General features: G+C 69.4%; 56 protein-coding genes and 1 riboswitch (2 of these 57 only partly in view). Of the genes, 32 read left to right on the top strand and 24 right to left on the bottom strand.

What is annotated here, in order from left to right; all coding sequences use genetic code 11:
• Positions 1 to 228, top strand: partial view of a helix-turn-helix domain-containing protein gene (locus AB0L65_RS16075; RefSeq protein ID WP_364245455.1) — the 3' portion only. The gene continues 174 nt to the left of window position 1, outside the view; only the last 228 of its 402 coding nucleotides appear in the window; the start codon falls outside the window, past its left edge; its stop codon occupies positions 226 to 228.
• Between the two features lie 643 nt (positions 229 to 871).
• A complete protein-coding gene (locus tag AB0L65_RS16070) occupies positions 872 to 1084 on the top strand; it encodes a LuxR C-terminal-related transcriptional regulator (RefSeq protein ID WP_043615366.1) in 213 nt (70 codons plus the stop codon).
• Positions 1085 to 1110: 26 nt separating this feature from the next.
• Here AB0L65_RS16070 and AB0L65_RS16065 read toward each other — a convergent pair whose 3' ends face one another.
• Entirely contained in the window at positions 1111 to 2061 is a 951-nt protein-coding gene (locus AB0L65_RS16065) for a C40 family peptidase (protein WP_364245452.1), read from the bottom strand.
• 95 nt (positions 2062 to 2156) lie between these two features.
• Positions 2157 to 2306, bottom strand: a riboswitch (cyclic di-AMP (ydaO/yuaA leader).
• A gap of 276 nt (positions 2307 to 2582) precedes the next feature.
• Here AB0L65_RS16065 and AB0L65_RS16060 point away from each other — a divergent pair.
• The 6 genes from AB0L65_RS16060 (at position 2583) to AB0L65_RS16035 (ending at position 11301) form a co-directional block, all read left to right on the top strand.
• Positions 2583 to 3152: an amino-acid N-acetyltransferase gene (locus AB0L65_RS16060; protein WP_364245449.1), complete on the top strand. Its 570-nt coding sequence runs from the start codon at positions 2583 to 2585 to the stop codon at positions 3150 to 3152.
• Positions 3153 to 3204: 52 nt separating this feature from the next.
• Positions 3205 to 4605, top strand: coding sequence for an RDD family protein (locus AB0L65_RS16055; protein WP_364245447.1), 1401 nt, complete (start codon positions 3205 to 3207; stop codon positions 4603 to 4605).
• Positions 4606 to 4715: 110 nt separating this feature from the next.
• Positions 4716 to 5204 (top strand): RDD family protein, encoded by a 489-nt coding sequence (locus tag AB0L65_RS16050; protein WP_364245445.1) that lies wholly within the window; start codon positions 4716 to 4718, stop codon positions 5202 to 5204.
• A 516-nt stretch (positions 5205 to 5720) separates the two neighbouring features.
• On the top strand, positions 5721 to 6053 hold the full coding sequence (locus AB0L65_RS16045; protein ID WP_319714331.1) for an Lsr2 family protein: 333 nt from the start codon (positions 5721 to 5723) through the stop codon (positions 6051 to 6053).
• A gap of 1086 nt (positions 6054 to 7139) precedes the next feature.
• The gene (locus AB0L65_RS16040; RefSeq protein ID WP_355193577.1) at positions 7140 to 9641 is read left to right on the top strand and encodes an ATP-dependent Clp protease ATP-binding subunit; all 2502 of its coding nucleotides are present in this window, start codon (positions 7140 to 7142) and stop codon (positions 9639 to 9641) included.
• 721 nt (positions 9642 to 10362) lie between these two features.
• A complete protein-coding gene (locus tag AB0L65_RS16035; protein WP_350723731.1) occupies positions 10363 to 11301 on the top strand; it encodes a TIM barrel protein in 939 nt (312 codons plus the stop codon).
• 468 nt (positions 11302 to 11769) lie between these two features.
• On the opposite strand, the gene AB0L65_RS16030 is transcribed toward AB0L65_RS16035, so the two are convergent.
• Positions 11770 to 12234 (bottom strand): MarR family winged helix-turn-helix transcriptional regulator, encoded by a 465-nt coding sequence (locus AB0L65_RS16030; protein WP_364245442.1) that lies wholly within the window; start codon positions 12232 to 12234, stop codon positions 11770 to 11772.
• Between the two features lie 60 nt (positions 12235 to 12294).
• Between AB0L65_RS16030 and AB0L65_RS16025 the strand changes: the two genes are divergently transcribed.
• Complete coding sequence (locus tag AB0L65_RS16025) at positions 12295 to 12714, top strand: cupin (protein ID WP_364245440.1); 420 nt, start codon at positions 12295 to 12297, stop codon at positions 12712 to 12714.
• Here the strand turns inward: AB0L65_RS16025 and AB0L65_RS16020 are convergent.
• Complete coding sequence (locus AB0L65_RS16020; RefSeq protein WP_364245437.1) at positions 12707 to 13588, bottom strand: A/G-specific adenine glycosylase; 882 nt, start codon at positions 13586 to 13588, stop codon at positions 12707 to 12709. The genes AB0L65_RS16025 and AB0L65_RS16020 overlap by 8 nt on opposite strands.
• A 79-nt stretch (positions 13589 to 13667) precedes the next feature.
• Between AB0L65_RS16020 and AB0L65_RS16015 the strand changes: the two genes are divergently transcribed.
• Together AB0L65_RS16015 and AB0L65_RS16010 are read left to right on the top strand one after the other, a co-directional pair.
• The gene (locus AB0L65_RS16015; protein ID WP_355193583.1) at positions 13668 to 14342 is read left to right on the top strand and encodes a hypothetical protein; all 675 of its coding nucleotides are present in this window, start codon (positions 13668 to 13670) and stop codon (positions 14340 to 14342) included.
• 87 nt (positions 14343 to 14429) lie between these two features.
• The gene (locus AB0L65_RS16010; protein WP_364245434.1) at positions 14430 to 14945 is read left to right on the top strand and encodes a hypothetical protein; all 516 of its coding nucleotides are present in this window, start codon (positions 14430 to 14432) and stop codon (positions 14943 to 14945) included.
• Positions 14946 to 15213: 268 nt separating this feature from the next.
• Here AB0L65_RS16010 and AB0L65_RS16005 read toward each other — a convergent pair whose 3' ends face one another.
• The 7 genes from AB0L65_RS16005 to AB0L65_RS15975 all read right to left on the bottom strand — a co-directional run bounded on the left by AB0L65_RS16005 (position 15214) and on the right by AB0L65_RS15975 (position 20698).
• Positions 15214 to 15528 (bottom strand): hypothetical protein, encoded by a 315-nt coding sequence (locus AB0L65_RS16005; RefSeq protein WP_364245432.1) that lies wholly within the window; start codon positions 15526 to 15528, stop codon positions 15214 to 15216.
• 12 nt (positions 15529 to 15540) lie between these two features.
• On the bottom strand, positions 15541 to 16128 hold the full coding sequence (locus tag AB0L65_RS16000; RefSeq protein WP_364245429.1) for a TetR/AcrR family transcriptional regulator: 588 nt from the start codon (positions 16126 to 16128) through the stop codon (positions 15541 to 15543).
• Positions 16129 to 16672: 544 nt separating this feature from the next.
• Positions 16673 to 17749, bottom strand: coding sequence for a DNA integrity scanning diadenylate cyclase DisA (disA, locus tag AB0L65_RS15995; protein WP_364245427.1), 1077 nt, complete (start codon positions 17747 to 17749; stop codon positions 16673 to 16675).
• A gap of 40 nt (positions 17750 to 17789) precedes the next feature.
• On the bottom strand, positions 17790 to 19196 hold the full coding sequence (gene radA, locus AB0L65_RS15990; RefSeq protein WP_364245424.1) for a DNA repair protein RadA: 1407 nt from the start codon (positions 19194 to 19196) through the stop codon (positions 17790 to 17792).
• Positions 19197 to 19256: 60 nt separating this feature from the next.
• Positions 19257 to 19562, bottom strand: a complete 306-nt coding sequence (trxA, locus tag AB0L65_RS15985) for a thioredoxin (RefSeq protein WP_350723718.1) — start codon at positions 19560 to 19562, stop codon at positions 19257 to 19259.
• A 2-nt stretch (positions 19563 to 19564) separates the two neighbouring features.
• The gene (locus AB0L65_RS15980) at positions 19565 to 19933 is read right to left on the bottom strand and encodes a MerR family transcriptional regulator (RefSeq protein ID WP_350723717.1); all 369 of its coding nucleotides are present in this window, start codon (positions 19931 to 19933) and stop codon (positions 19565 to 19567) included.
• A gap of 66 nt (positions 19934 to 19999) precedes the next feature.
• Positions 20000 to 20698, bottom strand: coding sequence for a class I SAM-dependent methyltransferase (locus AB0L65_RS15975; RefSeq protein ID WP_364245421.1), 699 nt, complete (start codon positions 20696 to 20698; stop codon positions 20000 to 20002).
• Between the two features lie 84 nt (positions 20699 to 20782).
• Here AB0L65_RS15975 and AB0L65_RS15970 point away from each other — a divergent pair, with 84 nt between their 5' ends.
• The 7 genes from AB0L65_RS15970 to AB0L65_RS15940 all read left to right on the top strand — a co-directional run bounded on the left by AB0L65_RS15970 (position 20783) and on the right by AB0L65_RS15940 (position 27526).
• Positions 20783 to 21592, top strand: coding sequence for a sugar phosphate isomerase/epimerase (locus AB0L65_RS15970; protein ID WP_364245419.1), 810 nt, complete (start codon positions 20783 to 20785; stop codon positions 21590 to 21592).
• Positions 21589 to 22359 carry a class I SAM-dependent methyltransferase gene (locus AB0L65_RS15965; protein WP_364245417.1) on the top strand — a complete coding sequence of 257 codons (771 nt, stop codon included), beginning with the start codon at positions 21589 to 21591 and terminating at the stop codon, positions 22357 to 22359. The genes AB0L65_RS15970 and AB0L65_RS15965 overlap by 4 nt, the downstream gene beginning before the upstream one ends.
• Positions 22356 to 22940 carry a TetR family transcriptional regulator gene (locus tag AB0L65_RS15960; RefSeq protein WP_364245414.1) on the top strand — a complete coding sequence of 195 codons (585 nt, stop codon included), beginning with the start codon at positions 22356 to 22358 and terminating at the stop codon, positions 22938 to 22940. The genes AB0L65_RS15965 and AB0L65_RS15960 overlap by 4 nt, the downstream gene beginning before the upstream one ends.
• A 138-nt stretch (positions 22941 to 23078) precedes the next feature.
• Complete coding sequence (locus AB0L65_RS15955; RefSeq protein WP_364245412.1) at positions 23079 to 25184, top strand: (Fe-S)-binding protein; 2106 nt, start codon at positions 23079 to 23081, stop codon at positions 25182 to 25184.
• Positions 25185 to 25331: 147 nt separating this feature from the next.
• Positions 25332 to 26138: a hypothetical protein gene (locus AB0L65_RS15950; protein ID WP_355194065.1), complete on the top strand. Its 807-nt coding sequence runs from the start codon at positions 25332 to 25334 to the stop codon at positions 26136 to 26138.
• Positions 26135 to 27202: a glycosyltransferase gene (locus AB0L65_RS15945; protein WP_364245410.1), complete on the top strand. Its 1068-nt coding sequence runs from the start codon at positions 26135 to 26137 to the stop codon at positions 27200 to 27202. Before AB0L65_RS15950 ends, AB0L65_RS15945 begins: the two co-directional genes overlap by 4 nt.
• Before the next feature lie 42 nt (positions 27203 to 27244).
• Positions 27245 to 27526 (top strand): metal-sensitive transcriptional regulator, encoded by a 282-nt coding sequence (locus AB0L65_RS15940; RefSeq protein ID WP_138670633.1) that lies wholly within the window; start codon positions 27245 to 27247, stop codon positions 27524 to 27526.
• Between the two features lie 483 nt (positions 27527 to 28009).
• Here AB0L65_RS15940 and AB0L65_RS15935 read toward each other — a convergent pair whose 3' ends face one another.
• The gene (locus tag AB0L65_RS15935; protein WP_364245407.1) at positions 28010 to 29335 is read right to left on the bottom strand and encodes a hypothetical protein; all 1326 of its coding nucleotides are present in this window, start codon (positions 29333 to 29335) and stop codon (positions 28010 to 28012) included.
• 53 nt (positions 29336 to 29388) lie between these two features.
• Between AB0L65_RS15935 and AB0L65_RS15930 the strand changes: the two genes are divergently transcribed.
• A complete protein-coding gene (locus tag AB0L65_RS15930; RefSeq protein WP_364245404.1) occupies positions 29389 to 30291 on the top strand; it encodes a hypothetical protein in 903 nt (300 codons plus the stop codon).
• Here the strand turns inward: AB0L65_RS15930 and AB0L65_RS15925 are convergent.
• Entirely contained in the window at positions 30263 to 30784 is a 522-nt protein-coding gene (locus AB0L65_RS15925) for a gamma carbonic anhydrase family protein (RefSeq protein WP_185069301.1), read from the bottom strand. The genes AB0L65_RS15930 and AB0L65_RS15925 overlap by 29 nt on opposite strands.
• Positions 30785 to 30933: 149 nt before the next feature.
• On the opposite strand from AB0L65_RS15925, the gene AB0L65_RS15920 reads away from it, so the two are divergent.
• Positions 30934 to 31896, top strand: coding sequence for a hypothetical protein (locus AB0L65_RS15920; protein ID WP_364245402.1), 963 nt, complete (start codon positions 30934 to 30936; stop codon positions 31894 to 31896).
• Between the two features lie 634 nt (positions 31897 to 32530).
• On the opposite strand, the gene AB0L65_RS15915 is transcribed toward AB0L65_RS15920, so the two are convergent.
• The 3 genes from AB0L65_RS15915 to AB0L65_RS15905 form a co-directional block, all read right to left on the bottom strand.
• The gene (locus AB0L65_RS15915) at positions 32531 to 33283 is read right to left on the bottom strand and encodes a GntR family transcriptional regulator (RefSeq protein WP_364245399.1); all 753 of its coding nucleotides are present in this window, start codon (positions 33281 to 33283) and stop codon (positions 32531 to 32533) included.
• 152 nt (positions 33284 to 33435) lie between these two features.
• Positions 33436 to 33978, bottom strand: a complete 543-nt coding sequence (locus AB0L65_RS15910; protein ID WP_364245396.1) for a VanZ family protein — start codon at positions 33976 to 33978, stop codon at positions 33436 to 33438.
• 40 nt (positions 33979 to 34018) lie between these two features.
• The gene (locus tag AB0L65_RS15905) at positions 34019 to 34732 is read right to left on the bottom strand and encodes a dienelactone hydrolase family protein (protein WP_363977795.1); all 714 of its coding nucleotides are present in this window, start codon (positions 34730 to 34732) and stop codon (positions 34019 to 34021) included.
• Between the two features lie 124 nt (positions 34733 to 34856).
• On the opposite strand from AB0L65_RS15905, the gene AB0L65_RS15900 reads away from it, so the two are divergent.
• Genes AB0L65_RS15900 through kynU form a run of 5 tightly spaced genes read left to right on the top strand, consistent with a single transcriptional unit; the run spans position 34857 to position 39787 of the window.
• On the top strand, positions 34857 to 36266 hold the full coding sequence (locus AB0L65_RS15900) for an aldehyde dehydrogenase family protein (protein ID WP_364245393.1): 1410 nt from the start codon (positions 34857 to 34859) through the stop codon (positions 36264 to 36266).
• Entirely contained in the window at positions 36259 to 37056 is a 798-nt protein-coding gene (locus AB0L65_RS15895; RefSeq protein ID WP_364245391.1) for a fumarylacetoacetate hydrolase family protein, read from the top strand. The genes AB0L65_RS15900 and AB0L65_RS15895 overlap by 8 nt, the downstream gene beginning before the upstream one ends.
• A complete protein-coding gene (locus tag AB0L65_RS15890) occupies positions 37053 to 37484 on the top strand; it encodes a RidA family protein (RefSeq protein ID WP_364245388.1) in 432 nt (143 codons plus the stop codon). The genes AB0L65_RS15895 and AB0L65_RS15890 overlap by 4 nt, the downstream gene beginning before the upstream one ends.
• A gap of 17 nt (positions 37485 to 37501) precedes the next feature.
• Positions 37502 to 38590: an ABC transporter substrate-binding protein gene (locus tag AB0L65_RS15885; RefSeq protein ID WP_364245386.1), complete on the top strand. Its 1089-nt coding sequence runs from the start codon at positions 37502 to 37504 to the stop codon at positions 38588 to 38590.
• Positions 38591 to 39787 carry a kynureninase gene (kynU, locus tag AB0L65_RS15880; RefSeq protein ID WP_364245789.1) on the top strand — a complete coding sequence of 399 codons (1197 nt, stop codon included), beginning with the start codon at positions 38591 to 38593 and terminating at the stop codon, positions 39785 to 39787.
• Here the strand turns inward: kynU and AB0L65_RS15875 are convergent.
• On the bottom strand, positions 39780 to 40160 hold the full coding sequence (locus AB0L65_RS15875) for an MmcQ/YjbR family DNA-binding protein (protein WP_364245383.1): 381 nt from the start codon (positions 40158 to 40160) through the stop codon (positions 39780 to 39782). The genes kynU and AB0L65_RS15875 overlap by 8 nt on opposite strands.
• Entirely contained in the window at positions 40157 to 41188 is a 1032-nt protein-coding gene (locus AB0L65_RS15870; protein ID WP_364245380.1) for a DUF2293 domain-containing protein, read from the bottom strand. The genes AB0L65_RS15875 and AB0L65_RS15870 overlap by 4 nt, the downstream gene beginning before the upstream one ends.
• A 182-nt stretch (positions 41189 to 41370) precedes the next feature.
• Between AB0L65_RS15870 and AB0L65_RS15865 the strand changes: the two genes are divergently transcribed.
• Positions 41371 to 42177 (top strand): FKBP-type peptidyl-prolyl cis-trans isomerase, encoded by an 807-nt coding sequence (locus tag AB0L65_RS15865; RefSeq protein ID WP_364245377.1) that lies wholly within the window; start codon positions 41371 to 41373, stop codon positions 42175 to 42177.
• A gap of 38 nt (positions 42178 to 42215) precedes the next feature.
• Here AB0L65_RS15865 and AB0L65_RS15860 read toward each other — a convergent pair whose 3' ends face one another.
• Positions 42216 to 43112, bottom strand: a complete 897-nt coding sequence (locus AB0L65_RS15860) for a M23 family metallopeptidase (protein ID WP_364245374.1) — start codon at positions 43110 to 43112, stop codon at positions 42216 to 42218.
• A 108-nt stretch (positions 43113 to 43220) separates the two neighbouring features.
• Here AB0L65_RS15860 and AB0L65_RS15855 point away from each other — a divergent pair, with 108 nt between their 5' ends.
• On the top strand, positions 43221 to 45902 hold the full coding sequence (locus tag AB0L65_RS15855) for a BTAD domain-containing putative transcriptional regulator (protein ID WP_364245372.1): 2682 nt from the start codon (positions 43221 to 43223) through the stop codon (positions 45900 to 45902).
• Here the strand turns inward: AB0L65_RS15855 and AB0L65_RS15850 are convergent.
• Positions 45899 to 46417, bottom strand: coding sequence for a GNAT family protein (locus AB0L65_RS15850; RefSeq protein ID WP_364245369.1), 519 nt, complete (start codon positions 46415 to 46417; stop codon positions 45899 to 45901). The genes AB0L65_RS15855 and AB0L65_RS15850 overlap by 4 nt on opposite strands.
• Entirely contained in the window at positions 46414 to 47760 is a 1347-nt protein-coding gene (locus AB0L65_RS15845; protein ID WP_364245366.1) for an NERD domain-containing protein, read from the bottom strand. The genes AB0L65_RS15850 and AB0L65_RS15845 overlap by 4 nt, the downstream gene beginning before the upstream one ends.
• A gap of 61 nt (positions 47761 to 47821) precedes the next feature.
• Between AB0L65_RS15845 and AB0L65_RS15840 the strand changes: the two genes are divergently transcribed.
• Both AB0L65_RS15840 and AB0L65_RS15835 read left to right on the top strand, forming a co-directional pair.
• Positions 47822 to 48439, top strand: coding sequence for a type 1 glutamine amidotransferase family protein (locus AB0L65_RS15840; RefSeq protein WP_350723672.1), 618 nt, complete (start codon positions 47822 to 47824; stop codon positions 48437 to 48439).
• Positions 48436 to 48882 carry a helix-turn-helix domain-containing protein gene (locus AB0L65_RS15835; protein WP_364245363.1) on the top strand — a complete coding sequence of 149 codons (447 nt, stop codon included), beginning with the start codon at positions 48436 to 48438 and terminating at the stop codon, positions 48880 to 48882. Before AB0L65_RS15840 ends, AB0L65_RS15835 begins: the two co-directional genes overlap by 4 nt.
• A gap of 136 nt (positions 48883 to 49018) precedes the next feature.
• Here AB0L65_RS15835 and AB0L65_RS15830 read toward each other — a convergent pair whose 3' ends face one another.
• Positions 49019 to 49483: a hypothetical protein gene (locus tag AB0L65_RS15830; protein WP_364245360.1), complete on the bottom strand. Its 465-nt coding sequence runs from the start codon at positions 49481 to 49483 to the stop codon at positions 49019 to 49021.
• 405 nt (positions 49484 to 49888) lie between these two features.
• Between AB0L65_RS15830 and AB0L65_RS15825 the strand changes: the two genes are divergently transcribed.
• Positions 49889 to 50155: a hypothetical protein gene (locus tag AB0L65_RS15825; protein ID WP_350723666.1), complete on the top strand. Its 267-nt coding sequence runs from the start codon at positions 49889 to 49891 to the stop codon at positions 50153 to 50155.
• A 178-nt stretch (positions 50156 to 50333) separates the two neighbouring features.
• Here the strand turns inward: AB0L65_RS15825 and AB0L65_RS15820 are convergent, their stop codons facing one another.
• Positions 50334 to 50855 (bottom strand): C40 family peptidase, encoded by a 522-nt coding sequence (locus AB0L65_RS15820; RefSeq protein WP_364245357.1) that lies wholly within the window; start codon positions 50853 to 50855, stop codon positions 50334 to 50336.
• Between the two features lie 427 nt (positions 50856 to 51282).
• On the opposite strand from AB0L65_RS15820, the gene AB0L65_RS15815 reads away from it, so the two are divergent.
• Positions 51283 to 51549 carry a hypothetical protein gene (locus AB0L65_RS15815; protein ID WP_364245354.1) on the top strand — a complete coding sequence of 89 codons (267 nt, stop codon included), beginning with the start codon at positions 51283 to 51285 and terminating at the stop codon, positions 51547 to 51549.
• A gap of 287 nt (positions 51550 to 51836) precedes the next feature.
• The gene (locus AB0L65_RS15810) at positions 51837 to 52178 is read left to right on the top strand and encodes an STAS domain-containing protein (RefSeq protein ID WP_350723662.1); all 342 of its coding nucleotides are present in this window, start codon (positions 51837 to 51839) and stop codon (positions 52176 to 52178) included.
• On the opposite strand, the gene AB0L65_RS15805 is transcribed toward AB0L65_RS15810, so the two are convergent.
• Both AB0L65_RS15805 and AB0L65_RS15800 read right to left on the bottom strand, forming a co-directional pair.
• Positions 52163 to 54310, bottom strand: a complete 2148-nt coding sequence (locus AB0L65_RS15805; RefSeq protein ID WP_364245351.1) for a terpene synthase family protein — start codon at positions 54308 to 54310, stop codon at positions 52163 to 52165. The two genes, AB0L65_RS15810 and AB0L65_RS15805, sit on opposite strands and share 16 nt — an antisense overlap.
• A gap of 68 nt (positions 54311 to 54378) precedes the next feature.
• A protein-coding gene (locus AB0L65_RS15800; protein ID WP_364245348.1) for a family 2B encapsulin nanocompartment shell protein crosses the window boundary here: on the bottom strand, positions 54379 to 55293 show its 3' portion. Its footprint extends 504 nt past the window's final position; 915 of the gene's 1419 nt are visible here — the last part of the coding sequence; the start codon falls outside the window, past its right edge; its stop codon occupies positions 54379 to 54381.

The following is a 55293-nucleotide window of genomic DNA, read 5'->3' as shown; positions in this document are numbered from 1 at the left end:
ATCGCGGGCGTCAGCCAGAAGATGCTCACGCAGACCCTGCGCGGCCTGGAGCGTGACGGCCTGGTCTCGCGCACGCTCACCCCTTCTGTGCCGGTACGGGTGGACTACGCGCTCACTCCGCTGGGCGAGGGCCTGATGCCGTTGGTGGCCGCGATCAAGAGCTGGGCCGAGGCGCACATGGAGGACGTCGAGGCCGCCAGGGACCGCTACGACGCCGCCGGCGCCTGAGCGATCACCGCCGTCGCGAATCCGGCTTCCGGACCGCCCGGTTTCCGATCCGAAGCCGCTTGTAAGCATCGCGTCAAGGCCGCGGAGGCGCGGGTCAGGGAGCGTACGCGGTGCCCCGGCCACCCCTGTGATCCCGCCGGGCACGCGCACCCGGAAACGAGGCCGCCCGGCCCGGCGGTCAGAGCAGGACGCCCGCCACGCGGCGGGCCGCCGACCTGAACCCGTGGCGGCAATTGCCATAGCGGATTGATCCAATTGCCTTAATCAACTGCCTGACCTGGGTTGGCGGATCGTGTGGGTGTGCAGCACAAAGCGAGCGATTGGTGGCTTGCCGTGGGCCGGAAAGATCGCGCCACGGACGCGTGTCCCGCGATAACGCGGGTATCGATCATGCGGAATATCCATGGCGAACTGATCGAAAACCGGAACGCTGGTCAGGGCCATTCCGGAAGCCCCAATGTGATCACTCTGCGTTCTGACATATCGCGAGTGCGTCATATATAGCGGATCATGTCAATAGCGCTCGTCAAGTGCGGCGATTGTCATGCTTGACGACCTTTCCACGATGCGTTTACCGTCTGCGAGGAGCGGCTTTGGCCCGTCTGTGAGGTCCAAGTTCTTGCTGTTGGGGGGAGGGCTCCCGATGGATGTGCTCACTGAAGGCGTTGAGCTCAGCCATGCTGATTTGGCGCTGCTGGCGGAGTTGGCCAAGGGAGTCACGGTCGATCGGGTGGGGCGGCGGCTGGATATCAGCGGGCGCACGGTACGACGAAGATTGCGCGGCATCTGCGACCGCATAGGCGTGGCCACGGCCATCGAGGCCGTGGCCTGGGCAGCCCGCCGCCAGCTGATCTAGCCGCGGCGGACCGCCGGGGTGCGGGCTCAGTCGGCGATGCGCACCGCGCCGGCGAACGGCCGCCGCGCGATCGACGCGATCCGTACGACGTCACCCGTCTGCGGGGCGTGCACCATCATGCCGCCGCCGATGTAGATGCCCACGTGGTGCAGGTCGCTGTAGAAGAACACCAGGTCACCCGGCCTGAGTTCCTCGCGCGAGACGTGCCGGCCGGCCGTCCACTGGTCGCCGGTGTAGTGCGGCAGCGAGATGCCCACCCGCTGGAACGCCGCCATGACGAGCCCGGAGCAGTCGTACGAGCCGGGGCCCTCGGCGCCCCAGACGTACGGCTTGAGCTGCTGAGTGAGCGCCCACCGCGCGGCCTCCGCGGCCTTCCCCGAGCCCGGGATCGGCAGGTTGACGCGCACGGCCCGCGTGCCGGGCCGCCCGGCCTCGCCCAGAGCCCGGCTGAACAGGCTGCTCTCGACCTTCGTCACCAGCTTGGTGATCTTGTTGCGCTTGGCCTCGAGGTCCGTGACGAGCTTCTGGACCTCGTCGATGCGGGCCGTGGCGCTCTCCTTGGCACGGGTGGCCGTGTCCATCGCCTTGGTGAGCTGGTTGATCTCCTCGCCCTGCTCGGTCTGCAGCGCGTACGAGGTCGCGGCGCGGTTGAGGAAGCCCTCGGGGTCGTCGGAGGTGGCGAAGGCGAGGGTCTTCAGGCCGCCCGTGATGTAGGCGTTCTGGGCCAGTGCGACGGCTTTCGAGCGCTTGGCGGCGAGATCCGTCTCGCTGCTCGTCAGCGTCTTCTCCGCGGCCTCGGCGGCCTTCTTGGCGGTCTTGAGCTTCTCCCGCTGGCCGTTGTACTGCTCGGTCAGCGTCTCGATGTCGGTGTGCAGCTTCGTGGCCTGGTCGGCGAGCTCTTTCAGCGAGGGCTCGGGATCCGCGGACGCCGAACCGACGGGGATGGCGAACAGCAGCGCGGCGACTGTGAGACTCACCACACCTACGCGGCGTGCTCGCCGGGCCCGTTCCGGAGGGCGGGCGTGCTTGCCCGCCGACTTCCCCCCACCGCTGAGCGTGGGCTTCACCAACCAGCTCCTCTCGTCGACGCCTACCGGGTTAGCTGACGGGTTCGGGCCGGAGCAGCCCTACCGAAAGACTCGGATTCACCCCAGTGGTGGCGTCGGAGGTCGCCACCGGCGGTTCCCCGGCTTCTCTTGCGAGAATTGGGCGGGTCTCCCGCGCGACACGCGGGAAACATTGTCGCTGGACACTAATGCACTCCGGGTTCGTGCTCAACCAGAACTGCCAAGTCTGTAGAGGTTTCACAACCGAAGGGTCACAAGGTGATCTCGTGGGCACCCGTGCAGAAGAGGCCCTCCGCCCTATTTGTCCGCGCTTTCGGCGGGCGCGAGCTGGCCGCGCGGTCCCGTGCCGATCTGACCACGAGATGTAACAAGATGGGCCGAGACATGGGAGTTAGGGCTGAGCCGTAATGAGATCTGTACCCTGGAGAACCATGGAGCAGGTGGCCGAGCTGACAGTGCCCGAGACCGCGGTGGTGGTCCGGCGTGCCCGCACGCCCGATGTGCGCACGGTCAGACGCCTGGTGGACACCTACGCGGGGGCGGGGCCGCGGCTCCTGGAGAAGGCCACGGTGACGCTGTACGAGGACGTACAGGAGTTCTGGGTGGCCGAGCGAGACGGGCAGGTCGTCGGCTGCGGCGCGCTCCACGTGCTCTGGGAGGACCTCGCCGAGGTCCGCACGGTGGCGGTGGATCCCGAGTGCCGGGGGATGGGCGTCGGCCACCGGATCGTCTCCGCGCTGATCCAGCAGGCTAAGGATTTGGGTCTGCGACGTGTATTCTGTCTTACTTTTGAGGTCGACTTCTTCGCGCGACTCGGGTTCCGCCCGATTCAGGGCACGCCGGTCTCACCTGAGGTCTACGCCGAACTGCTGGCCTCGTACGACGAGGGTGTTGCCGAGTTTTTGGATCTTGAACACGTCAAGCCGAACACGCTGGGAAACACCCGCATGCTGCTCCACCTGACATCGGGTGACGTGGACCTTGACCAGATGGAAAGGTGATTGTTGATACCTATGTCGATACGTTGGGCAGCACAGGCATGTGTCCTGACACGTGCCACATGCGCACTCGAAGCGAGGTGACACGGTGAGCACCGGACAGCCGCCGTATCCACAGGACGAATCCGGCGACAACTCTGCGCCTCCCTATTACGGGCAGCAGAACCAGGGCCGCCACCCCGGCGAGCCCGACCCGGACGCGACTGTGATCGGCTACCGGGCGGACGACGCCTATGGGCAGCAGCCCCCGTACGGTCAGCAGGGCTATGGCCAGCAACCCCAGTACGGACAGCAACAGCAGCACGGTCAGCAGCAACCCCAGTACGGACAGCAGCAGTACGGCCAGCAACCCCAGTACGGCCAGCAGCAGCAGTCCCAGCCTGACTACGGCCAGCAGGCCCAGTCCCAGCAGGGCTACGGGCAGCAGGGCTACGGCCAGCAGCAGTACGGCCAGCAGGGCTACGGCCAGCAGCCGCAGTCGGGTCAGCAGGGCTATGGCCAGCAGGGCTACGGCCAGCAGCAGCAGTCCCAGCCCGGCTACGGCCAGCAGGCCCAGTCCCAGCCGGGTTACGGGCAGCAGCCGCAGTCGGGTCAGCAGGGCTATGGCCAGCAGTACGGCCAGCAACCCCAGTCGCAGCCGGACTACGGCCAGCAGCAGTACGGGCAGCAGCCGCAGTCCCAGCCGGACTACGGCCAGCAGCAGTACGGGCAGCAGCCGCAGTCCCAGCCCGACTACGGCCAGCAGCAGTACGGCCAGCAGGGCTACGGCCAGCAGGGCTACGGCCAGCAGCAGCAGTCCCAGCCCGGCTACGCACAGCAGGGCTACGGCGACCAGCAGTACGGGCAGCAGCAGTACGGGCAGCAGGGTTACGGGCAGGCGCAGCAGTACGGCCAGCCCGGCTACGGCCAGGCCTACGGCCAGCCCGGGCCCGTGGGCGTGCAGCCGCCCGGCGCGCCGGCACCGCTGGCGGAGTGGTGGCAGCGCCTGGTGGCGAGGATCATCGACGGGGTCATCTTTGGCGTCATCTACACGCTGGTCTCCATCGTCATCGGCCTGCTCACGGTGAGCTACAACTCCACCACGGGTCTCACCAGCGGATTGCTGGGCAGCTTCGTGGCGAGCATCCTTAACGCGCTACTCCTGGCCCTGATGTACGTCGGTTATGAGTACTTCCTGACCAAGATGAATGGCCAGACGGTCGGCAAGATGGTCATGGGGATCAAGATCGTTCAGGTCGGCGCAGGAATGCCGCCCGGCGGTCTGGCCAACGATGTGGCGCTCAAGCGTGCGGGCGGGACCTGGGGCTGGTATGCCCTCGGCCTCATCCCGTTTGTCGGAGCGCTGTTCGGCGCCGTGGGCGCGGGTCTGAACGGTGCCTCCCAGCTCTGGGACAAGCCGCTGCAGCAGACGTTCGCGGACAAGTTCGCCAACACCGTGGTGGTGAAGATCAAGTAGTCCAAGCGTCAGGTAAAAGCAGGGGCCGGCTTCGCGTCGGCCCCTGTTTTGTGTGCACAGGCCGTACCAAAATGGGGAACCTGAGCCGCTGATGACGCGAGGTGGGGGTTATGGCCGGGTCGCCGCCGCGGGCGGACGCGCCGCCCGCGGAATGGTGGGAACGGCTCGCCGCCCGGGCGATTGAGGCGTTCGTCTTCGGGGTGCTCTATTACATTCTGTTCATCGCGCTGTGGGGCGTCTTCCGGACTGTAGGGATGCTGGAGGCGTTCGCCGGCCGGCTGCCCGGTGTGTTCGCCTGGCTGGCGGCGGGGCTGGCTTATACCGGCTACGACTGGTGGGCCCATTACCGGCGCGGCAGGACGTTCGGCAAGGCGATCATGGGGATTCGCCTGGCGCCGCCCCACGTGGCCTCCAGGGCGCTGCTCAAACGGGCCCTGGTCTATCCGGGCCCCGTCATGCTGATGGGCATTCCCGTGGCCAATCTGGTGGCCGGAATGCTCCTGTTCTGCGTGGGGCTGCTCATCCTGATCGACAAGCCCCTGGAACGCGGGCCGCATGACAGGCTGGCCGGAACGCGTGTGGTAAAAGATCTTCGCTGACCCATCCCGTGCCTGGCAGGAAGCCAATTCCAAAAATTTTCTCTTGATCCGGTAAGGAGCCTGGAGAGACTGGCATTAGGCTATGGGGCATCCGGGTCGCCGGATGTTGGTGCCCTGCGAGGCGCAGGGCATCTGTGCGCCGCTATGGTCGGGTGCGAACGGTAGTCACCTGGCGCGTCGTGAGGGCCGCAACGCCCCTCCTGGGCGCGCTCCCATCCGCATAATGCGCCCCTGAAACCCCGCAAGCCGTGGAGGCGAGGACGAATGGAAGCCCTTACAGACGTATTGTCAGCGCTCATCCCCCCGGCGGTGGTCGGGGGTGCCTTCATCTTTGGCGTAGTGAAGTTGGTCCGGTCCGAGGCCCTGGGAGGCCGCCGAAACCGCGAGGATCCGGTCGACGGGCAGAACTGATCGGCCAGTCAGCCGAATCCCCGCTGCGCTGAATTGTCTCCGCGCCTTTCCGGGTATATGTTTGGGCAGGCGAATGAAACAATGCTCCGCGAAAGGATTGCGTAGATGGCCAAGCAGATCCAGGAGATTCTCATCGATGACCTCGATGGGGGCGAGGCCAATGAGACGGTCAGCTTCGCTATTGACGGCTCGTCCTATGAGATTGACCTCAGCGACCTTAACGCGAAGAAGCTGAGGGACGCGCTCACGCCTTTCGTGCAGCATGCGCGCAGGGCAGGCGCCGTCACCGCACGTCGCCGCGGTCGCGGCGGCAGCAGGGCGATGAGCCGCGAGAAGAGCTCGGAGATCCGGCAGTGGGCCAAGGCTCACGGCCTGCCGGTCAGCGAGCGCGGGCGGATCGCCTCCACGGTCGTCGAGAAGTACGAAGCGGCCCACTGAGCAAGCCGACGATCGACCATGCGCTTATGCCGTTCGCCTAGGACCCCGGCGGCCGCCATAAGCGCATGATCGTTATCCGGGGCCGGAACTCGAAAGCCGGGCCGCCCGGACTTGATCTTCCATGTGCACATATGCGGGCGTTTTGGCTGCGTGTTCGGCTTCGCCCGTGGCGCTGTTTCGCCGGCGGTCGTCCACATATGCGGTGGCGTCGGAGTCGCGCGCCGAAAGCCGTGTGAGGCAGCCATACCTCATTCAACGTACGCTCGCGTCCGTACGTCATGAGCGATCTCCGCGCTCATGGAACGCGCCATGACGGAAAACCCCGGCGCCGTATAGCCCGGAAGCGATCTACGGGGCGGCGGCGGGTGTATACGGGCGATCTCACCGAGCGTAAACCCGCGACCGGCGCGAAGGTAAAGCGGTGCCGGGCGGGATGCGTGGCGGCGGGCAATACAGCGGGCGCCGGGATCCCCGCCGGCGGGCAAAACCCGCGAACCCGAGCAGGGCTCGGACAATCCCCGTTCCCCGGCATCTACCCACAATGCCGTGCCTTCTCAACTGCGCGGAAGTGCCGCGAATCCGGAGGGCCGAGCGAGACGTGGTCTCATCATGCGAGATGAAGTTGGTAACCGGGCTGACCGGATGCAAGATTCCCTTGGTGTGCCGCCCGTGCCGCGTTGTGCTCAGGGCGTAGAGCGGTCGTTTGGACGGCGGCCCTCCGCTACGTAGGATGATTACGTAACGATACGGACGCGGCATCTGAGATGTGCGGGCGAAGTGGCGCCCCAACGCTGACTCCGCCCGGGCGCGTCCGATGGCCGATCCGTGTGTACCGCGTGCGCCGCAGAGGGCAATTTTTTGACGCTTCCGCGAAGCGTCCTAAACATCGTTCGCTTGCGGCGTAGCGGGAACACGTCACCCCCGAACAGTAGTTGGATGGAGGGTGAACGCCCTGCTCTCGGGGAACGTCTCTGCTATAGAGCGTGTCAGTGGCAGTGGGCACGGTTCGCCGAGCCAGGGCTAGCATGCGGGATGACGGGCCCGGATTTACCGGACCTGACTGACCGCTCTGTGAGGAGCGACGAGATGTTCGAGAGGTTCACCGACCGAGCGAGGCGTGTTGTCGTCTTGGCCCAAGAAGAGGCCAGGATGCTCAACCACAACTACATCGGCACTGAGCACATACTTCTTGGTTTGATCCACGAAGGTGAGGGCGTGGCCGCCAAGGCTCTGGAGAGCCTCGGGATCAGCCTTGAGGGTGTGCGCCAGCAGGTCGAGGAGATCATCGGCCAGGGCCAGTCGGCTCCGTCGGGGCACATTCCGTTCACCCCGCGGGCCAAGAAGGTCCTCGAGCTGTCGCTCCGTGAGGCTTTGCAGCTGGGCCACAACTACATCGGCACCGAGCACATCCTGCTCGGGCTCATCCGCGAGGGTGAGGGTGTGGCCGCCCAGGTGCTGGTCAAGCTTGGGGCTGATCTCAACCGTGTCCGGCAGCAGGTCATCCAGTTGCTCCACGGTTACCAGGGCAAGGAGCCGGCCGCGGCAGGCGGCCCGCAGGAGTCGGCCCCGTCGACCTCTTTGGTGCTCGACCAGTTCGGCCGCAACCTGACCCAGGCGGCCCGCGAGGGCAAGCTGGATCCGGTCATCGGCCGCGAGAAGGAGATCGAGCGGGTCATGCAGGTCCTTTCCCGGAGGACCAAGAACAACCCGGTGCTCATTGGCGAGCCCGGCGTCGGCAAGACCGCCGTCGTCGAGGGTCTGTCGCAGAAGATCGTCAGGGGCGAGGTGCCCGAGACGCTGAAGGACAAGCAGCTCTACACGCTTGACCTCGGCGCCCTGGTCGCCGGCTCCCGCTACCGCGGTGACTTCGAGGAGCGCCTGAAGAAGGTGCTCAAGGAGATCCGCACGCGCGGCGACATCATCCTGTTCATCGACGAGCTGCACACGCTCGTCGGCGCGGGCGCCGCGGAGGGCGCGATCGACGCGGCCAGCATCCTCAAGCCCATGCTGGCGCGCGGCGAGCTGCAGACGATCGGCGCGACCACGCTCGACGAGTACCGCAAGTACCTCGAGAAGGACGCGGCGCTGGAGCGCCGGTTCCAGCCGATCCAGGTGGCCGAGCCCTCGCTCAGCCACACGATCGAGATCCTCAAGGGTCTGCGCGACCGCTACGAGGCGCACCACCGCGTGTCCATCACCGACGACGCGCTGGTGGCCGCCGCGCAGCTGGCCGACCGCTACATCAGCGACCGCTACCTTCCCGACAAGGCCATCGACCTCATCGACGAGGCCGGTTCCCGGATGCGCATCCGCAGGATGACCGCTCCCCCGGACCTGCGCGAGTACGACGAGAAGATCGCCAACGTCCGCCGTGACAAGGAGTCCGCGATCGACGCGCAGGACTTCGAGAAGGCGGCTGCCCTCCGCGACCAGGAGAAGCAGCTCCAGCTCAAGCGCGAGCGGCGGGAGAAGGAGTGGAAGGCCGGCGACATGGACGTCGTGGCCGAGGTCACTCAGGAGCTCATCGCCGAGGTCCTGGCGACCGCCACCGGCATCCCGGTCTTCAAGCTGACCGAGGAGGAGTCGCAGCGCCTGCTCCGCATGGAGGACGAGCTCCACAAGCGGATCATCGGCCAGGACGACGCCATCAAGGGCCTGTCGCGCTCCATCCGGCGCACCCGCGCCGGTCTGAAGGACCCGCGCCGTCCCGGTGGCTCGTTCATCTTCGCGGGCCCCTCCGGCGTCGGTAAGACCGAGCTGTCCAAGGCTCTGGCGGAGTTCCTCTTCGGCGACGAAGACGCTCTGATCAGCCTGGACATGTCGGAGTTCATGGAGAAGCACACCGTCTCCAGGCTGTTCGGCTCGCCTCCCGGCTACGTCGGCTACGAGGAGGGCGGTCAGCTCACCGAGAAGGTGCGGCGCAAGCCGTTCTCCGTGGTCCTCTTCGACGAGATCGAGAAGGCCCACCCCGACATCTTCAACTCGCTGCTGCAGATCCTGGAAGACGGTCGCCTGACCGACGCCCAGGGCCGCGTGGTCGACTTCAAGAACACGGTCATCATCATGACCACCAACCTCGGCACCCGCGACATCTCCAAGGGCATCGGGGTCGGGTTCGCGAAGTCCAACGACGCCGACTCCAACTACGACCGGATGAAGTCCAAGGTGCAGGAGGAGCTCAAGCAGCACTTCCGGCCCGAGTTCCTCAACCGTGTCGACGACATCGTGGTCTTCCACCAGCTCACGCCGAAGGAGATCATCCAGATCGTGGATCTGATGCTCACCCAGGTGGACGCTCGGCTCAAGGACCGCGACATGGGGCTCGACGTCTCGCCCGAGGCCAAGCAGCTGCTGGCCGACCGGGGCTACGACCCGGTCATGGGCGCCCGTCCGCTCCGCCGGACGATCCAGCGCGAGCTCGAGGACTCGCTGTCGGAGAAGATCCTGTACGGCGAGCTCCGGCCGGGGCAGGTCGTCAAGGTGACCATCGAGGGTGAAGGCGACAACGCCAAGTTCATCTTCAAGGGCGAGTCCGCCTCCAAGGTCCCCGACTCGGCCGCCGCCATCGCGGCTCCGATCCAGCACTGACGGATCCCGAAAACCCCCGTGTGAATCCCTTCACACGGGGGTTTTCCATTTCCGCCCCCTGCGCCCCACGCCTCGGGGGCCCTCGCGTCCGTCACGGGGTGAGCGACCGTGCCCCGGCCGACGGGGTGCCGCTGATCGTGACCCCCGCCGCGCCACGGACCCGCCGCTAGGGTAGTGCCCGACTGGGGTACGCACCGCGGACTCGCCGCTTGGGGTGGTGCCCGACTGTGGTACGCGCCACGGACTCGCCGCTTGGGTGGTGCCCGACCGTGGCACTCACCGCGCCACGCGCTACGGCGGTGGGGTGGTGTCGGCAGCGGTTTTGGCTCGTTGCGCATTCCACCGCTGGGGTGCCGCCCTCGACTCTTGTCTCATCGCGCACCCGTCGCTCGAGCGATGCCGATGCCGCTCCTTCGACGCTGCACCCGTGCGGGGCCGTGGCGTGGCGGGTTGTGGGGTGGGCACACTCGGCCGTTGCGTAATTGTTGGGATACCGGGTGTGCCGCCACCGCGAGTAGTACTACACTGCGTAGAGCACCGCCAAGTCGCATCCAAGCGAATCACAAGATCGTGTTCCTAGGCTGAGGCCTGCTCCTTGGGGAGTAGCGCGAAATCAACTCGGGGCGGACGCGTGACCACCGAACGAGCAGCCATGCTCTCAAGGGTCAGCATCGTCCAGGGCGGGCGAGGGAACACAAAGAGCAAGCCGTGGAGGAAACCGATGCGCCTGCGTCACAATGACGGAACGCTCGTTCACCTCGCCTACAACGCGGGAATCCACCCTGCCGAGGACCTCGAGAACCTGATCGCCCACCTGACCCGCTACGCGGTCCCGGTGCGCAAGCGGCTGGGCGTGGAGCGGATGGGCATCGGGTTGTGGCTCTCGCCGAGCGTCGCCGACCACCTCACGGCCGACCGTATCGAGCTCGTACGGCTGCGCCGCTCCCTGGAGGAGCGCGGCCTGGAGGTCGTGAGCCTCAATGGCACCGGCGGCCGCAACCAGGAGGTCCCCGGCCCCGACTGGGCCAAGCCCGAGCGCTACCGCTACACCATGGCCCTGGCCAAGATCCTGGCGTTCTTGCTGCCGGAGGACGTGCGGTTCGGGAGCATCTCGACGATCCCGATCGGGTGGCGCCGCGACTGGCCCGCCGACCTGCACTCGATCGCCACCCGCCGGCTGGAGCGCCTGGCGCGCGAGCTGCGCGGCATCTACAGCGTGACGGGGAAGACCATCAGGGTCGGGTTCGAGCCGTGGCCCGGGTGCGTGCTGGAGACCACCGAGCAGGCCCTTGAACGGGTCGGCGGCATCGACTCCGAGCACCTGGGCGTGTGCCTGGACGCCTGCCACCTCGCCTGCGGGGCCGAGGAGCCGGGCGCGGCCCTGAAGGGGCTGGCCGCGGCCGGTGCGCCGGTGGTCAAGCTGGGGCACGTGCACAACCACACGGGGGAGACGCCGAGCACGGGGGCCGTGCTGCATGACACGCTGATGGCCATGCTGTCGGGCGCGGTGAGCGGCAGCGCGCACATCGAGGTCGAGACGCACAACCTGACCGTGCCGGGGCGCGCCAAGGGGCCGGGTGCCCTGGTGTCGCTGCTGGCCGAAGAGCTGGCCTGGGCCCGTACGAACCTGACCAGCCTGGGCCTCCAGCTGGCCGCCTGAGCACGGCCTGCCTGAGCACCGCCCGGGCTGAACACCGCCCGGGCTGAGCGCTGCCGAGCCAAGCGTTGCCCGGGCTGAGCACCGTTCGGGCCGAGCGCTGCCGGGCCAAGCGTTGCCCGGGCTGAGCACCGTCCGCCCGGGCAGGCCATCGCCCGCCCAAGCGCCACCCGCCCAAGCGTCGCCCGCCTGGGCGCAGCCCGTCTCAGCGCCGCGCCTGAGCGCCCGTCTTCTGCGTCCGGCGCCTAGACCCGGTGCCTACGCCCGACGCCTGAGCGGCGTCGGTCTGAGCGGCGTCCGTCTGAGCCCTGCCCCCGACGGTTGTCGAATGAGCCCGGGCGGGGTTCGTACGACAGCGGTCGAGCCCGTCGGAGACGGCGGGCGTCGCAGGGCTGTCTGACCGGCGCGGGTCGCGGGGTTGACGGGCCGACCGGGGACGAGGTTGACGGGTCGACCGGGGACGAGGACGCGTCACAGGCTGCCGAACCAGCCCGGGGTGTCGAGGCGCCAGAGGTTGGCCGGGGTCATCCTGCGCAGGTCCGACTCCAGGGCCTGCAGGCGGTCCTCTCCGAGCTCGGCGGCCCAGCGGGCGCGCAGTGTGTCGAAGATGCGAGCCGACCGGTCCAGGGCGTCTATCCCGTACGAAGTGAGCCGGACGATCTTGCGCCTGGTGTCGTGGGGGTCGGCGGTCCGTTCCACGTAGCCGATGCGTTCCAGGGTGTCGATGGTCTTGCCCGCCGCCTGTTTGGACACCCCGAGCGTGCGGCCCAGTTCGACGGCCGTGGTGCCGTTCGGGCCGATCGCCTGCATGACGAACCCGTGCATGGGCCGTATGTCCGGATGCCCCTGCCGGGCGAGCTCGGCGTGGAGCTCGTCGATCAGCACCCTGAACGCGAGCAGCAGGCGCAGCGGAAGTTCGAAGCCTGGACTTGACATGATAGACAACCTGGTTAACTATATAGACAACGTAGTTGCCTATCTTAAAGGAGTTCATCGATGTCTGTTGTCATGGCCGCCGATTCCCGGAAGACCGAGACGCCCAACGGCGTCATGACCACCCTCGCCTCCCCGACCCAGGGCGGGGCCGTGGGGCAGGCCATGTGGCGGGTGGACGCCAAGCCGGGCATGGTCGGGCCGGTGCACGCGTTCGACGTCGAGCTGGTGTGGACCTGGCTCGACGGGTCCGCCGTCGTCGAGCTGGGTGGCGAGCGGTTCGAGGTGGGCCCGGGAGACACCATGGTGCTGCCGGCCGACGTGAGTCGCCAGATGTTCGCCGACCAGGAGCGCGGGTTCGTGTCCATCGTGGTCGCCCCCGCCGGGGCGCGGGCCTACAACCCGAGCGGGGTGTCGGAGCCGGACGCCTGCGACCTGGCACCCAAGGACGTGGAGCGCATCGTGCCGCTCTGGGTCAGGTAGTCGCGTGGGGGAGGCGGTAGGTGCCGTCGTCCAGGTGCTCGGCCAGGCCGTCGGCGATCAGGCCGTCGAGGGCGCGCTCGCGCTGGACGGCGTCGTCCCACACCACGTCCAGCGCCGCCTTGGGGACGGGGCCGTGGGCCTTCCGCAGCACCTCCAGCAGGCGGCCCCGGCACTGCCGGTCGGTGCCCGCGTACGTCTGGCCCTTGCGCGCGGGGCCGGCGTGCGGCGGCTTGCCCGCCAGACGCCAGGCGCACACCTGGCTGATCGGGCAGTCGGCGCAGCGCGGGGCGCGGGCCGTGCAGACGAGGGCGCCCAGCTCCATCACGGCCACACCCCAGCGGGGCGCGCCCAACTCGGGCAGGAGGGTCTCCGCCAGCCGTCGCTCGGCCGCTGAGGTGGCCGTGGGAGGGTATTCCTCCGCGCGTACCGCCCTGGCGAACACCCGCCGGACATTGGTGTCCAGGACGGCGTGGCGGCCGCCGTAGGCGAAGCTGGCGACCGCGGCGGCGGTGTACTCGCCGATGCCGGGCAGGGACAGCAGGGTCTCGTGATCGGACGGCACCTCGCCGCCGTGCTCGTCGGTGATGGCCCTGGCGCAGGCGTGCAGGCGCAGCGCCCGGCGCGGGTAACCGAGCCGCCCCCAATGGCGTACGGCCTCTCCCGGCTGCTCGGCGGCCAGCGCCCCGGGGGTGGGCCAGCGCTCCATCCACTCGTGCCAGATGGGCAGCACGCGTACGACCGGGGTCTGCTGGAGCATGATCTCGCTCACCAGCACACCCCACGGGGTGGCGTCGGCGGCGCGCCACGGGAGGTCTCGGGCGTTGTCCTCGTACCAGTCCAGAACGGGGATGTGCAGGAGGTTCGGCTCAACCACGGGGTCAAGCGTATTCGGAGAAGAGGGCCTCTCGGCGTGTCGTCACTCGTTGTAGCCGCATGGCTACCATCCTGTGCCTATGGATCCGGATACTATGCGCGGCGACGGCGGTGACGTCTACTGGCGGCGCCGGATGAGCGTGCTGGTGGCGGTGCTCGTCGTGGTGGCCGTCGTGGCGTGGGCGTGCTCCAGCGGGGGCAGCGGGCCGGAACGCACATCCAGCGCGAAATCATCACCGAGTGCGACCCCCGCCGTCGATCCCCTGCTGGCGGGCCTGCGTACGCTCGCGATGGGCACGGCCAGCCCGTCCCCGTCCCCCTCCGCCCCCAGGCCGACCCCTCCGGCGCTCCCCAGGCACCCCGGCGACCCCTGCACCGAACAGGACCTGGTGCTCAGCATGCAGGGCGGCAGGGAGCCGATCTACACGGGCGAGAGCCAGCCCACGTTCCTGGTCACCCTGGTGAACACGGGCTCCGTGATGTGCACCACCGACGTGGGGCCGCGCGCCATGGAGATCCGCATCACCTCGGGGGCCGACCGCATCTGGTCCACCGCCGACTGCGTCAGCGGGGCGGGCTCGGAGGTCAAGGAACTGCAGCGCGGGGTGCCGTACGTCCGGTCCCTGGTGTGGAACCGGCACCGCTCCAGCACCGACTGCCGCTCCACCCCGGCCGCCGCGCTGCCCGGCACGTACGTGGCCACCGTGCGCATGGGCCAGCTCCGCACCGTCAAGGGTGTCTTCCACCTCCGCTGAGGAGCTTGTGCATATGTCGTGATTTCTCCACCCATGATCTGGACTCACAGTAGAGTGACCCGGTCATGTGATCATGGAGGAGCCGTTATGAGGCAGACGATCGGCCGTTCGGTTCTGGTGGTGGCGCTGGCGGCGGGCCTGGTGCCGGTCGGCGTCGCATCCTCGGCGTCCGCCGCCGTGCAGAAACCGGCCTTCGGGCCCCTCGGGTACGGCAACCTGAAGCTCGGAATGACCGCCGCGAAGGCCAGGGCCACCAGGAGGATCGTTCGCAAGCCTGACGGGGACTCCGCCAGGTGCACGACGTATGACCTCAAGGAGAGCCCGTACAACGAGTATCGCGTGGGGATGTACATCTCGAAGAAGCTGGGCGTGGTCGTGATCGTCGCGCCCCCTGGCGCCAGGACCCCCAAGGGCATCGGCATCGGCTCCAGCAGCGCGCAGCTCAAGGCCGCCTATCCCAACCTGCGGCGCGGCCCGGGCGGCTACCCGGCTGCCACCGTGCCCGGCAACAGGAAGGCGTACTACCTCTTCAACGAGAGCAAGGGCGAAGTGGTCGAGATGAGCCTGGTGCTGACCAAGCAGGACTGCCTCAGGGTCGACTAGGTGTACTGACCTGAGAGGTTAGGCACGCGGCTGGCGGGTGGGTGGCCGCCGAGTGCGGTGTGTGCTCGGTGGTGATCGTAGGCGTGGAGCCAGGGGTCGAACGCGTGGCGGCAACTCGCTATGACAAGCGTGAGCGCATCTACCAGGGCACCCTCGCCGTCGCCTCGATTCGCATCTGGCTCCGGTACCCAGTCGCGCGATCACGGCACACACTCTCTACTACGGGTCCCGGTGCTGGAAGTCGGTTGGCGAGCCGAAGCGGAGCAGGTCACCGGGCCGTCACGTGGGTATCGGGACTCGCGTCCCTGCGTCCGAAGGCGCCTGGGCCCGCATGGAAGAGTCCGATGAGCAGGACGCTCGTACCAATGGACGCGAAGGACAGTTCGGGGTAGCGGTCGATGTGTGCCCACCACAACAGCAGGCCGCCGAGGACGAGGCCGGCCCATCCCGCGATGAGGTTGGGGACGGGCCCGTTGCCTAATGCGCTCGGGTAGCGCCTTCTGGTGATGCCGCGGATGAAATGGGGTAGCCCGTTGCCGGCCAGGAGGCCGCCGAGGAAGCCGAGAACGATTGTCTGCCACATGGCAAGAGGTCCTTATCGCTGGTCGAGTTGATGGTTGAGCATGGGGAGCAGTACCGCGTCCACGAGTTGCCGCAGGAACGGGTCGTCGAGAGGTTCGCCGGTGACGAGCAGGCGAGAGAGTAGTGCGGCCGAGCTGATCTCTGCGAGGAGCGTGTGGTCGATCGTCTCGGGCACCTCGCCCCGAGCGGCGGCACGGGCCAGCACGGTCGCGAACACTTCGCGTTTGTGGTCGAGGACGTGTCGCCGCACCGTGTGCGCGAGTTCGGAGTCGCGGCGCATCGCGATGAGAAGTCCGAGAATGAGTGCACTGTCCTGGCCGGTGAGGCTGGCACGCAGTTCCAGCAGGACTGCCATGAGATCGTCGCGCAGGTTGGTCGCTCCGGCTGGAGTGGTCACCGGTGTTCCCGCGTACCGCCGTATGGCCGCCGCTACGAGGTCGGCCTTACCCTGCCAGCGTCGATAGATCGTGGCCTTGCTGGCGCTGGCACGTTTGGCGATGTCCTCAATGGTCAACTGGTCGTAGCCGACCTCAGCCAGCAGGCTGACAGCCGCGAGCAGGATGGCTTCTTCCCGGATCTCGGCGCGGCGGCGCGCTGGCATTGCACCTCCTTGCGAAACGGTGCCGTTCAGATAGAAAAAGTGTACGCAAGCGTTTCGATTTTGGCCACAGGAACCGAGAGTCCTGAGAATCGATCGTTCCGGACGTGATCGTTAACTCGGCGGATCGAGCCATGCCACAGCGAGCTGGTCCAGGTCCGCCGGAAGATCCCGTTGATCACCCTGCGGTGGTCGATTTCGGCGGGCTCGCACGGCCGAGCCACATCGGCTGTTCGACCGGATACGGGAGCTGGTGGTGGCTACTGGCGGCGTTGTGGGGCCGACTGGTCACCGGTAATGCGTCCGGGGGAGCAGCGAGGGGGCTGGCAAGCTCTCTCGCCCCGGCCTCGAGGCGGAGTCTCGAGACCGATGAGCACGGCCGAGCGATAGCGAGGACCGCTCGGGGCGGGCTCCAGCAGGCCCAGCGGGTAACGGGCGGGTGCTGGCGAGCGGGGTTTTCAAGGGGTCGAAGGGGCGGAGCCCCTGTGAGGCACTGCCTGAGCAGCCGGGTTGGCGCGTAGCGCCCCCTACGGCGAAGACGATGCTTTCAGACGTAGCGCTCCAGGATGGAGGACTCGGCCAGGCGGGAGAGGCCCTCTCGGACGCTGCGGGCGCGGGACTCCCCGACCCCGCCCACCGCCTGCAGGTCGTCGATGCTCGCCGCCAGCAGCTTCTGCAGGCCGCCGAAATGGTTGACCAGGCGGTCGACCACCGTGGCCGGGAGGCGGGGGACCTTGGCCAGGAGGCGGAAGCCGCGGGGGCTGACCGGGCTCTCCAGCTTGTCGGCGCCGGTGTGGCCCAGGACGTGGGCCACGGCCGAGAGGTCGAGCAGCTCGCTGCCCGACAGCTTGTCCAGGTCGTGCATCGCCTCGACCAGGCGGCGCTGGCGGCGGCCCGAGGGGGCGGGGAGGTAGTCGCGGATGACCAGCTCCCGCTCCGAGTCGACCCCGGCCACCAGCTCGTCCAGCTGGAGGGACAGCAGGCGGCCGTCCGTGCCCAGCTCCACCACGTAGCCCTTGATCTCGTCGGAGATCCGGCGGACCATCTCCAGCCGCTGGGCCACCGCGGACACGTCTCTGACCGTGACCAGGTCCTCGATCTCCAGCGCCGACAGGGTGCCGGAGACCTCGTCGAGGCGGTGCTTGTAGCGCTCCAGGGTGGCCAGGGCCTGGTTGGCCTTGGAGAGGATGGCCGCCGACTCCTCCAGGACGTAGCGGATGCCGTCGAGGTAGAGGGCGATGATGCGCATCGACTTGCTGATGGCGATGATGGGCAGGCCGGTCTGCCGGGCCACGCGCTGGGCGGTGCGGTGGCGGGTGCCGGACTCGTCGGTGGGGATGGACGGGTCGGGCACCAGGTGCACGGCGGCGCGTACGATCTTGTGGTCGCCGCTCAGCACGATGGCGCCGTCCATCTTGGCCAGCTCGCGCAGCCTGGTGGCGGAGAAGTCGACGTCGAGCTCGAAACCGCCGCTGCACAGCTCCTCGACGACCCTGTTGTAGCCGAGCACGATCAGCCCGCCGGTCTGCCCGCGCAGGATCCGCTCCAGGCCGTCGCGCAGAGGTGTGCCCGGGGCCACCGCGGCCAAGGCCTCGCGACGGCGGTCGTCCAGACTCCTATCCACCTGACCCCCGTGTCGATCGGTCACGCTCAGCTTAGCCGCGCTAGGTCACGTGCGTGAGGGCGTCCCAGACGTTCTCCGCCTGCACCACCTCGAACCCCGGCGCGAACGCCACCGGCCCCACCGGCACCAGAGCACGCTGTCCGTTACGCTTGCGGCCGGCTTCTTCGAGCGATCCGGTCGGCACGAGGGCCCGCTTGAAACCGAGCCTGGCCGCCTCCGTCAGCCTCCTGCGTACGTCCTTGACCGGGCGCAGCTCCCCGGCCAGACCCACCTCGCCGAGCGCGACCAGGCCCGGCGGCAGCGGTTTGTCGCCGGCGGCGCTGGCGACGGCGAGCATGACCGACAGGTCGACGGCCGGGTCGGCCAGCTTGATGCCGCCCACGGTCGCGGTGAACACGTCGCAGCCGCCGAGCCGGGCGTTGAGCCGGCGCTCCAGCACCGCGAGGATCATCTGCACGCGGTAGGTGTCGAGCCCCGACGACGTGCGCCTGGGCTGCTGCGCCTCGGTGCGGGCGACCAGGGCCTGGACCTCGGCGGGAAGCGGGCGGGTGCCCTCGACCGTGACGGTGACGCAGGTGCCGGGCACCGGCTCGCTGCGCCGCGAGACGAACAGGCCGCTCGGGTCGGTGATGCCCTCGATGCCGCGCTCGTGCAGGTCGAAGCAGCCGACCTCGTCGGTCGGCCCGAAGCGGTTTTTGATCGCGCGCACCATGCGCAGCCTGGAGTGGCGGTCGCCCTCGAAGTTGAGCACGACGTCGACCAGGTGCTCCAGCGTGCGCGGGCCCGCGATCGAGCCGTCCTTGGTGACGTGGCCGACCAGCACGGTGGCCATGTTGCGCTCCTTGGCCAGGCGGACCAGGTTTGCGGCCACCTCGCGCACCTGCGTCACCCCGCCGGGCACGCCGGTGGCCTGCGCCGAGCCGATCGTCTGCACCGAGTCGACCACCAGCAGCGTGGGCTCGACCTTCTCCACGTGGGTGATCAGGGCCGACAGCTCGGTCTCGGCCGCGAGGTAGAGGTGGTCGCGGATCGCGCCGATGCGGTCGGCCCGCAGCCGCACCTGGGCCGCCGACTCCTCGCCCGTCACGTAGAGGACCTTCTCGCGCTCGGCCATGCGGGCCGCGGCCTCGAGCAGGAGCGTGGACTTGCCGATGCCCGGCTCGCCCGCGAGCAGCACCACCGCACCCGGCACCAGGCCGCCGCCGAGCACCCGGTCGAGCTCGCCCACGCCGGTCGTGCGCGCGGCCGCGATCTCGGCCTTGACCTGCCCGATCGGCACCGCGGGCGCGGTGGTGGCGCCCGCCTGGACGACATTGGCGCCGGCCCGCGCGCCCTCCTCCTCGACCGTGCCCCACGCCTGGCACTCACCGCACCTGCCCACCCACTTGGTGGTGCGCCATCCGCACTCGGCGCAGCGGTATCCGGGCTTCTGGGCAGTCTTGGCCATGTCGAGCAGGCTAGCGGGACGTGCCGACAATCTTCGACAGGTAAGAGGCGGAGCCCCGTGTTACGCCAGGCCCAGCTCGGAGACCAGCATGCGCTTGGGCTTGGCCCCGACGATCTGCTTGACCGGCTCGCCGTTCTCGAACAGCAGCATCGTCGGGAGGCCCATCACGCCGTAACGGGCCATGATCTCCGGGTTTTCGTCGGTGTTGAGCTTGCCGATGGTCAGCCCGTGCTCCGCCTCGATCTGGTCCAGCACCGGCGCCACCATGCGGCACGGCCCGCACCACTCCGCCCAGAAGTCGACCAGCACCGGCTTGTCGCTCTTGAGCACCTGCTCCTCGAAGTTCTCGGTGGTCAACGTGATCATGTCTATCCCCTTACGAAGCAACCTGGGCACGATTGCGCGAGCTGGGCGGCGACCTCGGCACGGCGGGCGAGCAGGACGCGGATCTCCTCGTCGATCTCGTTGAGCTTGCGCTCGTAGACCTCGACCGACTCCGCGCACGAGCCTCCCGAGCTGTGCCCCCGGCGCAGGCAGTCGATGAACGGCCGGGTGTCCTCCAGCGTGAACCCGATGCTGAGCAGAGCCCGGATCTCGGACACCAGCCTGACGTCGTCCTCGCTGTAGTCACGGTAGCCGTTGGACCCGCGACGGGCTCTGAGCAGGCCGTGCTGCTCGTAATAGCGAAGTGAGCGGGTGCTCACCCCCGTACGTTCCGCCAGCTCTCCGATGCGCATGCCTTCACGGTAAACGTTGACACCGACGTCAATGTCAAGCCGCGAGGGAGTGCGGTGGCCGTGAGCTCAGTAGTAGCGCCAGCGCAGCACGTTCGGGTAGGGGAGCTCCAGGCCGGGCGTCTCGGCGATGGCCTGTTCGGCCACCTCCGGCGTGAACTCGATGCGCAGCACCGCCTCCAGGTCCGCCCGCCGCTCGAAGGCCATCCTGAGGTCCAGAGGCCGCCGCTGCCAGCCCTGGCGGTCCCAGAACGACTCGACCTCCCGGACGGAGTACGTCGGCACCGTACGCGAGAACCAGCGGCCGAACGCCCCCCGCGTGGCGTCGAGGTCGAGGACGAAGGCCGCGCCGCCGCGGCGTACCACCCGGGTCAGCTCGCGCAGCCCCGGCTCGCAGCCGGGGCCGAAGAAGTACGCCCAGCGCGCGATGGCCACGTCCACGCTCGCGTCGGGCAGCGGCAGGTTCTGGGCCGTGGCGGCGTGGACGGCCACGTTGGCCAGCTCGGCGCAGCGGCGTACGGCGACCGCGGCCAGGTCGCCGTGCGGCTCCACGCCGACCACCCGCGCGGCCTCGGACGCGAGCGTGGGCAGGTGGAACCCGGTGCCGCAGCCGATGTCGAGCACGGTGCCGCCGTTCCAGGGGCGCAGGGCGCGCATCGCCGCGTCGGCCACGCCCTCGGGGTCGACGGCGCGGTTCTCCAGCTCGTAGATCTGGGGCGTGTTCCAGATGTTCGGGCTGGGGATCGCACCTTTCGCTATCCGTGGCATGCCCCAAAGTTAAGCCAGCCGCCGGGCGCGGCTCACCAAAGGGGCTTTCGCGCCAGATCGGCTCCACCGGCTTAGGCTGGCAGCGTGGCTGATGTCATCCGCGTGCCCAATGCGAAGATCGCATTGTCCACTGCTTCGGTATATCCGGAACGCACTCCCGACGCGTTCGAGCTGGCCGCGCGCCTGGGTTACGACGGTGTCGAGATCATGGTGGGCGCAGACCCCGTGAGTCAGGACATCGACGTGATCGAGCGGCTGTCCGACCACTACAAGATCCCCGTCCTGGCCATCCACGCACCCTGTCTGCTGGTCACCCAGCGTGTCTGGGGCCGCGACCCCTGGGCCAAGCTGGTCAAGGCGCAGAAGGCCGCCGAACGGCTGGGCGCCGCGACGGTCGTGGTCCACCCGCCGTTCCGCTGGCAGCGGGAGTACGCCCGCGAGTTCGAGACGGGGCTGGCCAGGATGCGTGACGAGACCGACGTCGCGTTCGCCGTCGAGAACATGTTCCCCCTGAAGGCCAGGGGCAACGACGTGGTGCCCTACTCGCCCGACTGGAATCCGATCGACTACGACTTCCCGCAGGTCACGCTCGACCTGTCGCACACGGCCGTGTCCGGCTCCGACGCCATGGAGATGGCCGTCAAGCTCGGCGACCGGCTGGCCCACCTCCACCTGGCCGACGGCCTCGGGGTGACCAACAAGGACGAGCACCTCGTGCCCGGCAGGGGCAACCAGCCGTGCGCCCCGATGCTGGAGCGCCTGGCCAACACCGGCTATTCGGGGCTGGTGGTGCTGGAGATCAACACCCGCAAGGCGGCCAGCCGCACCGAGCGGATCGACGACCTGGCGGAGGCGCTGGCGTTCGCCCGGCTGCACCTGGCGGCGACCTCATGAACATAGGGCCGATCAGGGGTCTGGGCAGGATGTTCGAGCGGGTGGCCGACGCGTACGACGCGGGCCGGCCGCACTATCCCGACGAGATGTACCGCGCCCTGACCGAGGTGACCGGCGTCGACCTCGACGGCGCCACCACGGTGGACGTCGGCGCGGGCACCGGCATCATGACGCGCGCGCTCAGGGCGCGCGGCTCCCACGTCATCGCGGTCGACCCGGGCGCGGAGATGCTGGCCCGCCTGGTCTCCCGGTCGGAGAGCGGGACGCCCTCCGTCGCGGCCGTGCTGGCCGACGGCAACGCGCTGCCGCTGGCCGACGGCGTGGCAGACCTGGTGACGTACGCGCAGTCGTGGCACTGGCTCGACCCCGTGGCGTCGATCGCCGAGGCCCGGCGGGTGCTGCGGTCCGAGGGGGCCATCGTGGGCTGCTGGAACTTCAACCACGCGGCCCAGGCCGAATGGCTGGCCGCCTACGAGGCCCGCCTGGCGGAGGCGGTGCCGACCTACTACGGGCCGGCGGTCGAGCAGTGGTCGGCGCCGCCCATCGCCGCGGCCTTCGAGGTGGTCGAGGAGCGCTGGATCCCCTGGACCCGGCTGGTCGGCATCGAGGACTTCCTGCTCGACCTGCGCTCCCACTCCTACATGGCGGCCCTGCCGCCGGAGGCCGCCGACGAACTGGTGGAGCGGCAGCGCGGCGAGCTGCGCAGGGAGTTCCCCGAAGGCGTGCTCTCCGTCCCCATGCGGGTGTACCTGGCGGTGGGTAGGTGACGGTCGACAAAAAAAGGCCGGGGCGTCGGCCGGGGTCGGCTGATACGCGAGGGGAGATCCTTGCCGCGGCCAGGAAGGTGTTCGCGGAGAAGGGGTTCGACAAGGCGACCGTGCGCGGCATCGCCCGCGAGGCCAACGTCGACCCCGCCCTCGTGCACCACTACTTCGAGACGAAGGAGGGCATGTTCGCGGCGGCCATGCGGCTGCCGTTCTCTCCCGAGACCATCGTCAAGGTGCTGGTCGAGGGCCCGCGCGAGGAGGTCGGCGAGCGGCTCGTACGCATGATCCTGCAGGTCACCGCCTCCCCGGAGACGCGCGAGCCGATGCTGGCGCTGATCCGCTCGGCCATGACCAACGAGCAGGCCGTCACGATGGTCCGCGAGTTCTTCACGAACGCGCTGCTCTTCCAGGTGGCCGACCGGATGGAGGTGCCGCACCTGCGGATCGAGGCGGCGTTCGCGCAGATGTTCGGCATCGTCATGGCCCGTTACGTGATCAGGCTGGAGCCGCTGGCGAGCGCCGGTCACGAAGAGCTCGTGGAGGTGCTCGCGCCGACCCTCCAGAGGTACTTCACCGGCTAGAGCATTGTTCTGCCCAAGTCGATGACCATAGGGTATGTCGCGTACGCCGGAAATGTTACTCGCGGGTAGGATACGGGTAGCGGTCTGAGCGACGGGTGACCGTACGCTGACAGCCAACGTCGTCTGTGGGAGGACCCTGTGCTCTGGGTAGCCATCATCGGGCTCGTGATGACCGTCCTCGCGGTGGCCGTCGCCGGCCGCAGGGCGTTGTTCCTGTTCAAGCTGGCGACCGTGGGGCCGCCCGCGCCCGAGCGGATCGACTACGCCAAGTCTCATGCGGCCGATGAGGCGAAGGCGCAGCTCGTCGAGGTGTTCGGGCAGAAGAAGCTGCTGAAGTGGACACCGTCCGGCGTCGCGCACTTCTTCGTCATGTGGGCGTTCTTCATCCTGCTGACCGTCTACATCGAGGCGTACGGCGCGATCATCCAGGGCGCGATCACCGGCACGCCCGACTTCCACATCCCGCTGATCGGCACCTGGGCCGTGCTCGGCTTCCTGCAGGACTTCATCGCGGTCGCCTGCGTGCTCGGCCTGGTCGCCTTCGCGGTCATCCGGCTCAAGAACTCGCCCGACAAGCTCGGCCGCCGCTCCCGTTTCTCCGGCTCCCACCTCGGCGGCGCGTGGCTCGTCCTGTTCATGATCTTCAACATCATCTGGACGCTGTTCCTGGCCAGGGGCGCGTCGGCGGCCAACGGCAACTTCCCCTACTCCTCCGGCGCGTTCGTCTCGCTCGCGCTCGGCGACGTGCTGCCGGACAGCGCGCTGCTGGAGGAGATCGCGCTGCTGCTGCACATCGGCTTCATGCTGGTGTTCCTGGTCATCGTGGTGAACTCCAAGCACCTGCACATCTTCACCGCCCCCCTCAACGTGCTCTTCTCGCGCCGTCCCGACGGCCTGGGCGGCGCGCCGGAGATGCGGGTGGCCGGCAAGGTCGTCGACTTCGAGGACGAGGACCTCGACCCGGAGAAGCTCGGCCGCGGCAAGATCGCCGACACCACGTGGAAGGGCTTCCTGGACTTCTACTCCTGTACGGAGTGCGGCCGCTGCCAGTCGCAGTGCCCGGCGTGGAACACCGACAAGCCGCTGTCGCCGAAGATGCTCATCCTCGACCAGCGTGACCACGCCTTCAAGGTGGCCCCGTACCTGCTGGCCGCCCAGCAGGGCGTCGAGCACAAGGACACCGACGTGCTCGCGCTGCTGGACAAGCCGCTGGTCGGCGAGGACGGCGTGATCCACCCCGACGTGCTCTGGTCGTGCACCAACTGCGGCGCCTGCGTCGAGCAGTGCCCGGTGGACATCGAGCACATCGACCACATCCTCGACATGCGCCGCTACCAGGTCATGGTGGAGTCGTCGTTCCCGTCCGAGGCGGGGGTGATGGTGAAGAACCTGGAGAACAAGGGCAACCCCTGGGGCATGTCCGAGATGAAGCGGGCCGACTGGATCGAGGAGCTGGACTTCGAGGTCGAGCTCGTCGAGGACAAGATGCCCGAGGACGCCGAATACCTGTTCTGGGTGGGCTGCGCGGGCGCGCTCGAGGACCGGGCCAAGAAGACCACCAAGGCCGTGGCGGAGCTGCTGCACATCGCGGGCGTGAAGTTCGCGGTGCTCGGCCCGATGGAGGCGTGCACCGGCGACCCGGCCCGCCGCCTGGGCATGGAGTACCTGTTCAACATGCTCGCCCAGCAGAACATCGAGACCCTCAACGAGGCCGGCGTCAAGAAGATCGTCGCCACCTGCCCCCACTGCTTCAACACCCTGGCCAACGAATATCCGCAGCTCGGCGGCACGTACGAGGTCGTGCACCACACGCAGCTGCTGTCGAAGCTCGTGGACGAGGGCCTGCTCACCCCGATCACCCCGATCGAGGAGAAGATCACCTACCACGACCCGTGCTTCCTGGGCCGCCACAACAAGGTTTACTCCCAGCCCCGCGACATCATGTCCAAGGTGCCGGGCGTGCAGACTCAGGAGATGCACCGCCACAAGGACCGCGGGTTCTGCTGCGGCGCCGGCGGCGCGCGCATGTGGATGGAGGAGCGCATCGGCAAGCGCATCAACACCGAACGCGTGGACGAGGCGCTGACCACCGATCCCGACACCGTCTCCACCGCCTGCCCGTTCTGCATGGTCATGCTCGGCGACGCGATCAACGAGAAGAAGAACAACGGCGAGGCCAAGGAATCGCTCGAAGTCGTGGACGTCGCCCAGCTGTTGATCAAATCGGTCAAGGGCGCTTCCTGACCGAGAATTGTCGGACTCCTTCACAGCTTCTGTGGAGGAGTTCCGCACGTCAGCGGGTCATGTGCAAGAAATCCAGCATCCACATAACGGGAAAATCACGGTAACCTCAACGTCGCATGGCTCTATTCGACGGGGAGGGGGCTCGTGATGGGCGTCGTCGTCACGGACGCCGAAGTCACTCTGGCCGACGTCCTCGCCCTCCGGCTCGCCATCGACGCACCACTGGAAGACGGCACCGAACTCGTGCTCAGGCATCGCACCACGGGGGTGGAACGCGACGTGCGGCTCGGCACGCCAGGCGCTCGGGCGCGCGAGGCCACGGTCGCGGTCTCGCTCGCGCCGCTGGAGCTTAGCGCCGGGCGCTGGGATGCCTACCTGCGGGGGGTGGGCGGCAAGCGCAGCAGGCTGCGCAGCGTCGATCCGGGCTTCTCGCTCGACCACCTCGACGCGTACGCGCTGTGCAGGCGGACCCTCGCCTACCGCTCGTACCGCACGCGCAACGGGTTCCTGGCGCTGAAGATCTCCGACGCCGAGCCGGTGGCCGAGGTCCGCTCGATCTGGTTCAGGGAGGGGCGCTTCGAGGTGATGGGCCTGCTGGCGTACACCGGGCTCGAGGACGACGACTCCCGTCATGAGGCCGTGCTGAGACTGGACCGCAGGCAGACCAACGCGCGGCTCTCGGCCACCGCCACCGTGCAGGGCGTGCGCTTCCACGCCGCCGTGTCGCTCGTGGACGTGGTGGGCGCCGATCCCGACGCCGTGGCGAGCTCCGGCACCTGGGAGCCCGCGCTGGAGGTCGAGGGTGTGTCCACGCCGCTCAAGCTGGGCTCGCGGCTCGACGACGTCGACGGCAAGAGACGCCGGCTGCACTATCCCTCGGCCACGGTGGACGGCGTGCCCATCAGACCCTGCTACACCGCCGACGACGAGCTGCGGATCGAGGTGGGTGGATGAAGGTCAGCCTGGTCCTCGCCTCCGCGTACGCGATGAGGGGCGACGTCCGCGCCATGCTGAACCTCGCCACCGCCCTGTCCGACCGGCACGACGTCGAGGTGGTCAGCGTCAGGCGGCAGAAGGAGAAGCCGTTCTTCCCCGTCGGGCCCAACGTGACCATGCGCAGCCTGATCGACGCCAGGCCGGGCGTCCGGCACCTGTTCCCGCGCGGGCAGGTCCGCGCGGAGGTGGCGCTGTGGCGGCTGCTGCGCAACCTCAAGTCCGACGTGCTGATCACGACCCGGCCGGGGCTCGGCGTCCAGGCCGCGAGGCACGCGCCGCGCGAGACCCTGAAGATCGCCAGGGAGTGGGGTCGGCCGGCCGTCCCCGGGCCGGTGAAACGGTTCTATCCGCGCCTGAACGCCGTCGTGACGGCCACGGAGTCGGCCCAGGAGGAGTGGAGCAAGCTCCTCACCGACGGGCCCCCTGTGACCTCTCTGCTGGACGCGCTGCCCGACGGGCCGTGGCCGCGCTCGCGGATGGACAACCGGATCGTGGCCGCCGGCGGCCGGTGGGTGCCGGTCAAGGCGTACGACCGGCTGATCAAGGCGTTCGCGATCGTGGTGGACAAGCGCCCCGACTGGCGGCTGCGCCTGTACGGCGGCGGGCCGGAGGAGCGGCGCCTGCGCGCGCTGGTCCGCGAGCTCAGCCTGCACAACCACGTCTACTTCATGGGCACGACGCCCGACCTGGCGGGCGAGTTCGCCAAGGCGTCGATCGTGGCCAGCACCTCGCTCACCGAGGACCTCGGCATGGCGGTGCTGGAGGCCATGGGCTGCGGGGTGCCCGTGGTGGCCTTCGACGGGGCCAGGGGGCCGAGGGAGTTCGTGGCGACGGGCTACAACGGGGTGCTGGTGCCGGAGAACGAGGGCGGCCTGGAGCTGTTCGCGGCGGCCCTGCTGGCGCTGATCGACGACGAGCGCAGGCGGCGCTCGCTCGCGGCGGGCGCCCTGGACACCGCGGTGCGCCACGCGGCCGGTGAGGTGGCCGAGCAGTGGGAGAAGCTCATCGGCGACCTCCGCTGAACGAGCCGGGCACCCCCAACCGGTTACGGGTACCTTAGAAGCATGCATGGGTACAGCGGAGACAAGCAGGCGTATCTGACGCGTCTCAGGCGGATCGAGGGTCAGATCAGGGGCCTGCAGCGCATGGTCGATGACGACGCCTACTGCATCGACGTGCTCACTCAGGTCTCCGCGGCCACGCGGGCGCTCCAGGCGGTGGCGCTGGGGCTGCTGGAGGAGCACATCTCCCACTGCGTGGCGGACGCGATCAACAGTGGCGGGCCGGAGGCCGACGCGAAGGTCAAGGAGGCCTCGGCGGCCATCGCGCGCCTCGTCCGCTCATAGGCGCGGCGGTCATCCTCCAGAAGGAGGACGTTCCGAGGGATTAACTAGTTATGAGAAACCCCGGAAACCTTCTAACTAGGTCTCCGGGGCTAGTAATCGAGTTGTTCCTTCAGCGGCTCGCCGAAGTCCGCAATCCGAGCGCGTCGTCGAGTTCGTCCAAGGTCAGCCGCCGCTCGCTGACAGCCACGGCCGTGAGCACCTCGGCGTAGAGCGCAATCTCGTCCAACGCGACACGGTCGTGGACCCGAGAGTCCAGGTCATCGTGCCCCACCGCGTCGTCCTTCCTTCCGCAGCCCACACCCTCTACGAGGTTACGGCGGAGACCCTCCTGGCAACATGGCCCATCGGAGTCATTCCTTTCCGAACTGCGGGGCCCGGGAACGATCATTTCCCGAATCGGAGATCACAATTCGGAGAATTGCCTGTTACCTGAGCGTTAGAACCATATAGGCGAAGTAAGGGTTAAATAACGATATTTGTGGTTTAGGTGTGGTCTGTGTGGTTGTCGTCGCGTTCGTGGACGAGTCTGTGCACGAGCGCGGTCTGCCCGGCCAGCCCCCGCTCCGGCACCCTGGCCCCCGTCAGCCGGCCCCACGCCAGTCCCGTCGCGTACGCGGCCCCGAGCACGGCCGCGGTGCTCGCCCGGTCCGGCGGCGAGACCTCCAGCACCGCCGCGGGCTTGGTCAGCACCTGACCGGGCACGGGGAAGCCGTCCGGCTCGGTCGACTCGCTCGCTGAGGTCCCGGTCAGCCCGGCGCGCTCCAGCTCCTCGTACGCGCGCCTGAGCCGGTGGTCCAGCCGGGCCGGCAACCGCCCCTTGGAGTCCGACAGGTCGGCCAGGAACGTGGCGGCGGCCATGCGCGGGTCGGGCATGAACGCCAGCGCCTCGACCAGGTCGTAGACGGCGTGCGAGAAGTCCGCCTCCAGGTCGTTCTCGACGAGCAGGGCCCGGCACAGCCGCCGCGGGCAACGCTCCAGCCAGGCCGCGCGCAGGGCCTCGGCGTCGGTGTGGGTGTCGTCGAGCCCCTGCCGGCGCAGCATGGGCTCGACCATCGTCAGCAGGGCGAGCGCCCGCGGCCTGAAGCGGGTGTCGGACATCAGGATCTGGGCCGCGTCCGCCATCGTGGCGGCGAGCCTGAGCGCGGCCCGCGGCTGCCCGGCCCGCTGCCGCTCGGCGACGAGCGTGGCCAGGTCGAGCAGCGGCGGCGCGGGCAGCCAGCGCACCCACTCGTCGCCGGGCAGCGGGCGGCGCAGGTATTCGCCGAACACCGTGATCAGCCGCTCGTTGCCGTCGAACGCGGGCGCGTACGCGCACCACATGATCGCGCCCCAGACGGCCGCCACCGTGCTCGGCACGTCGGAGCCGAAGATCTCGTCGAACGCCGTCAGCGGGTAGTCCAGCTCCGACTTGAGCCCGCTGGACCGCAGCAGCACCCTGAGCCGCTCGGTGAGGCCCTCGGAGACGTCCGGGCCGATGAACGCCTGGGTGGAGCCGGGCTCGGCGTGGAAGTCGGGCCCGTACGGGATCACGTCCTCCGGCAGCACCGCCGCGGGATGCTGCACCTGGCGCGCCCGGGTGCCCCTCGGCGGCGGCGCGAGGCGCCAGCGGCCGTCGGCCGGATCGTGCAGATGCCAGCGCGCGTGCACCCCGAAGAGCCATCTGTCGCCATCTGGGGTCACAAGTATTCTGGCGGCCAGCACGTGGGCCCGATCGGGGACGGAAAGCCCTTGCCAGCGCGGGTCCGCGACCATCGCTCGGACCTCCGCCTCGGCGGAGGTGAACGCATCCCAGGGTCGCACGGGCGCCATCGTACTGGGAGCGCCCAAATCATCCATCGGCATTTCACGGCAGAATGACCGTTATGAGGGCGAAGGTTGCAGGGGTGCTGGCGGTGGTCGGTGCGCTCTCCGGATGCGGTACGACCACGACGGCGCAGCCGTCCCCGACGGGGCCCGGCGTGCTCGCGCTGGACAAGGCCACGGCGCCGGAGCCCGGCGGCGAGGTGGGCGAGGCGTCCACGGAGTTCCAGAACGCGACGGACATGTCCATGTGGACCAAGCTGAGCGAGACGGAGAAGGACGTCGACCGGATCGGCAAGCTCGACATCAACAAGACCGTGAAGGGCTCCCTGTATCTGGAGCCCAGGACCTCGACGTGGTTCGACGGCTTCCGCGGCCCCTACGTGTACCAGGAGCTGGCGGGCGACGTCCTCATGTATGCCAGGGTCAAGGTCGAGGGCATGAAGGGCGGGCAGCCCAAGCGGAAGTTCTCGCTCGGGGGCCTGATGGCCCGTCAGCCCGGCTCGTACGCCAAGCCCAACTGGGTGTCGGTCACCACCGGCACGGCCGACCAGAGCGGCCAGGTCGAGGTGAAGTACACCCAGGACGGCAGCTCCAAACCGCAGGAGCTGACCGTCAAGAGCGGCTGGGTGGACCTGGCGCTCGGCCGGGTGGGCCGCGTCTTCGTCGCGCTCTACCGGGAGGACGGCGGCAAGTGGAAGGTCGGCCGGCGCTGGCCGTCCAACCTCCCCGACGTGCTCCAGTGGGGCATCACCGCCTACACCGACTGGGACAGCTACAACCTTCTCAAGAAGGACGCGACCAAGGCCAACGCCAAGCAGGTCAAGGGCGTGCCCGATCTGAAGATGACCGTCGACTTCGTCCGTTTTTTACGCCCCGAGCTGCCCGAGTACGCGGACGCGCTCAACACCGCCTCGGTGTCGGACGAAGTCCTGATCAAAGCGATGACGCCTGCCGGTGCCTGAGCGCCTTGGCCATGTAGTTGTCCGGCGTGCGGGCGAAGGACGCCCGGTCGTCGTCGGTGAGTTCGCGTACGATTTTTCCGGGAACACCGGCCACCAGCACGCCGGACGGGATCTTCTTGCCCGGTCCGACGAGCGCACCGGCGGCCACCAGGGTGCCCGCACCGATGCGGGCGCCGCCCAGCACGATCGCGCCGATGCCGATCAGCGCGCCGGTCTCCACATGGGCGCCGTGGACCATGGCCTTGTGGCCCAGGCTGACCCGATCCTCCAGGATCGCCGGCTCGCCGGGATCGGCGTGCAAGCAGCTCAGATCCTGTACGTTGCACTCCTCGCCGATCTCGATCCGCTCGTCGTCCCCCCGGAGAACGGAGCCGTACCAGATGCTGGACGCCCGGCCCACCCGCACGCTGCCGACCACGACGGCGCCAGGGGCTATGAAGGCTTCAGGGTGTATGTCCGGGACTGCCCCGTTATCCAAAGATGCGATGTACATCCGAGCCATCGTAATTCCCCGTCCGGCTGTGGCGTTCCGGTTGCGGACGTGGGCAGATGGCAGGAAAGTCGTTTCCTGACGTCTCGTTGTCAGACCCTCACAACCCGCAATTTTCCCCCGCCTCACGCAAACCACCCTTAGGTACCCCCATGATGAACCAGCACGAGAGCATTCCCGATCTGATGCAAGAGGACACCTTCGAGGTCGTGATGCGCGGCTACAACCGCCGTCAGGTTCACGACTTCATGATCCGTACCCGTAACCAGGTAAGGGATCTGGAAGAGCGGCTGGCCCGGGCCATCGACCAGGCAGAGCAGGGCCGCATCGAGCTCGCGGAGGCCAGGCGGCGCATGGTCGAGGCGCCGCAGAGCTACGACGACCTCAGCCCGAGACTCGCCCAGATCCTCCGGCTCGGCGAGGAGGAGGCCGCGGCCAAGCGGGAGGACGCCGAGGCCGAGGCCGCCAGCGTGCGCGACGCGGCCAAGTCGGAGGCCGACCGGCTGCAGACGTCGTCCCGCGAGACCGCCGACAAGATCCTCACCTCCGCCCAGGCGGAGGCGGAGCGGCGCGTGAACGAGGCCACGCAGGCGGCGGAGCGGATGCTGGCCCAGGCGGGTTCGGACGCTGAGGAGCAGCTCGCGGCCGCCCGCACCGAGGCCGAGGACCTGCTGCGCGAGTCGCGCGCCGAGTCCGAGCGGCTGGTCACGGCCGCCCAGTCGGAGTCGGAGCAGATCACGCAGGCCGCCAACGCGCAGGCCGAGCAGCTGGTGACGGGCGCGCGGAACGATTCGGAGTCGATGCTGGCCTCCGCGCAGCAGCGCACCGCCGCGCTCGACGAGCAGACGGGGCGGCGGGTCGACTATCTGACCAACACGCACTCGGAGGTCGTGCGACGGCTGACCGAGATCAGCTCCGTGCTCGGCGACCTCATGCGCACCGAGTCGGCGGCCGGGCCGCTGATCCCCGACGCGGTCGCGTCCCCGGTCTCGCCGCAGGAGGACGTGCGGGTCATCGTGGACGAGAGCGAGGAGGAGAAGAAGCCCCTGGAGGAGGCGGGCGTCTCCGACGACACCGACATCCACGTCGTCCGGCTGTCCGAGGTGCACAAGTAGCCCACACCCCGGACGGGCACGGCTGGAGGCGTGCCCGCCCGGCTGGGACCGCCCCACAGCCGAGCGGGCGGTGAGAGCCGCGGGGCCGCGCGATTGGGGAAGGGGTGCGCGGCCCGGCGGTGCAGGCGGTCCACGGAGCGGAAGCCCCCGCCCCCGATTGGGTCGGAGGCTTCCGCGTCAGTGGCCCCTCCTGTCTTGGTGGCCCGGTGCCGGGGCCGCCGAGACGCTGGACACGGCACCGGGCTGCTCTTGTGCGCCGGCCGTGGGACGCGCCACGGCCGGCGTCATGGAGGTGCGGGGCCGGCCCGCGGGTGCTGCCCGCCGGCCCGCTTCTCCTGGTCCCGGAGCCGGCCGCGCAGGCCGTCCGGGTCGTCCGCGTCGATGGTCATCGCACATCCCGCATCGCGCTGCGCCGCGTTGAGCGGACGGTGTCTCGTGGCCCACCAGCGGCCCGCGTCGCTCCGCCAGATGGTCCATTGGGGGTACTCCCGGGCAATCTCGGCAAGATGCCGATCAAAGGACATCGCTGTTCGCCTTTCCCGGCCCCAGGCGAGGTTTCCATCTCCTTCGACGATGCGGCACTTCTCTAGAGAACACAATGATCGTGCCGGACAGGGTCACCTTCCTTGACAAACTAGGCATCGAAGTCGTACTGGAGTACGTACGCGGCGGAGTCGAGCACCATCTCGTTGAGCTCGACGGGCACCCCGCCCGACGTGTAGGCGGTCCTGGAGATCACGATCACCGGCGTGCCCCCCGGCAGGTCCAGCAGCGCGATCTCGCGGGGTGACGGCATCCGGGCCCGCACCTCCTCGGTGAAGTGGGCGGGGGAGACGCCCAGGTCGCTCAGCCTGGCGTAGACGCCACCCGGTCCGGTGTCCGCGAGGGTGATCGCGCTGCCTTCGACCAGGTGCGCCGGGAAATACGAGGTGGCCAGCTGCACGGGTCTGGTGTCGACCGAGTAGCGGCGGCGACGTACCCATACCTCGCCGCTCTCGAGGACGCCCGCCACCTCCTCGCCGGCTCGCTCCAGCACCACTTCCACCCCGTCCACCGTGAAAGGCCGGCCACGCGTGTCGGCGTCCCAGATGGCCCGCCCCTGCCCCCACTGCTCTCTCGACAGGCGGCGTGAGCCGTGCCTGCGGATCGGTTTGAACAGCCGCACGTATACCCCCGAACCTCGTTTGGGCACCGCCAGCCCCTCGTTGATCAGTACGGCAAGCGCCTGCCTGGCGGTGGCTCGTGCGATTGCGTATTCGGCCATCAGCGCGTTCTCGCCCGGTAGTCGGTCCCCGTCGCGCAGTTCGCCGGACAGAATCCGGGCGCGGAGGCCGTCGGCGATGCGGCGATAGATAGGGGGCTCGTGGGGTACCGGGGATTCAGACAACTTTGATCACCCTCTGTCACCAACCAGGTTGTGGCGTCTCCAGAGAACTTGCCCCGTCTTGTCCACGATCGCACAGATGGAAAGGTTGGTCGCGGCCTTCTTTTGAGCGGATCGTGCCCAAGTGGTGAATTCCGGCGGGTTTTAGCAGACCGTTACCGTGGAACGGTCCCGGCCGGTATCCGATCGGCCCACCAGCGCCGAGTAACCAAAGCGAAGATCACGGCGCCTGCCGTGTTCATGAGCACGTCGTCGACGGAGGAGAAACGGCCTAGTCGCAAGGCGTACTGGAGGATCTCGACGATGACCGAAAAGGCGGCCGCGACCGCCGCAACGCGCGCGAGAGAGGACATCGCGCGGCTGCGTACCGGGAGCAGCGCGCCGAGCGCGGCGAACACCAGCAGGTTGCCTCCGACCTGCACCAACACCGCCTCCCACGGCGCGCTGACCAGGTCGGCAAGATCTTTGAACGGGACGAGACTGACTCCGGTCTGACCGTTGCGCGGGGTGAGGGTCATCCAGATCCACGGGGCCGTGCCGACCGCTATGCCGACGTCTGCGATCGACGTGCGCAGTGGTGCCGGGTGGCCGGCGCGGGCGCGGTGACGGGAGAGGAGCAAGATTGCTAGCAAGGCCAGGGGAAGTGCAAAAGTACCAGCAATAATGACGTTTCCCCACAATTCCCACGTCCGCGCCATCCGCCCATAATGGCGATGATCTAGGGGTACCGGAAGATGTCTATCTGGACAGGGTCACCGGCAGGTGCTCGGACAGGAAGGTGAGCGCCACCTCCCAGGTGCGCGCGGCCGCCTCCGGGTGGTGGAACATCGGTGCCTCGCTGTTGTGGAAGGCGTGCCCGGCCTCCTCCTCGACGTGCATGACCACGTTCGGCCGGCCCTGCGCGGCCTGCTCGACGACGGCCACCCGGTCGCGCCGGATGAACGGGTCGCTGCCGCCGAAGACCAGCAGGAGCGGCGCGGTGACGCGGTCCATGAGCCCGGTCGCGTCGGGCACGGCGGAGCCGTAGAAGGACAGGACCGCCGCCAGCTCCACCTGCGTGGCCAGCATGTAGTCGATCGAGCCGCCCAGGCAGAACCCGACCGCGCCGACCCCGCCCGCCACCTCGGGCAGCTCGCCCAGGTGGGCCACCGTGAGCGCGCAGTCGGCCACCCCCTGCGCGAAGTCGAACCGGCCGGCCAGCTCGATCGCGGCCGCCGTGCCCTCGGGGGTGTGCTCGCCCAGCCAGCCGGGGTGCAGGCGCCAGAACAGGTCCGGCGCGGCCACCACGTAGCCGCGCGAGGCCAGGTCCAGGGCGACCTTCTCGATGTACGGCCCCACGCCGTAGATCTCCTGGACGAGCAGGATGCCGGGGCCCGTCCCGGCGTCGGGGAACCACAGATGGACGTCGAAGCCGCCGTCGTGGGCGGCCACTTGATCGGTTCTGGTTCGCATGTGCAACAGCATCGCGCATGGCGCGGGCCGCGTTCCGGGGAGACGATGCGATCAGGAAGGTCCCGACGCACCCGTTGTCCGCCGATCGACCAGCGATCTATACAGGGGAGTAGAGGAGAGTGTTGTGCTGACGCATTTCATCGGTGGCGAGCCGGTGGGCGCGGGTAAGACGTTCCCCGTCCATGACCCCGTGACGGGCGCGGTGATCAGGCAGGTGCACGAGGCCGACCCCGAAGTCGTGGACCGGGCGGTGCGCGCGGCCAGGGAGGCGGCCCGCGACTGGGCGGCGCTGCCCGTCGGCGAGCGCGCCGGGTGGATGCGGCGCCTGGCCGAGGGCATCGAGTCCCGTTTCGACGACCTGGTGGACGCGGAGATCGCCGACACGGGCAAGCCGATCGACCAGACCCGCACGCTCGACGTCCCGCGCGGCATCGCCAACTTCCGCGCGTTCGCCGAGATCGCCGCCCAGCGCCCGGACGACGCCTTCCACCTGTCCGGGGTGCTCAGCTACACCGTGCGACGGCCGCTCGGCGTGGTCGCGGTGATCGTCCCGTGGAACCTGCCGTTCCTGCTGATGACCTGGAAGCTCGCGCCCGCCCTCGTCGCCGGCAACACCGTGGTGGTCAAGCCGTCGGAGCACACGCCGGGCTCGGCGGCGGTCTTCGCCGAGATCTGCGCCGACGCCGGGCTGCCCGCCGGCGTCGTCAACATCATCTTCGGGTACGGCTCCTCCGGCCACCTCCTGGTCGAGCACCCGGGGGTGGACGCCGTGTCGTTCACCGGTTCCACCAGGACCGGCACCGCGATCATGAACACGGCGGCCGACCGGGTCAAGCCGATCTCGTTCGAGCTGGGCGGCAAGAACGCGGGGCTGATCTTCGATGACTGCCGGCTCGACCGGGCCGTCGAGGGGACCGCGAAGTCGGTCTTCACCAACGGCGGGCAGGTGTGCCTGTGCACCGAGCGGGTCTACGTGCAGCGGTCGATCTTCGAGGAGTTCTGCGCCCGGCTGGCGGCCCGCGCGCAGGAGTTCGAGCCGCAGCCCATGATCTCGAAGGAGCACCGCGAGAAGGTGCTCTCCTACTACGCCTTGGCCCGCTCGGAGGGAGCCAAGGTGCTCACGGGGGGTGGCGTCCCCACGTTCGGCGACAACCGCGATTCCGGATATTTCGTGGAACCAACGGTGGTGGCAGGCTTGTCGGAGTGGTCGAGGTTCAACAGAGAAGAGATCTTCGGCCCCGTGTGCCATGTCGCCCCCTTCGACAGCGAGGCCGAGGCGGTCGATCTGGCCAACGGCAGCGAGTACGGCCTGGCCGCCACGCTCTGGACGGGTAACCTCGACCGCGCCCACCGGGTGGCGCAGCGGTTGGAGGCCGGGCTCGTCTGGGTGAACACTTGGTATCTGCGTGACCTGCGCACCCCGTTCGGCGGTATGAAGCTGTCGGGCATCGGCAGGGAGGGCGGCGTCCAGTCACTCGACTTCTACTCTCAACCCACCACGATCACCATCAGACTGGAGCAGCCCGATGCATGACGAATGGTCCGAGGCCGTGGACGCGCGGTCCCAGGTCGCCGACCGGCTGGCGGAGGCCGCGAGTTCCGGCAAACCGTGCCCGCCGATCAGGGACCTGGTCGGCACGGTGGCCGAGGCGTACGCCATCCAGGAGATCAACACGCGGCGGGCGCTCGGAGCGGGGCGGCGGCTGGTGGGCAGGAAGATCGGCGTGACCAACGTCGTGCTGCAGCGGCAGTTCGGCATCGACCAGCCGGACTTCGGCATGCTCTTCGCGGACATGTCGTACGGCGACGGGCTCCCCGTGCCCGTGGACGCCTTCCTGCAGCCGCGGGCCGAGGCCGAGGTCGCGCTGGTGCTCGGCAAGGACCTGGCCGGCGGGCCCTTCACGGTCGCCGACGTGCTCAGGGCCGTGGAGTTCGCGCTGCCCGCCATCGAGATCGCCGACTCGCGGATCGCCGACTGGGACATCACGCTGGCCGACACGGTCGCGGACAACGCCTCGGCCGGCGCGTTCGTGCTGGGCAGCACGCCCGTCCCGCTGGCCGGGCTCGACCTGCGGGCGGCCCGGATGACGATGACCCGGGGCGGCGAGGAGGTCTCGACCGGCTCCGGCGAGCTGGTCATGGGCAACCCGATCAACGCCGCCGTCTGGCTCGCCTCCCGGCTCGGCCGCACCGACTACGCGCTGCGCGCCGGAGACGTGGTGCTGACCGGCGCACTCGGCCCGGTCGTGCCCGCCGGCCCGCAGGACGAGTTCGAGGCGCGCATCGAGGGGCTGGGCTCCGTCCGGGCGGTGTTCGCCAAGTGATCGAACGCACCAAAGGGCTCCTGGTGCCCGGCAAGGCCACTCCCCGAGGCAGGTTCCCGCACGTCAAGCAGGCAGGCGACCTCCTGTATGTCTCGGGCACGAACTGCCGGCGCACCGACGGCACCTTCGTGGGTGTGGAAGTGGACACGTACGGCGCGACGAACCTGGACATCCGCGCACAGACCAGAGCGGTCATCGAGAACATCGGCGACATCCTCAAGGTCGCCGGAGGCTCGCTCGGCGACCTCGTGCAGATCACCACGTATCTGGTCAACATGAACGACTTCACGGGCTACAACGAGGTCTACGCCGAGTTCTTCGACGAGGAGGGGCCCACGAGGGCCACGGTCGCGGTGCACCAGCTCCCGCACCCCCACCTGCTCATCGAGATGCAGGCCGTCGCCTACCGCCCGCAGGAGCGGCCATGACCTGCCGGGGGTGAGCCGTGCGCGTATCCGTCCTGGGGTTGGTGGTGCTGATGGCCGCCGGTTGCGGCGGGACGGCGCCGCTCCTGGCCGAGGGCGATCCCCCGGTCAAGGTCGGCGCGATCATCTCGCAGACCGGCGTGTACGCCGCGCTCGGCGACGACATGGAGGCCGCCATGCGCCTCTACCTGGACGACCACGGCGGACGCCTGGGCGAGCGCCCGGCCGGGCTGGTGGTGGCCGACGACGCGGGCAACCCGGAGGAGGGTCAGAAGCAGGCCAGGCGGCTCATCGAGGACGAGGGCGTGAACGTGATCACCGGGCTGCTCTCCTCACCCGTCGCCGAGTCGGTGGTCAAGGTGGCGGGCCGCACGCCCGTGGTGATCGCCAACGCGGGCGCCGACGCGCTCGGCGGCCCGAACGTCTTCCGCGTGTCGTACACCAACCGCGACCACGGCTACGCGGCCGGCCGGTACGCCGCCGAGCGGTACGGCAAGGAGGGCGTGGTGCTCATGGCCTCCGACTACTCGGCGGGCGTCGAAACGCTCAGGGGCTTCGCCGAGGGATACGGCGCGCAGCCCCTCAAACGCATCCTGACGCCCTACGGCAGGGTCACCGACCTGGAGCCGTACTTCGCGCGGATCCCGCCCGGGACGAAGCTCCTGTACGCGTTCTACGCCGGGGGAGAGGCGGTCGAGTTCCTGAAGGGGTACCGGCAGCACGCCTCCGAGATCGCGTTACTGGGCTGCCAGAACCTCACGGACGAGGACGTGCTGCGGGCCGTCGGCCGGGAGGCCGAGGGCATCACCACCGTCGGCATGTACTCGCCCGCGCTGTACAACCCGGACAACGCCGCGTTCGTGGCCCGATGGCGGGCCAAGACCGGCAGGAACCCGTCCGCGGTCGCGCTCCAGGGCTGGGACGCCATGCGGCTCATCGACCGGGGCCTGGCCGCGAACGGGGGAATGGCGGCGGTGGGCGAGCTGGGCGGGCCGCGCGGGACGTTCCGGCTGGACGCGACCCACAACCCGGTGCAGAACTGGTACGTCCGCGAGTACCAGAATGGCGTGAACCGGATAATCGCCACCATCCCCCCGCGACAGGAGTGAATCGTGGACCGCGACCAGTGCCTCGCCCTCGACGCGAACGACCCGCTGCGGGCTTTCAAGGACGAGTTCGTGCTGCCGGAGGGGGTCGTCTACCTCGTCGGCAACTCGCTCGGCGCGCTGCCCCGCCGTACCGCCGAACGGGTGCGCCAGACGGTCGAGGACGAGTGGGGCAGGCAGCTCGTCGGCGGCTGGAACCACGCCGGCTGGTACGCGCAGCCGCTGACCGCGGGCGACCGGCTGGCCCCGCTGATCGGCGCGGGCCCCGGGCAGGTCGTGGTGGGCAACACCACCTCGATCGCGGTCTTCCAGGCGGTGGCCGCGGCGCTGCGGCTGCGTCCCGACCGCCGGGTGATCGTCTCCGACGTCCGGAACTTCCCCACCGACCACTACATGGTCCAGGGCCTGGCCGGGCTGCTCGGCGGCTACGAGGTGCGCGACTTCGCGCAGGGGCGGTTCGACGACGCGGCCGTGGTGCTGCTGTCGGAGGTCGACTACCGCACCGGCGCCCGCCACGACGTGCCGTCGGTCACCGCCCGGGTGCACGAGGCCGGCGCGCTGATGGTCTGGGACGTGTGCCACAGCGTGGGGGCCATGGACGTGGACGTCTCGGGGGCCGACTTCGCGGTGGGGTGCACGTACAAGTACCTCAACGCGGGGCCGGGCGCGCCCGCCTTCCTCTACGTCAACCCGCGCCACCACGCCGCCGCCGAGAACGTGCTGTCCGGCTGGCACGGGCACGCCGAGCCGTTCGCGTTCGAGGCCGGCTACCGCCCGGCGGAGGGCATCCGGCGGTTCGCGGTGGGCACCCCGCACGTGCTGTCGTTCGCGGCGCTGGAGGCGGCGCTCGACGTGTGGGAGCGGGTGCCGATGGACCAGGTGCGGGCCAAGAGCATGGCGTTGACCTCGCTCTTCGTGGACCTGGTCGGCGACGCGCTGGAGCTGGTCTCGCCCGCCGACGCCGCCGCCCGGGGCAGCCAGGTGAGCTTCCGCCATCCCCACGGCTACCCGGTGATGCGGGCGCTGATCGACCGGGGCGTGCACGGGGACTTCCGCGCGCCGGATGTCCTCAGGTTCGGCTTCGCGCCGCTCTACATCGGCTACGCCGACGTGTACGACGCGGCGGTCACGCTGCTCGAGGTGCTGGACAAGGAGCTGTGGCGGGACGAGCGGTACGCCACGCGCCTGGCGGTCACCTGACCGGGTTCTCGTCCAGCTGCCTGACCGCCCGCTTGGGCGCGATGGCCCGGTAGCTCTCCTCCACCCAGTCGAGCAGCACCTCGGTCTCGGGCAGCTCCGACAGGAACGGAACCGTCACCCACCCGGCCCGGCCGAGCCCGTGGCCGGTGGGCGCCGCCCCCTCGACGGTCAGCGCGTGGCCGTGCGCCTCCGAGACCAGCTTCACGCTGAACATCGGGTCCCACTTCTCGGTCTGCTCGTCGATGCCGAGGAAGACGAAGACCTTCTTGTTCGCCTTGATGACGGTCTCGCCCCACGGGTGGTCCTCGTGCGCCTCGGGCAGCCGGAGCGCGAAGGCGCGCAGCTCTTCCCGTACGTCGTGCCAGTCGCTCATCCGCGGAACTCCTCCAGTTTGCGCTCGATGCGTTCCCTGATTCTGTCCCTGGCCTCCATCCTGGGCACGCCCGACATGAGCAGGCTGTCGTAGTCGGTGTCGAGGTGCCTGACGGAGGCGATGACCGCCAGCGTGATGGCGTTCTCGTCGAGCGCCTTGGCCGCCGCCGTCCTGCCCACCCGGCCGCTGCCGCGCTGGGCGGCGTGCTCGGCGATCTCCTGGGCCCGGTCCCTGGGGCAGCCGGGGAACAGCCTGGCGATCTCGGCCGCCATCCTGGCCTGGAAGTCGACGTCCTGCTCGGCCCTGCGGTCGCGGTCGCGTTCGCGGCGGCGCTCGCGTACCTCCTCGTCGGCCAGGCACCGCTCCTCGGCGGCGGCCAGCGCGGTCTCCTCCACCAGCAGGCCGACGCGCTGGTAGACCTTGCGCCGCCGGTTGTACCTGACGACCACCGCCGACAGGCCGCTCTCCTGCTTGGCGCGGCGGCTGAGCGCGGCGTTTCCGGACGGCAGGAACACCAGGTGGTCCATGTCCGCGCAGGTCAGGCAGTGCGGCCGGTCCTCCTCCATGATCAGGTAGGGGCCGGTGTCGCCGCAGGAGGCGCACGTCCAGGCGTCGAGCGGGGCCACCGCCACCAGGTCGGGCACCTTGGGCTCGCTCAGCTTGCGGACCCTGGCCTCGCTGAGGTCCGGCGAGAGCCAGTGCACGCGGAACGGCTCCTGCCCGTCCCCGGAGGTGAAGCGCAGCTCGCGGCGGTCGCGGGTGCCGGCCACGTACGGCGTGTCCACCGGCCTGAGCCCCTTGGCCAGCGCCCACTCCCGCAGCAGGCCGGCCGTCGCGAGCAGGCGGTCCTCGTCGACGGCCGCCAGCTCGGCCAGCGTGCCGGCCCGGCCCTGCCGCCAGATGTCCACGTGCCTGGAGTGCAGCCAGCGCAGGCCCGTCACCACGTCGATGAACGTCACGTACTTCCGCGTGGTCAGCGCGATCTCGGCCGCCTCCGCGACCCTGCGCGCCAGATTGGGCTTGCTCACAGGGCCTCCTTCGTCGGCCCTGCGAGCAGGGCTCTGTGTCCATTGGTTCGCTCGCTGCGCTCACTCACAGCCTCAAGTCTCCCGCGCCTTTGTCGTGAGATGGCGAGACCGGCAGCTTTGCTTTTGCCCAATGCGGCAAGTAACACGTTCGGACCACCGGCCGTGAGGCCATGGAGGATATCGTGCGCCTGTTCTTGCCGGCCGTGCTCATGCTCGCCACCTCGTGCGGCCTGGCCGAGGAGGGCACGCAGCCCATCGTCACGGGCGCGTTCGGCACCAAGCCGGTCGTGGCCATACCCAAGGGCAGCCCGGGCCGCACGCCGCGGATCACCGTGCTGTCGACGGGCAGCGGACGGCGCACGCTGCCGGGCGACGTGGTGCTCGCCGACGTGGACATCCGGCGGTGGTCGGGCAACCAGCCGTACCTGAGCACGTACGACGGCCACCAGCCCACCTCGGTCGTCTTCGACGGCAGGCGGGTGACGGAGACCTGGCGGCAGGCGCTCATCGGCCGGTCCGCGGGCAGCCGGATCATGCTGGTCAGCCAGGCGGGCGAGGCACTCGGCCCGGACGCGCCGCTCACGCTGACCGATCTCGCGCCCGCCGACACGCTGGTCCTGATCTTCGACGTCCTGGGCGGCTACCCGCCCGACGCCCGGCTGGTCGGCCGCGCCCTGCCGGTGGTCCCGGCGGATCTCGTGCCGGGCTCGCCGCCCCGCACGCTCATCGCCGGCTCCGGCGAGGAGGTCATGGCCGGTTCCAAGGTGGTGGTCCAGTACGTGGCCGCGTCATGGCCCGAGCGGACGGTCGTGGACTCGTCCTACCGGAAGGGCGGGCCGAGCGCGTACACGCTGAAGGAGGGGGACGTCCCCGACGGCTGGCTGGGCGCGCTCGTGGGCCGGCAGGTCGGGAGCCGGGTGGCGGTCTCCGGCCTCGGTGACCGGCCGTCGCTCTACGTCATAGACGTGCTGGGCACGGTTCACGTGTGAGAGGGGCCGGGCGCGTTCCACCCGACCCCTCCGCATCGTCAATCGCAGTGTTCGAGCGGGCTGTCGTAGGTCGAGGCGCCGGCCTTGCCGCCCCACTTGACGCACTTGCCGGACGCCGAGGCGATGACCGGTCCCGCGTAGTAGGCGAAGTTGCCTGAGTCCGTCTTCCTCGTACTGCCCTCCACTTCCAGGTAGGCCGTGGTCGCGGTGGCCGTGCCGACGTTCTTGTACTTCAGCGTCGTCACGCAGTTGTTGCCGTTGGAGGAGTTGTAGAGCAGGTAGACGGCGCCGTCACTGCCGAGCGTGGCCGAGTCGATCACGTCGTAGCCCGAGCCGCAGACCTCCGTCGGGGTGTGCGGGTTGCCGCAGTTCTTGGAGGTCACCGACTGCTGCGGGTAGCCGAAGGTGACGCCGTTGAAGACGGCCTTCTGGATGTTGTCCGGGTAGTTGGTGCCCAGCCGCACCTCGAAGTGCAGGTGAGGGCTGATGTTGTTGCCCGGCTTGCTGGTGTTGCCGACCGTGCCGATCTGCTGGCCCTGCGACACCGCCTGGCCCTCGCTGACCGTACGGGAGTTCAGGTGGGCGTAGTACGAGGTCCAGCCGCCGCCGTGGTCGATCTTGACGAGGTTGCCGTACCCGTTGGTCGAGCCCTGGTGCGCGGAGATCACCACGGTTCCCGCCGCGGCCGCCACCACGGTGTCGCCGAGGTCGGCGTCCGCGGTGCTGCCCCGGTTGAAGTCGATCTCCCACGACTGGTGCGCGCTGCTGTTGCTGGAGTTGCCCGTCCACGTCTGGTTGCAGGGGAACGGGAGCTGGAAGTTCGTGGCCAGGATCTGCGCGTCCGCCCCCGGCACGGGGTCGGCCGCGGCGACTGACGTCGTACCGAGGCTGAGTAACAAGGCGAGGCCCGCGACCATTGCTGCGCCGAGCTTCATGGGGTGATCCTTTCCCGTGGTCTCTCTGAGACCAGGGTCTGGACAAAGCGCACAGGAATCGTCCAGAACCGATACAGGAAGCTGTCAGACCTCCGTAGAGGAGCCGATGTGCCGGTCACCTTCCATGTGCTCGGGCCGCTGGAGGCCCGTCGCGATGGCCGTCCCGTCCGGATCTCCGGCAGGAAGCCCCGCATGTTGCTGGCGACGCTGCTGCTCGACGCGGGCCGCATGGTCGGCGCCGATCGGCTCGCCGACGTGCTGTGGCCGCACCGCCCGCCGCGTTCCGCCCAGGCCAACCTCCGTACGTACGTCAGCTCGCTCCGCTCCGACCTCGGGCCCGCGCTCCTCCGGGCCGACGGGGTCGGGTACGCGATCGACGTGGGGGCGGGCGCGCTTGATCTGCTGGAGTTCGAGGCCCTGGTCGACCGGGGCGAGTTCGCCGAGGCGCTCGCGCTGTGGCGCGGGGCGCCGCTGTCCGACCTGCCCGGCAGCCCCGTCTGGGACCGCCGCCTCGAACCCCTCCACCGGGTACGCCTGTGGGCCGCCGAGGCGCTGATCGACCGGCGGATCCAGCGCGGGGACCACGACGGGGCCGTGTCCGAGCTGCGCGGGCTGCTGGCCGAGCACCCGTACCGCGAGGACCTGTGGGGGCGGCTGGTGCTGACCCTGCACAGCGGCGGCAGGAAGGCCGAGGCCCTGCGTGCCTACGCCACGGTCAGGGCCCAGCTCGTGGACGAGCTCGGCGTCGAGCCGGGGGCCGACCTGCGCGGGGCGTACGAGCTGATCCTGGCGGACGAGGCGCTGCCCGCCGTGCCCCGCCAGCTTCCGCCCCGCCTCCCCGACTTCACCGGCCGGGCCGGCGAGGTGGCCGCGCTGGGCCGGCCGTTCACCGTCGCGGTGATCTCGGGGCCGCCGGGCTCGGGCAAGTCGGCGCTGGCCGTGCACGCGGCGCACGCGCTGTGCGGCGCCTACCCGGGCGGGCAGCTCCACCTGGAGCTCGGCCTGCGGGAGCCGGGCGACCTGCTGGCCGAGGCGCTCCGAGGGCTCGGCGTTCCCGGCGTGCCGCCGACCGTGGGCGAGCGGTCCGCGCTGTTCAGGTCGCTGCTGGCCGAACGGCCGATGCTGGTGCTGCTCGACGACGCCCGCGACGCGGACCAGGTGCGCCCGCTGCTGCCCGGCGACGGCAGCGCGGTGATCGTCACCAGCCGCCGCCGCGTCACCGAGCTGCCCGGCGCGGTGCTGGTCCAGCTCGGACCGCTGGCGCCCGACGAGGCGCTGTCCCTGCTCGGCTCCATCGCGGGCGGGGACCGGGTGGCCCGGGAGCGCGAGGCTGCGCTGGCCATCGTGGCCGCCTGCGGCGGGCTGCCGCTGGCCGTCAGGAACGCGGGCACCCGCCTGGCCGCCCGGCCCGGGTGGTCGCTGTCGGTGCTCAGGCAGCGGCTGGCGGACGACTGGCTCGGCGAGTTACGGGACGTGCGGACCAGCTTCGACGGCGGGTACACGCGCCTGCCCGCCGAGGCCGCTCGCACGCTCGCGACGTTCGGCCTGCTCGGCGCGTCCGCGCAGCCCGGCTGGGTGGTCGACGCGGCGCTCGGGCGGCACGGGGCCGACGACGTGACCGACCTGCTGGTGGACGTCAGCCTGCTGGACCTGGTCGGCACCGACGCGGTGGGCCAGCCGCGCTACCGCGTCCCGGGGCTCATCGGCCGCCACGCACTCGAACGAGCTCCTCTCGGAGGGCCCCGGCTGGACGCGGTGGGCAGGGTGCTGGCGGCGTGGACGGCGACCGCGGAGCACGCCATGGCGCGGCTGCCGACGACCGTGTTCAGCCTCACGGCCGCCCGGGCGCCGCGCTGGCGGCTGCCCGACCGCATGCTCGACCGGCTGACGGCCGATCCGGTCGCGTGGTTCGAGGCCGAGCACGAGGCGCTGGCCGGGGCGGTGGACCTGGCGGCCGGGTCGGGCCTCGCGGAGTCGGCGTGGGGGCTGGCCGCGGCCATGGTCCCGTACCTCGACCTGCACTGCCATCTCGGCACCTGGCGGCGCACCCACACGACCGCACTGGCCGCCGCCCGGACGGCCGGCGACAGGTACGGCGAGGCCGCCATGCTCAGGGGCCTGGCGCAGGTCAGCCTCTACCAGGACCGCTACGAGGAGGCGGCCGACGGCTTCACCCGCTCCCGCCAGATATTCAGCGACCTGGGCGACCGGCGGGCCGAGGCCACCTCCATCTGCGGGCTCGGGGCCGTGAGCCAGTTCAGAGGCCGGCCCGCGCACTCGCTCATCCACTTCAGGAACGCGCTGGCCATCTTCGTGGCCACCGGCGACCGGCACGGCGAGGCGTTCGCCCGCCAGGCCATCGGCCGGGCCTGCCTGAAGTCGGGGGACCTGGAGCAGGCGTCGGAGTCGCTCGGCCAGGCCATGCGGCTGGCCCAGGAGCTGGGGGACGCCCATCGGGAGGGGTGCGTGTGCCTCCAGATGGGGCACCTGCACCAGGCGATGTCGTTCCACCAGCACGCTCTGGAGATCTTCGAGTCGCTGGGGGACCGGCACTGCGGGGCGTACGCGCTGCAGAGCCTGGCCGGGTTGCAGGCGGCGCGCGGTGACCTCGCGCGGGCCTCCACCGGGCTCGAGCGGTCGCTGGAGATCTTCCAGGAGCTCGGCGACCTCAGCGGCGCGGCCTCCTCCACGCAGCTCCTGGGCGAGCTCTACCGCTCGGCCGGTCGTACGGGGCTGGCGCGCACCTATCTCAGCCACGCCAGCGCGCTGCGCCGCAGCCTCCCCGTCTAGGACCTTCCGCCGAGGTCGGAGCGGATCATGCTGTATCGCACACCGTCGTGCCACTCCCCGGCACGGAAGCCGGAGCCGCGGATGACGCCCTCGCGGGTGAACCCCGCCTTCTCCAGCGCCCGCTGCTCGGCCACGTTGGTGATCTCCGTGGACGCCTCGATCCGGTTGGCCGTCGAGTGGTCGAACAGGTAGCGCGCGAGCAGCCGCTGCGCCTCGGTGCCGTGGCCCTGGCCGCGGTGCTCAGGCGCCACGATCAGCCCCATCTCCCAGTAGTAGCTGGCGCGGTTGGCGACGTGTTTGCTCCACGACACGAAGCCGACCTGCTCGTCGCCGTTCGCGATGATCAGGATGCCGCCGTCGTCGCTCAGCATGCCGTTCTCCTGCCAGCGCGTGCGCATGCGATGGGGGTTTTGGAAGCCGTACCACTGGAACTCGCCCGAGCTGCCGGGGTCGCTCGTGAGCTGGTGCAGGAAGGGCAGGTCGTCCTCTTCGACAGGACGCAGGCGAACAGTCATGATCGGGACACTAGACGACGTACCAGCCGCTTGAGGCGGGACTCCTGGAGCGGGGCGCTCTCAAGCGCGTCAAGGGCCTCCGCAGCGGTGGGGCGCTTGGCCGGGGAGTGGTCGAGCATCCTGCGCACGACCTCCGGCACGTCGGGACCGTGGGCGTCGGCGCTGGTCGGGAACTGGCCGGTGAGGAGCTGGTAGGCGATGGCGCCGGCCGCGTAGACGTCGGAGGCGGTCGTCATGAGGTCGGGCCGCTCCTGGCACTCGGGCGCCACGTAGTGCGCGTCGAGCACGTTGCCCAGCTCGTGGGCGACGGTGTAGTTGCGCGGGCCCGGCTTGGCGTAGTCGAACCCGGTCAGCACCGCGTGCCCGTCGTCGGTGACCAGGACGGAGGCGGGGGTCAGCGCGCGGTGGACGACGCCGTGGGCGTGGGCGTGCGCCAGCCCGCGCAGCAGGTCCTGGATCACGCCCAGCCGGGCGCCCTTGCCCAGCGACAGCTGCAGCGTCTCGCCGTGCACGTCGTCCAGCACCAGCACGAACCGGCTCTCGTCGTCGATGGCGAAGAAGTCGCGCGAGCGCACCACGCACGGGTGCGGGGGGATCCTGGCCAGGGTCTGGTACGCGTTGGCGATGCGCTGCCGCTCGGCCGCCCGCGCGTGGTGGTCGGCCAGCGGATCGGCCTGGTAGACCCGCAGCAGCACGGTCTCGCTGCCCGGCAGCGTGGCGTTGAACGCGCGGTATTCGGTGATCTTGGTGTCGCCGCCGAGCTGCTCCTCGACCTCCCAGTTGCCGAACCTCGGCGGCGCGGTGCTGCGGCGTACGCTCTGGTTGAGCGCGTCGAGGATCGCGGTGAGGTACGGCTTGGTGTCCGGGCTGCAGCCGCGCCTGACCCTGGAGACGTCGCTCAGCGTGGCGAGCAGGCGGGGCAGGTCGGTGACGTTGATCGCGTCGCGCCCGGCCGGGTCGATCAGCTCGGCGTCGGGCGAGGAGAGCACGACCAGGCTGTCGACGTAGACCCGCTCCAGCTGGGTGGCCTTGGACACCAGCAGGCCCTTCAGCGCCTTGGCGGTGCCCCGCAGCTTGGCCACGGGGGAGCCGAACGCCTCCCTGCGCGGCGGGAACCAGCGCGTGCCCGACACCTCGATGCGGCCCCTGGTGCCCTTGACGTCGACGACCACGATCGAGTGGCCGGTCAGCACGATCAGGTCGACCTCGAAGACGTCGTGGCCGCGCGGAACCTCGATGTTGTGCAGCAGCAGCCAGTCGGCGGGCGCCTGATCGCGCAGATAAGCGATCACCCGCCGTTCGGCGTCGTTGACCGGACGTCCCCCGCCGACGATCTCTGCCATGAGAGGTATCCTCCCACGATTGCGCATTGACAGTATGTTGTCGAAATGACAGGATGTTGTCATGAAGGGAATCGTGCACCACGCCGTTTATGACACGTTCGCCGACTGGGAGACCGGTCACGCGACCACGCACCTCCGCAACGGGCGCTACCAGCGCGAGCCGGGCGGCTTCGAGATCGTCACCGTGGGGCTGACCACGGATCCCGTCGTCAGCATGGGCGGGCTGCGCGTCACCCCGGACCTGGCGCTCGACCAGCTTTCGCCCGCCTCCAGCGCGCTGCTCATCCTGCCCGGGGCCGACCTGTGGGACGCCGGCCCGTCGCTGGCGCCGTTCGCCGCCAAGGCCGGGGAGTTCCTGGACGCGGGGGTGCCGGTGGCGGCCATCTGCGGCGCCACCGCCGGGCTCGCCCGCGAAGGGCTCCTGGACTCGCGTGATCACACGAGCGCGGTGGTGCAGTATCTGGAGGCGCAGGAGGGCTACGCCGGCGCCGGGCACTACCTCGACCGGGACGCGGTGCTCGGGGGCGACCTCATCACGGCCGGTCCCACGGAGCCGGTGGCGTTCGCGCGGGAGATCTTCCGCCGGCTCGACATCTACCGTCCTGAGGTGCTGGACGCGTGGTTCCGGCTGTTCGCGAGCAGCGACCCGGCGGCGTTCGAGGTGTTGATGGCGGCATGACCGACACGGGGGAGCTGGTCTCGGGCCTGGCGCTGGGGTCGTTCCGGCTCAACGGGCAGTTCCTGCAGGTGGCCGAGGGGCTGGCTCGCCCGGCGGGGATGACGGCGGCCTGGTGGCAGGTGCTCGGGGCGGTCCTGCGGGAGCCGCTCCCGGTGGCGGGGGTGGCCCGCGTCATGGGGATGACCAGGCAGGGGGTGCAGCGGATCGCGGACCTGCTGGTGGAGCGGGGGCTGGCCGAATACCTGCCCAACCCGGCCCACCGGCGCGCCAAGCTCCTCCAGCCCACGGCCGCCGGGCGCGCGGCCGTCGCCAAGATCAACCCCGGCCACCAGGCCTTCGCCGATCGGCTGGTGGAGGAGATGGGGGTGGACGCGGCCCGCGACTGCCTCGCCGCCCTCCACCTCCTCTCCACCACCCTCGACCACCTCACCACCCCCTCCTGACCCCGCCGCCACACCCCGGCGTCCTGGAACGCCGCGTCGGCGGGACGTGGGGTGGAGCCCGGCGCCGGGTGTGGCGGGTGCGAAGGGTGGGGTGGAATTCATGGTCGTTTTTGAATCCCGCCACCCACCCCGCCCGTCACCGGAGTTTGCGGCGGGGTTTGAAGACCGAGAGCGTGGTCGCGGTCATCAGCATGGCGATCTGCGTCCCCAGCGCGGCCACCTGCCCCCACTGGCGAGTGGCGGGGACGGCGGCGCCGCCTTCGGTGGCGGCCGCCATTCCCTCGGGGTCGAACAGGAACATGCCCACGCAGATCACGGCCACCAGGAGTACGAGCTTGGCCGCCACCCAGTAATAGCGAAACAGCCCCCAATGGCTGGTCAGCCCCAGTGTGCTGCCGCTGATCAATGCGATGAGGCTGAGTGGTATGCCGCCCGCGAAGACCAAGGCGGGCATCAGCCGATAGGCCGCGTGCGCCAGTCCGGCGTCCTTTGTGAGGGCCGCCGCCGTATTCAGCACGACCAGGCCCCACACCTCTCCGACCAGCGCGACGGACGCGATGACATGGATAACCATGACCGTCTTGCGGATACTCGGCCGCATCGATCTCACCTCCGCATTGAGTGAACTCGCCGGCCATCATCGACGCTTTGTTCGCCCGGCACGTCAGCCTCCGGAGGGCTCTCCGGGTACGCCGGCAGGCGTAGGAGCGCTTCTCAAGTTTCGGGTGATCGTTTCCTAAACGACAGTGCAGGTTCGGCCCATCAGGTGCGCGACGGGCCAAAATAAATCCCGCCAAAAGGGCTCCGAACCCTGCGCGTGAGTCCCGTTTCGGCGACGGTCGGGAAAACTCCGTGCCAAGAATGCGAGGTGCCGCCTTGACCTCTAGGTGGGCTTTTTGAGTTGCAGTTCCGGCCGCCTGCCGCGATGGTTATTTCCGGCACCTCACAGCCCTGCACAAACGACTAGGCGCTGAATTCCGGCGCCGTTCCATGGAGGAAATCACACATGATCCGTCGCATTCTGGCCGGTGCAGCAATCGCGGCCGCCGCGTTCGGTCTCTCCGCAACGGGAGCCTCGGCCAGCGTCGGCCCCAACCCGCACAACAGCGGGCAGTCCATCCTGAGTCAGCTGAGCGCACTGGACGACCTGACGGCGCTCAACGACGTCCTCAACGACTCCGTGAAGTACGTCGACATCCTGACCCTCCTCCACCTGCAGGACATCGATGCCAACATCCTGAACAACCAGGAGAACACGGGCGACAACAACTGACGGCTCCTCTCGTGGCGTAGGCAGGAAGCCGATCGGCGGTTCCCGGGAGGGATTCCGCCCGGCCAAGGTCGTCTTCCTGGTGCCTTGAGGTGAACCGCGAAAACGGGCCGTGGACGTTCGCGAACCCACGGCACGGGCCCGGTGCGCACCGAGCTCTCCGTCCCGCGGCCCAGGTCGATCACTGCAGGACGACCTGGGCCGCGTGGCCGTTCACGGCGGCGGAGCTCGGGGCGTCGCCGCCGTCCGAGGCCGCGGAGCTCAGCGCGTGGCCGTTCATCCAGGTGTCGCTCGGCCGGACCACGCCGAGGAAGGTACGCCTGCCGAGCGGGTCCACCCGGACGGACTGCCCGGTGTACGGGGCGTGCACCATCCGCGTCGCGTCCACCACGATGCCGACGTGCTCGGGCCCGGGGCTGTGAGAGTCGCTGTCGAAGAAGACCAGATCCCCCGGCTCCGCCCGCTCCTTGGGTATCCGGATCCCGGAGCGCCACTGCTCCCGCGTGGTCGAGCCGATCGACACCCCCGCCCGCGCCCACGCGTATTCCGCGAGCCCCGAGCAGTCGAATCCCCACGTCTTCGCGCCTCTTCCGGTGCCGAACCCGGGGCCGTTCACCCCGCCGCCGCCCCACGAGTACGGGACGCCGATCATCTCTATCGCCGCACGCATCGCGATCGCCCCGCTCGCCGATCGCCGGGCCATCGCGGGAATGGCCGGAACCGCGCACAGAATCATCGGTGCCAGTGCTATTGGCAGCAGCCGCCGTGTTCCATTCATGACATATTCAGCGCTCCCGTCGACCCGCCTCTGCCGGCCCGTTCCCCCGATAGCATTCCTCCTTCTGTATAGCGATAAAACGGACTTTGGCCATACGGGAGGTCCGTATGGCCATAAGCTGAAAAACTGCCCCCACGCCACCCCGGGGCAAATGCGTGCTAGTCGTATATATCCGGACGATCCATGATCAACAATCAAGGAATTGGTGCGCGCATTTGACTCCGGATTGGCACAGTCGGGTTGCGGCCCGTCGAGGCGCCGCGAAATGGTATTCCTGGAATCTCGCAGCCCGGTGCGAGTGATTCACGATGACGCGCATCCCGCGCAAATTCCGACGAAGGAGAAACAAGAAATGATGCGTCGCATTCTCGCTGGTGCAGCGATCGCGGGTTGCCTGCTCGGGTTCTCGGCCACGAGCGCCTCCGCCGACGTCGGCCCCAACGCGTTCAACAAGAAGCAGCAGATCCTCAGTCAGCTGAGCCTGCTCGACAACCTCACGCTGGCCAACGACGTCCTCAACGACTCCGTGAAGTACATCGACGCCGCGACCATCGGTCACCTGCAGGACCTCGACGTCAACCTGCTCAACAACCAGTCCCACGTGGGCGACAACAACTGAGCGCGTACGCCTGACGTGAGGGCGCTCCGGTAGCCACGGCCCCAGTGGCGGCACCCGTGGCGGCACCTTGCCGGAGCGCTCCCCCGGGCCGGGGCGGCACCATCCGAGTCGGATCTTTCGCAGCAGTCAAGGGCACGGCCATGCCGTGCCCTTCATAATTTCCCCGTAATTCGGTCATTTTCCGGCGAAAATTACATAGCCAAACATACTTCGTGTAACCTGGGTTCTGGTTATTTGCCGGAGACCGGATTACACCCCCAGAGCGTGCGTGTTGGGGGGCGAAGAGCGTGAGCGTCCAAGAGCGGTTGCTCTACCAGGATGGGCAGCTGACGATCACGGTGCGCGCGGCGCCCGGACCGCCGGCTGTCGCGCTGGTCGGCGAGATCGACGCCTCCAACAGCCCCGCGGTGGCCGACACCCTGGCGGGATGCCGCCAGGGCGCGTACATCGTCGTCGACACGGGCGAGCTGACCTTCATCGACGTCTCCGGCCTGCGGGTGCTCGTCATGCCCACGCTGCCGCCCGCGGAGCGGTGGATCCGCCTGCACAACGTCACGCCGTACCAGCGGCGACTGCTCCGCATGATGGGCTGGTTCTACGAGCCCCGCACCCATCACCTGCCCGCGTAGGCCGCCGAGGTGCCGAGGCCCGTCGGCCCGCCCAGCCGCCGCTCGGGCACCCGGTTGTGGCGCAGCAGCGAGGCCTCGTCGAACCGGGAGCAGTGGTGGTGCCAGTGGAACACCCCGGCAACCCAGTTACGCAACCCGTCCACGAACGCGTCGAGGTCCTGCCGGGTGTCCGCGTCGAGGTCGAGGTCGTCGGCGACGACCGGCAGCTCGTGCTCGACGATGTGCTGGAACTGGCCCACCCGCGAGTCCAGCAGGTCGGTCACGATGCCGAGCGCCGTCGGGTAGTCGCAGTCGAAGAAGTGCTGCACCACCAGGATGCCGTTGTGCAGGTCCCCCTCGAACTCGATCTCCTTCTGGTAGGAGAAGACGTCGTTGATCAGCGTCCCGCAGTCGGCGGCGGTGTTCTCCAGTGACCGGATCGGCCCGCTCTCGCGCAGCTCACGGGGGAGCCGCCGGCCGTGCCGCATCCGGCTGAAGCTCATGGTCAGCTCGCTGCCGGCGGCCTGCCGGCGCATCTCGACGAAGTCCACGGGGTCGGGGATGCGGTTGGCGAACTGGTTGCCCAGCTCCCACAGCCAGGCGAGGCACGTGCTCTCGACCGCCGCGCGCAGCTCGCGGCGCCCCTCCGGCGGCATCGGCCCCACCGTACGCGCCCAGACGTCGGCCAGGCCCCGCTCCAGCACGCTCGCGGGCGTCGGCGCGGGCGAGCCGTCCAGCGGCATGAACGCCGAGAACCGCTCCACCGCGATCCTGGCCGCCGCGAGGTTGCGGGACCGGCCGAAGACGGCCGGGAAGTAGTCGTCCGCGTACGTGCCCCACGCCATCCAGTAAGACGCCAGGTCCAGCTCCTCGGGACCGCCGTCGGGATGCAGGCCCGCGGTGCACAGAGGCAGGTCGAGGTCGACGAGCCGTTGCTCGTCCCACAGGGTCGAGTCGAGCATCCCCATCTCCCCGCACCAGGCCACGGTGTTGCGCCGGGCGGCGTCGAGATGGGACGACAGCCGGACCTGGAACGGCATGGGCAGGTCGGGGATCCGTGAGGGCCCCACCCGTTGGTACGGCACGTACGTGAAGTTACGCAGCCGCTTGGCCCCCAGCATGTTGACGATCGACGGCATGCCCAGCGGCTTGCGGGCGGCGACCCGCTTGTTCATGTACCGGCTGGAGCGCAGGTGCCACTCGTGCCCGCCCGACTGCCAGTCCTGCAGCCCCTTGACGTAGGCCAGCACGCCGGCCGCGGTGAGCGGGTCGACGCCGTACTCCACGAACAGCGGGCCCAGCTCGCCCAGCGCCGTGTGCTCGAACTGCTGCATCCGCGAGGTCAGCAGGTCGTTGACCGCGTCCGCGGCCTCCTGCGTGCCGCATCCCAGGAACCTCTCCAGCACCAGCACGCCGTTGCTCAGCTCACCCTCGTCCCCGACCTCCCGCTCGTACGAGAACAGGTCGTTACGCAGGTGGACCGCGTCCGCGAAGGCGTCCTTCAGCACCCGCAACGGCCGGGTCCCGGCCAGCCGGGCGGGCACCTCGGCGCCCACCGCATGCTCGACGAGCCCCGCCGACCAGGGAGCCCCGCCGACCTTGCGGCGCATCTCGATGTACTCGACCGGGTTGGCCACCCGCCCCCGGTTGATGTTGGCCAGCTCCCAGAGGGACTCGTTCAGCAGGTTTCTGGTGCTCTCGGCGAAGCGCGCCCGCCAGTCCGCGGACCTGCTGGGCACCGTACGCACCCACAGGTCGGCCAGGCCCGCCTCGACGGGGTTGGTGGGCTCGGGCATGGTCAGGTCATCGCCCATCGGCATGAACCGCGCGATCCGGTCGAGGTACGCCTTGCTGCCCGCCAGGTCGCCGGTGCGCTTGAAGACCTCCAGGAAGTGGTCGTCGAAGAAGAAGACCCACACGTACCAGTCGGTGACCAGGCAGAGCTCGACGGCGTCGCAGTCGGGATGCGTGTACGAGCACAGCAGCGCGTAGTCGTGGGCGTCGAGGTCGGCCTCCTCCCAGATGCCGGAGCCTTCGGACATGCCCAGGTCGCGCGCCCACTGTCTGGAGTGCGCGCGAGCCTCTTCGAGATGCGGGTTCAGCCGCGCCGGGTACGGCATGTAGAAGTCCGGCAGTTCGAACGGCTGGCTCATGGCAGCTCCTCCACGTAAGTGATCGGCCGGCACCGCGCGCAGGCGGTGCCGGCCGTCCGGTTCCTCGCTCAGCCGTTCCTGCCGACCTCGACGTCCTCCAGCACGCCGAGCGCGTCAGGCACGAGCACCGCCAGCGAGTAGTACGCACTCACCAGGTAGGACATGACCGCCTTCTCGTTGATGTTCATGAACCGCACCGACAGGCTCGGCTGGTACTCGTCGGGGATGCCGGTCTGGTGCAGGCCGACGACACCCTGGTTCTCCTGGCCGGTACGCATGAGCAGGAACGACGTCGTGTACGTGGAGGAGACCGGGATCTTGTTGCACGGGAAGATCGGGATGCCCCGCCAGGCCGGCACCTTGTGCCCGAAGGCCTCGATGGACTGCGGGTAGACGCCGCGCTTGCTGCACTCCCGGCCGAAGGCCGCGATGGCCTGCGGGTGCGCGAGGAAGAACGCCGGGTCCTTCCACACGGTGGCCAGCAGGTCGTCGAGGTCGTCGGGGGTGGGGCGGCCCGAGCGGGTGCGGATGCGCTGGCCGAAGTCGGCGTTGTTGAGCAGGCCGAACTCCTTGTTGTTGATCATCTCGTGTTCCTGCCGCTCGCGCAGGGCCTCGATGGTGAGGCGGAGCTGCTGGTCGAGCTGGCTCATCGGCTGGTTGTACAGATCGGAGACCCGGGTGTGCACCCGCAGGACCGTCTGCGCCACGCTCAGCTCGTACTCGCGCGGGCTCAGCTCGTAGTCCACGAACGTGCCGGGCAGCACGGGCTCGCCGCTGTGGCCGGCCGACAGGTCGATCGCCGCCTCGCCGTAGTCGTTGTGGGCGTGCTCCCCGCTCGCCGAAAGCCACTGGTCCAGGTGCTCGCGCAGGCCGGGAGACTGGTCGGCGAGCTGCTCGAAGTCCTGCCGGGACAGCGTGAGCACGGTGGTCTTGGTCTTGGCCCGCGCGGTGAAGTCGAAACTGCCGCCACTCGTCAGCGTCGC

It is taken from the genome of Nonomuraea sp. NPDC052116 (assembly GCF_040680035.1).
In the GTDB taxonomy this organism is placed as follows: Bacteria; Actinomycetota; Actinomycetes; order Streptosporangiales; family Streptosporangiaceae; genus Nonomuraea; species Nonomuraea angiospora_A.
This window is presented reverse-complemented; position numbering and strand designations above follow the sequence as displayed.

Excerpts from the sequence above, each read along its gene's own strand:
- AB0L65_RS16010 (WP_364245434.1), top strand. The coding sequence starts at position 14,430 with ATGAGGCAGACGATCGGCCGTTCGGTTCTGGTGGTGGCGCTGGCGGCG.
- AB0L65_RS15920 (WP_364245402.1), top strand. The coding sequence starts at position 30,934 with ATGATGAACCAGCACGAGAGCATTCCCGATCTGATGCAAGAGGACACC.
- AB0L65_RS16060 (WP_364245449.1), top strand. The coding sequence starts at position 2,583 with ATGGAGCAGGTGGCCGAGCTGACAGTGCCCGAGACCGCGGTGGTGGTC.
- AB0L65_RS15925 (WP_185069301.1), bottom strand. The coding sequence starts at position 30,784 with ATGTACATCGCATCTTTGGATAACGGGGCAGTCCCGGACATACACCCT.
- AB0L65_RS15805 (WP_364245351.1), bottom strand. The coding sequence starts at position 54,310 with ATGAGCCAGCCGTTCGAACTGCCGGACTTCTACATGCCGTACCCGGCG.
- AB0L65_RS15910 (WP_364245396.1), bottom strand. The coding sequence starts at position 33,978 with ATGGCGCGGACGTGGGAATTGTGGGGAAACGTCATTATTGCTGGTACT.
- AB0L65_RS15980 (WP_350723717.1), bottom strand. The coding sequence starts at position 19,933 with ATGCGCATCGGAGAGCTGGCGGAACGTACGGGGGTGAGCACCCGCTCA.
- AB0L65_RS15940 (WP_138670633.1), top strand. The coding sequence starts at position 27,245 with ATGCATGGGTACAGCGGAGACAAGCAGGCGTATCTGACGCGTCTCAGG.
- AB0L65_RS16070 (WP_043615366.1), top strand. The coding sequence starts at position 872 with ATGGATGTGCTCACTGAAGGCGTTGAGCTCAGCCATGCTGATTTGGCG.
- AB0L65_RS16035 (WP_350723731.1), top strand. The coding sequence starts at position 10,363 with ATGCGCCTGCGTCACAATGACGGAACGCTCGTTCACCTCGCCTACAAC.
- AB0L65_RS16000 (WP_364245429.1), bottom strand. The coding sequence starts at position 16,128 with ATGCCAGCGCGCCGCCGCGCCGAGATCCGGGAAGAAGCCATCCTGCTC.
- AB0L65_RS15950 (WP_355194065.1), top strand. The coding sequence starts at position 25,332 with ATGGGCGTCGTCGTCACGGACGCCGAAGTCACTCTGGCCGACGTCCTC.
- AB0L65_RS15895 (WP_364245391.1), top strand. The coding sequence starts at position 36,259 with ATGCATGACGAATGGTCCGAGGCCGTGGACGCGCGGTCCCAGGTCGCC.
- AB0L65_RS16045 (WP_319714331.1), top strand. The coding sequence starts at position 5,721 with ATGGCCAAGCAGATCCAGGAGATTCTCATCGATGACCTCGATGGGGGC.
- radA (WP_364245424.1), bottom strand. The coding sequence starts at position 19,196 with ATGGCCAAGACTGCCCAGAAGCCCGGATACCGCTGCGCCGAGTGCGGA.
- AB0L65_RS15815 (WP_364245354.1), top strand. The coding sequence starts at position 51,283 with ATGATGCGTCGCATTCTCGCTGGTGCAGCGATCGCGGGTTGCCTGCTC.
- AB0L65_RS15930 (WP_364245404.1), top strand. The coding sequence starts at position 29,389 with ATGAGGGCGAAGGTTGCAGGGGTGCTGGCGGTGGTCGGTGCGCTCTCC.
- AB0L65_RS15825 (WP_350723666.1), top strand. The coding sequence starts at position 49,889 with ATGATCCGTCGCATTCTGGCCGGTGCAGCAATCGCGGCCGCCGCGTTC.
- AB0L65_RS15945 (WP_364245410.1), top strand. The coding sequence starts at position 26,135 with ATGAAGGTCAGCCTGGTCCTCGCCTCCGCGTACGCGATGAGGGGCGAC.
- AB0L65_RS15840 (WP_350723672.1), top strand. The coding sequence starts at position 47,822 with ATGAAGGGAATCGTGCACCACGCCGTTTATGACACGTTCGCCGACTGG.
- AB0L65_RS15875 (WP_364245383.1), bottom strand. The coding sequence starts at position 40,160 with ATGAGCGACTGGCACGACGTACGGGAAGAGCTGCGCGCCTTCGCGCTC.
- AB0L65_RS15860 (WP_364245374.1), bottom strand. The coding sequence starts at position 43,112 with ATGAAGCTCGGCGCAGCAATGGTCGCGGGCCTCGCCTTGTTACTCAGC.
- AB0L65_RS15850 (WP_364245369.1), bottom strand. The coding sequence starts at position 46,417 with ATGACTGTTCGCCTGCGTCCTGTCGAAGAGGACGACCTGCCCTTCCTG.
- AB0L65_RS15820 (WP_364245357.1), bottom strand. The coding sequence starts at position 50,855 with ATGGCCCGGCGATCGGCGAGCGGGGCGATCGCGATGCGTGCGGCGATA.
- AB0L65_RS15905 (WP_363977795.1), bottom strand. The coding sequence starts at position 34,732 with ATGCGAACCAGAACCGATCAAGTGGCCGCCCACGACGGCGGCTTCGAC.
- AB0L65_RS16005 (WP_364245432.1), bottom strand. The coding sequence starts at position 15,528 with ATGTGGCAGACAATCGTTCTCGGCTTCCTCGGCGGCCTCCTGGCCGGC.
- AB0L65_RS15965 (WP_364245417.1), top strand. The coding sequence starts at position 21,589 with ATGAACATAGGGCCGATCAGGGGTCTGGGCAGGATGTTCGAGCGGGTG.
- AB0L65_RS15935 (WP_364245407.1), bottom strand. The coding sequence starts at position 29,335 with ATGGCGCCCGTGCGACCCTGGGATGCGTTCACCTCCGCCGAGGCGGAG.
- trxA (WP_350723718.1), bottom strand. The coding sequence starts at position 19,562 with ATGATCACGTTGACCACCGAGAACTTCGAGGAGCAGGTGCTCAAGAGC.
- AB0L65_RS15975 (WP_364245421.1), bottom strand. The coding sequence starts at position 20,698 with ATGCCACGGATAGCGAAAGGTGCGATCCCCAGCCCGAACATCTGGAAC.
- AB0L65_RS15830 (WP_364245360.1), bottom strand. The coding sequence starts at position 49,483 with ATGCGGCCGAGTATCCGCAAGACGGTCATGGTTATCCATGTCATCGCG.
- AB0L65_RS16050 (WP_364245445.1), top strand. The coding sequence starts at position 4,716 with ATGGCCGGGTCGCCGCCGCGGGCGGACGCGCCGCCCGCGGAATGGTGG.
- AB0L65_RS16040 (WP_355193577.1), top strand. The coding sequence starts at position 7,140 with ATGTTCGAGAGGTTCACCGACCGAGCGAGGCGTGTTGTCGTCTTGGCC.
- AB0L65_RS16015 (WP_355193583.1), top strand. The coding sequence starts at position 13,668 with ATGGATCCGGATACTATGCGCGGCGACGGCGGTGACGTCTACTGGCGG.
- AB0L65_RS16025 (WP_364245440.1), top strand. The coding sequence starts at position 12,295 with ATGTCTGTTGTCATGGCCGCCGATTCCCGGAAGACCGAGACGCCCAAC.
- AB0L65_RS16030 (WP_364245442.1), bottom strand. The coding sequence starts at position 12,234 with ATGTCAAGTCCAGGCTTCGAACTTCCGCTGCGCCTGCTGCTCGCGTTC.
- AB0L65_RS15835 (WP_364245363.1), top strand. The coding sequence starts at position 48,436 with ATGACCGACACGGGGGAGCTGGTCTCGGGCCTGGCGCTGGGGTCGTTC.
- AB0L65_RS15845 (WP_364245366.1), bottom strand. The coding sequence starts at position 47,760 with ATGGCAGAGATCGTCGGCGGGGGACGTCCGGTCAACGACGCCGAACGG.